The 57,671-nt window shown below is 41.0% G+C and carries 53 protein-coding genes (2 of these 53 cut by a window edge); 31 read left to right on the top strand and 22 right to left on the bottom strand.

Annotated features, from left to right (window positions below; all coding sequences use genetic code 11):
• From DWA30_RS08365 to DWA30_RS08355, 3 genes are all read left to right on the top strand, one after another.
• Positions 1–378: the 3' end of a S9 family peptidase gene (locus DWA30_RS08365; protein ID WP_438829898.1), read on the top strand. Its footprint begins 1,830 nt before the window's first position; the window shows 378 of its 2,208 coding nt (coding positions 1,831–2,208); its start codon lies beyond the left edge, outside the window; the stop codon is at positions 376–378.
• Positions 379–408: 30 nt separating this feature from the next.
• Complete coding sequence (locus DWA30_RS08360) at positions 409–1,998, top strand: peptide MFS transporter (protein WP_114492085.1); 1,590 nt, start codon at positions 409–411, stop codon at positions 1,996–1,998.
• Between the two features lie 83 nt (positions 1,999–2,081).
• Positions 2,082–2,615: a thioredoxin family protein gene (locus DWA30_RS08355; protein ID WP_114492084.1), complete on the top strand. Its 534-nt coding sequence runs from the start codon at positions 2,082–2,084 to the stop codon at positions 2,613–2,615.
• A 27-nt stretch (positions 2,616–2,642) separates the two neighbouring features.
• On the opposite strand, the gene DWA30_RS08350 is transcribed toward DWA30_RS08355, so the two are convergent.
• The 5 genes from DWA30_RS08350 to surE form a co-directional block, all read right to left on the bottom strand.
• On the bottom strand, positions 2,643–4,676 hold the full coding sequence (locus DWA30_RS08350; protein ID WP_114492083.1) for a ComEC/Rec2 family competence protein: 2,034 nt from the start codon (positions 4,674–4,676) through the stop codon (positions 2,643–2,645).
• A 61-nt stretch (positions 4,677–4,737) separates the two neighbouring features.
• Complete coding sequence (locus tag DWA30_RS08345) at positions 4,738–5,325, bottom strand: C40 family peptidase (protein WP_114492082.1); 588 nt, start codon at positions 5,323–5,325, stop codon at positions 4,738–4,740.
• Between the two features lie 78 nt (positions 5,326–5,403).
• The gene (gene lpxB, locus DWA30_RS08340) at positions 5,404–6,519 is read right to left on the bottom strand and encodes a lipid-A-disaccharide synthase (RefSeq protein WP_114492081.1); all 1,116 of its coding nucleotides are present in this window, start codon (positions 6,517–6,519) and stop codon (positions 5,404–5,406) included.
• A gap of 1 nt (position 6,520) precedes the next feature.
• The gene (locus DWA30_RS08335; RefSeq protein ID WP_114492080.1) at positions 6,521–6,811 is read right to left on the bottom strand and encodes a hypothetical protein; all 291 of its coding nucleotides are present in this window, start codon (positions 6,809–6,811) and stop codon (positions 6,521–6,523) included.
• The gene (gene surE, locus DWA30_RS08330; RefSeq protein ID WP_114492079.1) at positions 6,808–7,587 is read right to left on the bottom strand and encodes a 5'/3'-nucleotidase SurE; all 780 of its coding nucleotides are present in this window, start codon (positions 7,585–7,587) and stop codon (positions 6,808–6,810) included. Before surE ends, DWA30_RS08335 begins: the two co-directional genes overlap by 4 nt.
• A gap of 254 nt (positions 7,588–7,841) precedes the next feature.
• Here surE and DWA30_RS08325 point away from each other — a divergent pair, with 254 nt between their 5' ends.
• The 3 genes from DWA30_RS08325 to DWA30_RS08315 are packed head-to-tail and all read left to right on the top strand — an operon-like array spanning position 7,842 to position 11,973.
• Positions 7,842–9,968, top strand: a complete 2,127-nt coding sequence (locus DWA30_RS08325) for a carboxy terminal-processing peptidase (RefSeq protein ID WP_114492106.1) — start codon at positions 7,842–7,844, stop codon at positions 9,966–9,968.
• 49 nt (positions 9,969–10,017) lie between these two features.
• Positions 10,018–11,121, top strand: a complete 1,104-nt coding sequence (locus DWA30_RS08320; RefSeq protein ID WP_114492078.1) for an ABC transporter permease — start codon at positions 10,018–10,020, stop codon at positions 11,119–11,121.
• A gap of 42 nt (positions 11,122–11,163) precedes the next feature.
• The gene (locus tag DWA30_RS08315; protein WP_114492077.1) at positions 11,164–11,973 is read left to right on the top strand and encodes a DNA/RNA non-specific endonuclease; all 810 of its coding nucleotides are present in this window, start codon (positions 11,164–11,166) and stop codon (positions 11,971–11,973) included.
• Positions 11,974–11,977: 4 nt separating this feature from the next.
• On the opposite strand, the gene rodA is transcribed toward DWA30_RS08315, so the two are convergent.
• The 6 genes from rodA to purH all read right to left on the bottom strand — a co-directional run bounded on the left by rodA (position 11,978) and on the right by purH (position 19,216).
• The gene (gene rodA, locus DWA30_RS08310; RefSeq protein ID WP_114492076.1) at positions 11,978–13,234 is read right to left on the bottom strand and encodes a rod shape-determining protein RodA; all 1,257 of its coding nucleotides are present in this window, start codon (positions 13,232–13,234) and stop codon (positions 11,978–11,980) included.
• Entirely contained in the window at positions 13,234–15,102 is a 1,869-nt protein-coding gene (gene mrdA, locus DWA30_RS08305; RefSeq protein ID WP_114492075.1) for a penicillin-binding protein 2, read from the bottom strand. The genes rodA and mrdA overlap by 1 nt, the downstream gene beginning before the upstream one ends.
• A 41-nt stretch (positions 15,103–15,143) precedes the next feature.
• Positions 15,144–15,650: a rod shape-determining protein MreD gene (locus DWA30_RS08300; RefSeq protein WP_114492074.1), complete on the bottom strand. Its 507-nt coding sequence runs from the start codon at positions 15,648–15,650 to the stop codon at positions 15,144–15,146.
• Positions 15,640–16,464 carry a rod shape-determining protein MreC gene (gene mreC, locus DWA30_RS08295; protein ID WP_114492073.1) on the bottom strand — a complete coding sequence of 275 codons (825 nt, stop codon included), beginning with the start codon at positions 16,462–16,464 and terminating at the stop codon, positions 15,640–15,642. The genes DWA30_RS08300 and mreC overlap by 11 nt, the downstream gene beginning before the upstream one ends.
• Before the next feature lie 125 nt (positions 16,465–16,589).
• Positions 16,590–17,618 (bottom strand): rod shape-determining protein, encoded by a 1,029-nt coding sequence (locus DWA30_RS08290; protein ID WP_114492072.1) that lies wholly within the window; start codon positions 17,616–17,618, stop codon positions 16,590–16,592.
• A 65-nt stretch (positions 17,619–17,683) separates the two neighbouring features.
• A complete protein-coding gene (gene purH, locus DWA30_RS08285) occupies positions 17,684–19,216 on the bottom strand; it encodes a bifunctional phosphoribosylaminoimidazolecarboxamide formyltransferase/IMP cyclohydrolase (protein ID WP_114492071.1) in 1,533 nt (510 codons plus the stop codon).
• A gap of 197 nt (positions 19,217–19,413) precedes the next feature.
• On the opposite strand from purH, the gene DWA30_RS08280 reads away from it, so the two are divergent.
• The gene (locus tag DWA30_RS08280; protein WP_114492070.1) at positions 19,414–20,670 is read left to right on the top strand and encodes an ABC transporter permease; all 1,257 of its coding nucleotides are present in this window, start codon (positions 19,414–19,416) and stop codon (positions 20,668–20,670) included.
• Positions 20,671–20,685: 15 nt separating this feature from the next.
• Here the strand turns inward: DWA30_RS08280 and DWA30_RS08275 are convergent, their stop codons facing one another.
• Positions 20,686–21,141: an XrtF-associated fRMsr-like GAF protein gene (locus DWA30_RS08275; protein ID WP_114492069.1), complete on the bottom strand. Its 456-nt coding sequence runs from the start codon at positions 21,139–21,141 to the stop codon at positions 20,686–20,688.
• Between the two features lie 88 nt (positions 21,142–21,229).
• On the opposite strand from DWA30_RS08275, the gene xrtF reads away from it, so the two are divergent.
• The 9 genes from xrtF to DWA30_RS08230 all read left to right on the top strand — a co-directional run bounded on the left by xrtF (position 21,230) and on the right by DWA30_RS08230 (position 28,826).
• A complete protein-coding gene (gene xrtF, locus DWA30_RS08270; RefSeq protein WP_114492068.1) occupies positions 21,230–21,775 on the top strand; it encodes an exosortase family protein XrtF in 546 nt (181 codons plus the stop codon).
• Positions 21,768–22,214 carry an exosortase F system-associated membrane protein gene (locus tag DWA30_RS08265; RefSeq protein WP_114492067.1) on the top strand — a complete coding sequence of 149 codons (447 nt, stop codon included), beginning with the start codon at positions 21,768–21,770 and terminating at the stop codon, positions 22,212–22,214. The genes xrtF and DWA30_RS08265 overlap by 8 nt, the downstream gene beginning before the upstream one ends.
• 44 nt (positions 22,215–22,258) lie before the next feature.
• On the top strand, positions 22,259–22,807 hold the full coding sequence (locus DWA30_RS08260; protein ID WP_136073177.1) for a DUF3347 domain-containing protein: 549 nt from the start codon (positions 22,259–22,261) through the stop codon (positions 22,805–22,807).
• Between the two features lie 53 nt (positions 22,808–22,860).
• The gene (locus DWA30_RS08255) at positions 22,861–23,265 is read left to right on the top strand and encodes an HYC_CC_PP family protein (RefSeq protein WP_136073176.1); all 405 of its coding nucleotides are present in this window, start codon (positions 22,861–22,863) and stop codon (positions 23,263–23,265) included.
• A 112-nt stretch (positions 23,266–23,377) separates the two neighbouring features.
• Positions 23,378–25,612 (top strand): TonB-dependent receptor, encoded by a 2,235-nt coding sequence (locus DWA30_RS08250; RefSeq protein ID WP_114492064.1) that lies wholly within the window; start codon positions 23,378–23,380, stop codon positions 25,610–25,612.
• 61 nt (positions 25,613–25,673) lie between these two features.
• Complete coding sequence (locus DWA30_RS08245) at positions 25,674–26,033, top strand: heavy-metal-associated domain-containing protein (RefSeq protein WP_114492063.1); 360 nt, start codon at positions 25,674–25,676, stop codon at positions 26,031–26,033.
• A 60-nt stretch (positions 26,034–26,093) separates the two neighbouring features.
• Positions 26,094–27,320 (top strand): permease, encoded by a 1,227-nt coding sequence (locus DWA30_RS08240; protein ID WP_114492062.1) that lies wholly within the window; start codon positions 26,094–26,096, stop codon positions 27,318–27,320.
• A gap of 2 nt (positions 27,321–27,322) precedes the next feature.
• A complete protein-coding gene (locus DWA30_RS08235; protein WP_114492061.1) occupies positions 27,323–28,066 on the top strand; it encodes an acetolactate decarboxylase in 744 nt (247 codons plus the stop codon).
• A 1-nt stretch (position 28,067) separates the two neighbouring features.
• A complete protein-coding gene (locus DWA30_RS08230; protein ID WP_114492060.1) occupies positions 28,068–28,826 on the top strand; it encodes a heavy-metal-associated domain-containing protein in 759 nt (252 codons plus the stop codon).
• A 286-nt stretch (positions 28,827–29,112) separates the two neighbouring features.
• On the opposite strand, the gene groL is transcribed toward DWA30_RS08230, so the two are convergent.
• The 7 genes from groL to miaB form a co-directional block, all read right to left on the bottom strand.
• A complete protein-coding gene (gene groL / locus DWA30_RS08225; RefSeq protein ID WP_114492059.1) occupies positions 29,113–30,750 on the bottom strand; it encodes a chaperonin GroEL in 1,638 nt (545 codons plus the stop codon).
• A 72-nt stretch (positions 30,751–30,822) separates the two neighbouring features.
• Positions 30,823–31,098: a co-chaperone GroES gene (locus DWA30_RS08220; protein WP_114492058.1), complete on the bottom strand. Its 276-nt coding sequence runs from the start codon at positions 31,096–31,098 to the stop codon at positions 30,823–30,825.
• Between the two features lie 172 nt (positions 31,099–31,270).
• Positions 31,271–31,624, bottom strand: coding sequence for a preprotein translocase subunit SecG (gene secG, locus DWA30_RS08215; protein WP_114492057.1), 354 nt, complete (start codon positions 31,622–31,624; stop codon positions 31,271–31,273).
• Positions 31,621–32,511, bottom strand: coding sequence for a DUF8458 domain-containing protein (locus DWA30_RS08210; RefSeq protein WP_114492105.1), 891 nt, complete (start codon positions 32,509–32,511; stop codon positions 31,621–31,623). The genes secG and DWA30_RS08210 overlap by 4 nt, the downstream gene beginning before the upstream one ends.
• 4 nt (positions 32,512–32,515) lie before the next feature.
• The gene (lptE, locus tag DWA30_RS08205) at positions 32,516–33,028 is read right to left on the bottom strand and encodes an LPS assembly lipoprotein LptE (protein ID WP_114492056.1); all 513 of its coding nucleotides are present in this window, start codon (positions 33,026–33,028) and stop codon (positions 32,516–32,518) included.
• Positions 33,029–33,059: 31 nt separating this feature from the next.
• Positions 33,060–34,361 (bottom strand): sigma 54-interacting transcriptional regulator, encoded by a 1,302-nt coding sequence (locus tag DWA30_RS08200; RefSeq protein WP_114492055.1) that lies wholly within the window; start codon positions 34,359–34,361, stop codon positions 33,060–33,062.
• Between the two features lie 2 nt (positions 34,362–34,363).
• Complete coding sequence (gene miaB, locus DWA30_RS08195; RefSeq protein WP_114492054.1) at positions 34,364–35,845, bottom strand: tRNA (N6-isopentenyl adenosine(37)-C2)-methylthiotransferase MiaB; 1,482 nt, start codon at positions 35,843–35,845, stop codon at positions 34,364–34,366.
• A gap of 112 nt (positions 35,846–35,957) precedes the next feature.
• On the opposite strand from miaB, the gene DWA30_RS08190 reads away from it, so the two are divergent.
• A complete protein-coding gene (locus tag DWA30_RS08190; protein WP_114492053.1) occupies positions 35,958–36,728 on the top strand; it encodes a hypothetical protein in 771 nt (256 codons plus the stop codon).
• Between the two features lie 3 nt (positions 36,729–36,731).
• Here the strand turns inward: DWA30_RS08190 and DWA30_RS08185 are convergent, their stop codons facing one another.
• The gene (locus DWA30_RS08185) at positions 36,732–37,358 is read right to left on the bottom strand and encodes an inorganic diphosphatase (RefSeq protein WP_114492052.1); all 627 of its coding nucleotides are present in this window, start codon (positions 37,356–37,358) and stop codon (positions 36,732–36,734) included.
• Positions 37,359–37,498: 140 nt separating this feature from the next.
• Here DWA30_RS08185 and topA point away from each other — a divergent pair, with 140 nt between their 5' ends.
• From topA to DWA30_RS08150, 7 genes are all read left to right on the top strand, one after another.
• Positions 37,499–39,997, top strand: coding sequence for a type I DNA topoisomerase (topA, locus tag DWA30_RS08180; protein WP_114492051.1), 2,499 nt, complete (start codon positions 37,499–37,501; stop codon positions 39,995–39,997).
• Positions 39,994–41,160 (top strand): formimidoylglutamase, encoded by a 1,167-nt coding sequence (locus tag DWA30_RS08175; RefSeq protein ID WP_168421757.1) that lies wholly within the window; start codon positions 39,994–39,996, stop codon positions 41,158–41,160. Before topA ends, DWA30_RS08175 begins: the two co-directional genes overlap by 4 nt.
• Before the next feature lie 115 nt (positions 41,161–41,275).
• A complete protein-coding gene (gene porK, locus DWA30_RS08170; protein ID WP_114492049.1) occupies positions 41,276–42,649 on the top strand; it encodes a T9SS ring complex lipoprotein PorK/GldK in 1,374 nt (457 codons plus the stop codon).
• A gap of 67 nt (positions 42,650–42,716) precedes the next feature.
• Positions 42,717–43,361 (top strand): type IX secretion system motor protein PorL/GldL, encoded by a 645-nt coding sequence (gene porL, locus DWA30_RS08165; protein ID WP_114492048.1) that lies wholly within the window; start codon positions 42,717–42,719, stop codon positions 43,359–43,361.
• 46 nt (positions 43,362–43,407) lie between these two features.
• On the top strand, positions 43,408–44,970 hold the full coding sequence (gene porM, locus DWA30_RS08160; RefSeq protein WP_114492047.1) for a type IX secretion system motor protein PorM/GldM: 1,563 nt from the start codon (positions 43,408–43,410) through the stop codon (positions 44,968–44,970).
• 16 nt (positions 44,971–44,986) lie between these two features.
• Positions 44,987–45,889, top strand: a complete 903-nt coding sequence (gene porN, locus DWA30_RS08155) for a type IX secretion system ring subunit PorN/GldN (protein WP_114492046.1) — start codon at positions 44,987–44,989, stop codon at positions 45,887–45,889.
• A 98-nt stretch (positions 45,890–45,987) separates the two neighbouring features.
• Complete coding sequence (locus DWA30_RS08150) at positions 45,988–47,028, top strand: NAD(P)/FAD-dependent oxidoreductase (RefSeq protein ID WP_114492045.1); 1,041 nt, start codon at positions 45,988–45,990, stop codon at positions 47,026–47,028.
• Positions 47,029–47,043: 15 nt separating this feature from the next.
• On the opposite strand, the gene DWA30_RS08145 is transcribed toward DWA30_RS08150, so the two are convergent.
• Positions 47,044–47,418: a DUF983 domain-containing protein gene (locus DWA30_RS08145; RefSeq protein WP_114492104.1), complete on the bottom strand. Its 375-nt coding sequence runs from the start codon at positions 47,416–47,418 to the stop codon at positions 47,044–47,046.
• Positions 47,419–47,475: 57 nt separating this feature from the next.
• Here DWA30_RS08145 and DWA30_RS08140 point away from each other — a divergent pair, with 57 nt between their 5' ends.
• The 7 genes from DWA30_RS08140 (at position 47,476) to DWA30_RS08110 (ending at position 56,333) form a co-directional block, all read left to right on the top strand.
• A complete protein-coding gene (locus DWA30_RS08140; protein ID WP_114492044.1) occupies positions 47,476–49,398 on the top strand; it encodes an ABC-F family ATP-binding cassette domain-containing protein in 1,923 nt (640 codons plus the stop codon).
• A gap of 165 nt (positions 49,399–49,563) precedes the next feature.
• Complete coding sequence (locus tag DWA30_RS08135; RefSeq protein ID WP_114492043.1) at positions 49,564–50,751, top strand: efflux RND transporter periplasmic adaptor subunit; 1,188 nt, start codon at positions 49,564–49,566, stop codon at positions 50,749–50,751.
• 3 nt (positions 50,752–50,754) lie between these two features.
• Positions 50,755–53,946 (top strand): efflux RND transporter permease subunit, encoded by a 3,192-nt coding sequence (locus tag DWA30_RS08130; protein ID WP_114492042.1) that lies wholly within the window; start codon positions 50,755–50,757, stop codon positions 53,944–53,946.
• On the top strand, positions 53,930–55,249 hold the full coding sequence (locus DWA30_RS08125; RefSeq protein WP_114492041.1) for a TolC family protein: 1,320 nt from the start codon (positions 53,930–53,932) through the stop codon (positions 55,247–55,249). The genes DWA30_RS08130 and DWA30_RS08125 overlap by 17 nt, the downstream gene beginning before the upstream one ends.
• A complete protein-coding gene (locus DWA30_RS08120; RefSeq protein ID WP_114492040.1) occupies positions 55,249–55,431 on the top strand; it encodes a CPXCG motif-containing cysteine-rich protein in 183 nt (60 codons plus the stop codon). The genes DWA30_RS08125 and DWA30_RS08120 overlap by 1 nt, the downstream gene beginning before the upstream one ends.
• Before the next feature lie 52 nt (positions 55,432–55,483).
• Complete coding sequence (locus DWA30_RS08115; protein ID WP_114492039.1) at positions 55,484–55,846, top strand: SpoIIAA family protein; 363 nt, start codon at positions 55,484–55,486, stop codon at positions 55,844–55,846.
• A 124-nt stretch (positions 55,847–55,970) separates the two neighbouring features.
• Positions 55,971–56,333, top strand: a complete 363-nt coding sequence (locus tag DWA30_RS08110; protein ID WP_114492038.1) for a SpoIIAA family protein — start codon at positions 55,971–55,973, stop codon at positions 56,331–56,333.
• Positions 56,334–56,336: 3 nt separating this feature from the next.
• Here the strand turns inward: DWA30_RS08110 and DWA30_RS08105 are convergent, their stop codons facing one another.
• Positions 56,337–57,671, bottom strand: partial view of an AsmA family protein gene (locus DWA30_RS08105; RefSeq protein ID WP_114492037.1) — the 3' portion only. The gene runs 216 nt beyond the window's last position; the window shows 1,335 of its 1,551 coding nt (coding positions 217–1,551); the start codon falls outside the window, past its right edge; the stop codon is at positions 56,337–56,339.

Genomic DNA, 57,671 nt, shown 5'->3' with positions numbered 1-57,671 from the left:
GCTATGGCCATCGCAGTTGCTCCAGTAACTAGCTGGCGATTCTATGATACCATCTATACCGAACGTTATATGACGACCCCTCAGGAGAATCCAACAGGATATGATGAGAACTCACCTATTACGCATGTCGATAAATTAGAGGGTGATTTTCTATTGGTACACGGAAGTGCCGATGACAACGTACACGTTCAAAATACCATGCGTTTAATAGAAGCACTGGTTCAAGCCGATAAAGATTTCGATTGGCTTATCTATCCGGACAAGAATCATGGGATCTATGGCGGAAATACGCGTTTACATCTCTATAAGAAAATGACCGATTTTATTGCAGAATCTTTGGGTGAGCCCAAAGAGACATTACTAAAAATCAAGAATTAATAACAACTTTATTAACTAACATCACTTTATATGGAATTTAAATTTGGAGGTTCTGAAACCAATCAAAAGACTGTACTAGGCCATCCATCGGGTCTATTCGTACTGTTCTTCACCGAAATGTGGGAACGCTTCTCTTACTACGGAATGCGTGCATTGCTAGTATTATTTTTAGTGTCGGCTATCTTCGATGAAGGCGGCTGGGGCTGGGAACGAGCCGATGCGCTGGTTTTATATGCATGGTACACAGGATTGGTGTATGTAACTCCAATTTTTGGAGGATTGATAGCCGATAAAATTATGGGTTATCGTCGAGCCGTGGTGCTTGGTGCTTTGTTGATGACCCTAGGACATGCCTCTATGGCCTTGGAGGTGATATCAGATCCCTTCTTTTATTTGGGCTTGGGTCTTTTAATTGTGGGGAACGGACTGTTTAAGCCGAATATTTCTTCTATGGTAGGGCAGTTGTACAAAACCCAAGGAAAAGAAAAAGATGCAGGTTATACCATTTTTTATATGGGTATTAATGCCGGTGCGTTCTTAGGAATTCTATTGTGTGGATATATTGGAGAAAAAGTAGGATGGCATTATGGCTTCGGTCTTGCCGGAATTTTTATGTTCTTCGGAATGCTTCAATTTTATTTTGCACAAAAGATCTTCGGAAGAATAGGACTTTCACCTAAAGGAACTAAAGATTTTGACGCGATTGAAGATTCAGTCGAAGAAGCGCAAGAAGCGATCGAAGATACCATGGATGAGGCAAAACGATCTAAAGTAACTCGTGACCGATTGATCGTAATTGGAGTACTTGCCTTCTTTACCATTTTCTTCTGGTGGGCATTCGAGCAAGCCGGTGGTTCGATGACCATCTTTGCTAAAGATTATACCGACCGTGTATTAGTAGACAATGGTGCATTGATCTTTAAGATATTTAATACTTTACTCACCGTAGTGCCTATGTTGATCATAACATGGGTATTGGGCTTATTATTTAAGCAAACCTTTGCGAAATATTCGCTTTCCAATATTCTCTTAGGTACAAGTTTTGTGATCATTTGGGGAATTGTAATTTGGATGTTAGCACGTCAGTTTGCTGATCCAACACCCGAAGTACCTGCTTCGTGGTTCGGAATCTTAAACTCATTCTTTATTATCGCATTTGCTCCACTTTTCTCAAAATTGTGGGAGAGCAAGTATAATCCTACCGGTCCGGTCAAATTTGCGATCGGTTTAATTTTGTTAGGGCTCGGATTTGGAATCTTAGCGTACGGTTCATTAGGTATTCCACTTGGAGCAAAAACAGCTTCTGTGAGTATGATCTTCTTGATCTTAGCGTATCTGTTCCATACCCTAGGAGAACTGTGTGTATCTCCTGTAGGACTTTCTTATGTAAGTAAGTTGGCACCTATCAAATTAGTGGGACTTATGTTCGGTGTATGGTTTGTGTCGAATTTCATCGCAAATCTAGCTGCCGGATTTACTGGAAGCTATATCGACCCTATTGTTGAGGAATACGGTATGACAACTTTCTTTTTGATCTTTACATTGGTTCCGGTTACTGCCGGTATCGTAATGTTAATTCTAAACCGAACATTGTTAAGAATGATGCACGGAATACGATAGAACACAATAGAAAAAGCAAAAAAACGTTCCATGTAGTGTGGAACGTTTTTTGTTGCATATAATTGAAAATTAAAACAGTATCAATGAGAATAGTAGTACTTTTTGTCGCGCTGCTTAGTATGAGCATGGTGTCCGCGCAAAAGATCAATTGGATGACGATGGACGAGGCATTAGCGGCACAACAAACCAAACCAAAGAAGATCTTCATGGATGTCTATACGACTTGGTGCACCCCATGTAAGCTATTAGATAAAAACACTTTTAGCGATAAGAACGTGATCAATTTTATCAATGATAATTTCTATGCGGTAAAATTCAATGCGGAAGGTAACGAAGAGATCACCTATCAAGATTTTACGTATACCAATCCGAATTATCAGCCGGAGCGTAAAGGCCGTAATGCCACCCATTTCTTTGCAGATGCATTGCGCTTAAGTGGATATCCCAGTTTGGTGTTTTTTGCCGATGACGGCGCTTTGATTCAAGCGATTCCCGGGTATAAGTCACCACAGGATTTAGAGATCTATTTAAAGATGATCGCAAGCGATGATTATAAGGAACTAACGACCATGAAAGCATGGGAAGAATATCAAGAAAATTTTAAAGGTACATTCTAAGAGTAGGGTTTTTAGTTAAGTGTTTCACTACTCTAAGACGAAGGCTCCCTTTTCAGCAGTATGATGAAATGGGAGCTTTTCTTTTTTACATGTTTCTTTCCAACGGTTTACAAAACTGTGATAATTACTCCCATCTGCAACGACCTTTGCCGGTCGTATTAATTGAATGGCAGTTTCCAAATTGATTTTCGGACTATCGGTTAGCAGTAACACATCTATAGGTGCAATCAAATTTTTTGGAACTACAGATAAACTATCAATAAGTAGTATCGTACTATTATTATAGCGAAGAATAGTAGGGATTACTTCGGAAGTGATCTCAGAACAATTTTTTTCCACTCGATAACTTTTAACAGGGTAGGTGTTCCTATTGCTTTTTATAGTGTCTTTCTGAAAGAGTCGAAGTCTCTTATTGTGTTTAACGCCAATTAGCGTTGTTCTGTTCTTCTGAAAGATCACTAGTTCATTTTCCGAAGAACGAAACGACTCGTATACCTGTATCGAAATCCAAAACAACGTACTAAATAATACAAAGGAGAGCGTCCTGCTACTTAACTGTTTCCAACATAAGATAAGCGAGGCAAGCAGCAGATAACTGCCCAATGCTTCTCCTATCGAAAAGTGAATGTCGGTATAAAGGAAGTCATCTTGAGCGGCGACCCATCGAATAAAATCGTTTAGTTTTTCGATGATCTGTCCGTACAGCGTAGCAACCGAATCCGGTAAAAAGTTCATTAAAGCAAGTAGTACCAATAAAATTCCAAGACCAAGGAGCAATCCTAAAAATGGAATTACCACAAGATTGGTTATAAAGAACAAACCGGGAAATTGATGGAAGTAATATAAGCTAAGGGGTACGATCCCTAGTTGGGCTGCGATCGTAACGGTAATGATCCCCCAGATCATTTTATCGAGATACCATTTTGGACGATAATAAGAATAAAGTTTAGGTTGTATCCATAAAATAAAGAAGACGGCTAAATAGCTTAATTGAAAGCCAACATGAAATAACCAGTTCGGTTTGAGGATCAACAATACAAAAAACGACAAGAACAAGGTATTGATCGAATTCGTGTTGCGCTCAATGAGCGTAGCAAACGCAAAAAAGGTAAACATACTAACAGCACGTGTCACCGAAGGGGAATTTCCTGTTATAAAGGCAAAACCCCATAAATAAACAATAATGAAGACCACCCGAATTGTTCGACCGTATTTAGCATACGTAAGTGGGCGAAAAAGTGTCAATAATAGTACATATAAAATACCTACGTGTAGTCCCGACACCGCTAAGATATGAATAGCTCCTGCTGCGGCGTAATCGCTGTAAAGTTCTTTGCTTATATCTTGGCGTTGGCCTAATACTAATGCTTGAATAATAGCCAGTTCATCTGCGGGAATAGAGGATCCTCTCAATTTGGTAATTATATTGGAGCGCAATAATTCGGCGCGCCCACGAAGGGTGGGCGCGCCACGCTTTTTGCTCAATACCTCTGGCATCCTAATCCTAATCTGACCGTGAACGCCAAGTGTTCGCATATAGGCTGCATAATCGAATTGCGACGGATTTAATGGCGTTGGGATATCTGAGACCATTGCTGATACCAACAAAACATCATCGATGTTGAATGTTGCCATGCTACCTTCTTTCTGAAGATTTAAAAGTAGCAATCCCGAGGTGCGTTTGTTAGCCACGGCCGAGACTTCGGCTATGTATTTGAAATTGAATCGGTCGGGCTTTACTATTTCGGTGATCTTTACTTGTAGGCTCTGGTGAGTGTGGTCAATCACATGTCGGGTATAGTGATCACTTTGTTGTATGGGGGTGCGTAACACATAGTTGCTATATCCCAGTACTACAAAGGAGATCCAAGTTACTATTCCGAAGAAAAGGCTAGGGAATAGCTGTGTTCTAGCATGCCACCAAGCAATAATAAGTATGGCTAAACAGAACAGGACAAGATAGAAAGGAGAAAAAGTGATGGGCGGTAGCGTGTGTGCTAGACCAATTCCAAAGGCAAAACACAGAGAGAATTGTACTACCGCATAATTAATGAATCGCATTCCAATTGAATTAAGATAAACTCAAATCAACCGGGGAATCGGATAGTTAAAGATACATTTTTTAAATAATTCGGCGCACCTCTACGAACGCATTTTTCCAATATCGTTCTTCGATAGAGGACACAATGACTCCTCTTGAGGTTGTAGAATGAATGAATTTAATTTCACCATCTTCAGATTCGATTACCAAACCAACATGATTAATGGCATTACGTCGCGGATTGGTCTTAAAAAAAAGGAGATCGCCTTTGGTTACTTCGGAAAGTGAAATGCGCTGTCCTTTGGTGGCCATATCTCTAGACACACGTGGAATGATCACATTTTCATGATGAAATGCGGTATAAACCAGTCCGGAGCAATCCATACCCGATCTGGTGGTGCCGCCAAATTTATAACGAGTGCCTTCGAAGGTCTTGGCATAATCGATTATGTTTTCTAACTTGCTTTTGTTGGTTTCGGCTGTAATAACTTCGTCTGCTTCGGTCGTAGTAATGACGAGACTCTTGTCTTTCTTTCGCTTTTCGATCGTACGGGTTCTATTGGGCTTTCCGTCAGAATTGACGATAATAGTTTTCGTTCTTGTCTTTTTTGCTCCCCCACATGAAGCTAAGAACACAATGAGAAATGAAAGTAGTAGGAATTTTTTCATGCACTGACTTGGTTTGGCTAAATGTAATAAATTTTTTGCTTCTTTAATTTGAACATTCCGAAGCAAATACAGAAAAACCTATGTATTAAGTTTCTCAACGATCAAGGATGCGGTCTTTTCACTTGCGCCTCGACCACCAAGTTTTTTTTCAAGATCGTAATAATCGAGAAATAGCGTGGCGCGTTTATAATCGTCTAAGATAGCGTTCAATTCCGCTTTAAGTCGTTTCGCATTGAATTCGGTTTGGATCAATTCGGTGACCACTTCTTTGTCCAATATGAGATTGACCAGCGATATGTACTTCAAGTTAATTACGCGTTTGGCGATCTCATATGAGATTCGGCTGCCTTTGTAACACACCACTTGTGGTACTTTGAAAAGGGCGGTTTCTAAGGTAGCTGTACCGGATGTGACCAAGGCCGCATACGATACGCTTAGCAGATCGTAGGTACGGTTCAACAACAAATGAACATTTTGTTCTTTGATATACGGTTGGTAGAATGAAGCCTCCTGACTGGGAGCTCCAGCAATTACAAATTGGTATTGTGAAAAATCGGTTACCACCGAAAGCATGACCGAAAGCATTTTCGAGATCTCTTGTTTTCTGCTCCCTGGTAGCAGTGCTATAATTGGTCGGTCATCGAGACCAAGTTCGCGACGAAATTCGGAAGGGTTTACTTGTTTTCGGTCGTAGATGGCATCAATAAGAGGATGTCCTACAAAATGTACTGGGAAGTCATGCTTCTTTTCATAGAAATCCTTTTCGAAAGGTAAAATCACGTACATAGCATCCACATCACGCTTAATGCTCTTAATACGCCCTTCTTTCCATGCCCAAATTTGCGGCGATATATAATAATGCGTTTTATATCGGGTCGCTTTTGCCCACTTTGCAATTCTAAGATTAAATCCGGGATAATCGATAAAAATGATCACATCGGGATCGAACGCACTAATGTCTTTTTTACAAAATGAAATGTTGCGAAGTATGGTACGTAAGTTCATGACCACCTCAATAAATCCCATAAAGGCTAATTCGCGATAATGTTTTACCAAGGTGCCGCCTGCTTCCTCCATGAGATCACCTCCCCAAAACCGAAACGTAGCCGCAGGATCTTGCTTTTTCAGTGCCTTTATTAAATTCGCACCATGCAGATCTCCCGAGGCTTCTCCCGCAATGAGATAGTATTTCATATTAGTAGAATTTGGTGATAAGGATAAATATCGCGGCTGCTAACGTGGCCAACAATACACCGCGTGCTCGGTAATAGCGTTTTTTCTTCAGAAATATAAAGAACACGGCTAGATTGAGTAATGCCCCTAAGGCAATAATATTTCCTAACACGCCTTCTTGTTGGGCGAGTTCTAATGTTTCCTCGAATGGATATTCAGAAAAAAAATAGATATACAAATAACAGCCAGCAACATTGGCGACCAATCCAATTAAAAACCCAATAACAATTTGTTTTGCGATCTGCTTTTTCATGATAGCTCCCAGGTGTTAATTTCTTTTATAGCATGATGAGCCGTAAGATCGAATTGAACTGGAACCACAGATACAAAGCCGTTTTTTAACGCCCATTCGTCGGTGTCTTCTCCCTTGTCCTCATTCACAAATTCACCGGTTAACCAGTAATAATCACGGCCTAACGGATTGGTGCGTTTGTCGAATTGCTCTTCCCAGTGGGCATTGGCTTGTCTACATACTTTTATCCCTTTTATCTCTTTTTCTGATAACTTCGGAAAGTTTACGTTAAGCACTACGCCCTTAGGTAGCCCGTTTTTAAGACATTGCAATGCTAGCGACTTCACAAATTTCTTGGTGGGTTCAAAATCGGCATTCATAGAGTAATCTAAAAGGGAGAAACCGATGGAAGGAATCCCGAGGGTTCCTGCCTCCACGGCGGCGCTCATTGTGCCGCTGTAAATGACGTTTATTGACGAATTGCTCCCGTGATTTATCCCACTAACACAAAGATCCGGTTTGCGTTTTAAAATTTCATTTACGGCAAATTTCACACAATCTACCGGCGTACCACTACAGCTGTATTCTTTTTGTGGCGATCCTTCAATTGTTTTTACGGTGTCGAAATAGAGGGTGTCATTTATGGTGATGGCATGTCCCGTTGCGCTTTGCGGTGAATCTGGAGCTACGACCAACACCTCTCCAATGGTATTCATGACTTCAATGAGTGCCCGAATTCCCGGTGCGGTGATCCCGTCGTCGTTAGTTACTAATATGAGTGGTTTTTTCTTGGCCATACGTGCGTAATTCTATAGACAAAAATACACTTATTAATTTTTAATCTGGAATAGATTGAAACGATACTTTTTCCGAAGAAATTAGCAGCGTGCCACTAATTAATTAAGATATAAACTAATATGGCAGAAAATGCGTTATACCACAGTAACTCCTTGACTATTGGTTTAACAAAATATTAGTACCAATACCATTGGTTGGCACGGTTTTTTATATAATTTAGGAGACTCTAATTAAGAAGATTATTATGCGTATTATGTTGAAGAATTTTAAAGTACTGTTTTTAGCAGTATTTGTAGCAGCTGCCTCTTGCAGTTTTACCACCAAAGAATTTAACGATCCCGATAAAGATAAGCTCCTAGTTGATTTGATCACCTATGTACTTCAGAAAGGACATTACAATCCGGCCGATATGGACGATGCTTTTTCAGAAGGTGTCTATACCGACTTCATCGAAGGGTTGGATCCGCTTAAACGCTATTTTTATGCATCCGACATTGAGGACTTCAGTGTCTATAGGACCGAAATCGATGATCAGTTAAAAGAAAAGGACCTTACTTTCTTTAATGTAGTGTTCGAGCGTTTTATGGAACGCATGGAGAATTCTAAAGAAATTTATCAAGAGGTACTCGATACCCCGTTCGATTATACAGCAAACGAATCGATTAATGTAGACTACGATACGATCGATTATGTTTCTTCTAAGGAAGAATTAAAAGAACGCTGGAGACAACAATTGAAATTTTCGACCATTTCCAGTTACTACGACCTTGTAGAAAGCAATGGAAATGAGGCAGAAACAGATGAGGAACCTAAATCAAAAGCTGAACTTGAAGAAAAAGCAAGAGACCAAACACGTACTTCACTTAAAGAATATTTTGAATTTACAGACGACTTAGAACGCAAAGATTATTTTGCAGTATACCTTACGACCATCGTTGAAGAATTCGACCCTCATACTAATTATTTTGCGCCGCCGGATCGCGATCGATTCGATCTGCGCATGTCGGGTAAATTAGAAGGTATAGGTGCTCGTTTACAGAAAAAGAACGACTATATCAGTATTGTGGAAGTAATTAGTGGAGGTCCGGCATGGAGAGGTGAGCATGTTGAAGTTGGGGATGTTATTCTGAAAGTAAAGCAGGAAGATGAAGACAAGGCGGTAAGTATTGTTGGTATGCGTATAGATGATGCAGTACAACTTATTAAAGGACCTAAAGGTTCTAAAGTTACCTTAACGATAAAACGAGTAGACGGAACTATAGAAGAAGAAGTGATTACCCGAGATGTGGTCGAATTAGAAGAGACCTATGCCAAAACAACGGTTATCGATAAGGAAGAGAAGAAATATGGCCTCATTAACTTGCCACAATTTTACTTCGATATGCAGGATTATAAAAAACGTAATGCTGCCAGCGATGTTAAAAAAGAAATCCTTCGCCTAAAAGACGAAGGGGTGGAAGGTTTGATCTTAGACCTACGTGATAATGGCGGTGGATCCTTGACAACTGCAGTAGATATCGCAGGGTTATTTATTAAAGAAGGACCTGTAGTTCAAGTAGCATCTAGTGGGACACGAAAAGAAGTATTAGAAGATACCAATGATGAAGTCGTTTGGGACGGCCCGTTGGTGATCCTGGTGAATGAACTTTCTGCATCTGCTTCAGAGATCTTAGCAGCTGCCATGCAGGACTACAAGCGTGCCATCGTAATAGGAAGCAAGCAAACATACGGAAAAGGAACCGTTCAAAATTTGATCGACCTTAACCAATGGCTTCGTAAGAACGATATGGGAGATATGGGTGCACTAAAATTGACCACCCAAAAATTCTATCGTATAAATGGTGGTTCTACACAACTTGAAGGTGTTAAGAGCGATGTTGTCATGCCGGATAGATACAGCTATATCGATGTTGGTGAACGCGATTATGACAATCCGTTACCCTACGATAAGATCGAAGCGGCCGATTACGACATTTGGGATGGGTATATTGATTTTGATGAAACCATCGCCAAGAGCAAAGCGCGAATGGCCAAGAGCGAACAATTGGCCTTGATCGAAGAAAATGCTCGCTGGATCAAAAAACAGCGTGATGAAATGATAGTAAGCTTGAATTACGACACCTACACTGCAGAGATCGAACGCAGAAAAGATGAAACCGACAAGTTCAAGGCGATCGAGGATTATGATAATCAGTTGAGCTATCGCTCTCTCCCTAATGAAGTTGCTTTAATGAAGCAAGACACTACCTTACGCGAAAAGAGAAAGCGTTGGCATAAAAGTCTTGCAAAAGACATCTATGTCGAAGAGGCAGTGAATGTTTTAGAAGACTTAAAAGTGAATAATATTAGAAATGGCAAAGTAGCCGATCTAAAGAATTAGTAGACGCTTTTCACAAGGCGGTAAATAGGAAATTGCTTATTTTCGTAGTGTGAAAAAAGCAACATCTTTAACAAAAATTGCGCTTCGAAAGTTTTTAAAGAACTTTTGGGGCGTTTTTAGTTTGGTGTTCTTAGGTATTTGCGTGTTGCTGGCAATTTTTGCGTATGTATTGGCTCCGGACAGCTCTCGAAATGCCAATCAGATGCATTTGTCGATTCATTCTAAACCGCCGGGATTTACAACAACCATGTTAACCGTGCCAACAGCGGTAGCACAAGAATCGGCTGTCTCTGTCTTTTTCTTCGGAAGTAAGAATGCCGACACCGAAGTACCCATTACTTCATACCGTCTTACCGAGGATGGAATAGCGATCACCGAGTACACTTCAGATGGAACGGACGGACTTCAAAAGACCTACCCGCTGTCCGCTTTTCCAAAAGCTGCTTCTGTAGAGGACATTCCGAAGCAATACATAGCAGAAGAAAAATTTATACTTGGCACCGATAAATACGGTCGTGACCTGTTAAGTAGGATGCTTATTGGTATCCGAATTTCACTCGCCATCGGTTTTGTTGCGGTATTTATCTCACTAGTAATAGGGATTACAATGGGAGCCTTGGCAGGATATTTTGGTGGGAAGGTAGATGCTGCCATCATGTGGATTATAAATGTGACTTGGTCCATACCCACATTGCTGTTAGTTATCGCTATTACCTTGGCACTTGGAAAAGGATTTTGGCAAGTATTTATCGCAGTAGGGCTTACAATGTGGGTGGAAGTAGCAAGGGTGGTGCGAGGGCAAGTTTTAGGTGTAAAACAGATGCAATATGTTACAGCCGCACGTGCTTTGGGATATAAGGATCTACGGATTATAAGCAAACATATTTTGCCCAATGCCATGGCACCGGTGATTATTATTTCGGCGGCTAATTTTGCCGCAGCCATCTTGATCGAGAGCGGGCTTAGTTTTTTGGGAATAGGGGCACAGCCGCCTATGCCAAGTTGGGGTGGGATCATTAAAGATCATTACGCTTATATCATTTTGGGCAAGCCCTATCTTGCTATTATTCCCGGATTAGCTATTATGAGTCTTGTAACGGCTTTTATGCTAATTGGAAATGCGATGCGAGATGCGCTGGATGTAAGAGCTTAGGTCCTGTGAAATTTGAATAGCTTTGTGTACTTTATAACAATCATGCGAAAATATATTTACCCCTTCCTTACGGTTATTCTAATTGTCGGACTTTTTTATGCCGAAAAGTATGTCGATACACAAGAAGAAGCCTATCCGGATACTACGAATGAGGTAGTTAAACCAAGTTCAGACGAATTTGATACATCGTTATTGCCTAGCAGTACTACCAATGCGGTGGTTCATCACACTTATTTTAGTTTGTCCTATTCTGAAGCGCACGAGCAAGCCGAATGGGTTGCCTATCCATTACTCAAATCTCATTTATCTTATAACGAATTTGATCGTCCAAAGTTCGTAGAAGATCGAAGTGTTTCTACGAAATCGGCGCACTGGAGAAGTTATAAGAATTCGGGTTATGACCGAGGTCACCTTTGTCCTGCCGGAGATCGTAGATTTTCTTATGAAGCCTATCATGAGACTTTCTTAACCAGTAATATTAGTCCGCAAAATCACGAGTTCAACAGCGGGGTTTGGAATTATCTCGAAAAACGAACGCGTTATTGGGCTAAAAAGAAAGAGGGTGTGTATGTTATTACCGGAGGCGTCTTAACCTCAGATCTGCCTACCATTGGGATAGAAAAGGTAGCGGTACCCAAATATTTCTATAAAATTGTGATGGATGCTTCGGAAGGAGATACTGCTGCAATTGCATTCCTTATTCCTAATGAACCAACGAACAAGTCGTATCGAGATTTCGTAGTACCCATCGATACGATCGAAACTGCTACAGGTATCGATTTCTTTCCGAAGTTTTCAGAAGAACAACAACATGCCTTAGAGAGTACAGTACGTACCACTGGATGGTGGTAAGTAGTTAGGTGTAATAGTAATTTGAAGCGTCCAATCGCACAAAAATAAATAGCAACACTGTAAAGCCCCATAGGCCCGAGCCACCGTAACTAAAAAAGGGCAGAGGAATCCCGACCGTTGGAAATAACCCGGTAACCATACCTACGTTTACAAAAAAGTGTAAAAATATAATTGCAGCTACACTATAGCCATAGACCCTACTAAACTGATTTTTTTGTCGCTCGGCTAATATTAGGATTCGTAGAATTAATCCGACGAAGAGTAGGATCACGACCACACTACCTATAAAACCCCATTCTTCGCCTACGGTGCTAAAAATATAATCGGTGTGTTGTTCGGGAACAAAATTTCCTTTGGTTTGGGTTCCTTGCGTCCACCCTTTCCCGGTCCATCCGCCACTTCCTATGGCGATCTCACTTTGATTGGTATTATAGCCAATTCCCTTGGCATCTGTTTCTTTTCCCAAAACAATATTGAAACGATCCCTATGTCGTTGCTCAAAGATGTTCTCGAATATATAGTTTACGGAAAAGGCAAATGCAATACAGGCGATCACAATAACAAAATATCTAAATAGCTTGGGTTTCTTTTTTCGATTCTTTAAATAAATAAGTCCGGCGATCAAGATCACTGCGAGGGTAACCCAAACTACGCCTATCGCCAGGGTGGAAATAAAAAGTGCGGCGGCAAAGAACCCTAACAGTAAATACAGAAAATGAAGTCCTTCGCGATACAATGGGAATATAAATGCTGCATAAATTAATGCGCTACCGGGGTCGGGCTGTGGCACGATAAAAATAGCAGGCAACAGTATAATAAGAAAAGCCCTAAGCTGATCCTTAAAAGTGCTCATGTTGGTCTGGATGTCGCTAACATACTTAGACAGTGCTAATGCAGTAGCGGCTTTGGCGAATTCACTAGGTTGTAAACTCACCCCACCAAATACATACCAAGAAGTTGCTCCAGAGATAGTTTTTCCGAAGACAAACAAACCGAGTAAAGAGACAAGAGCAGCAATATAAATAATACTTGAGAAGCGTTCGTAAAATTTCGCTTCAATGGCGAGTACAAAAACGATAAGTACTACACTTAAACAGATCCAAAGAAGTTGTTTGGCGTATATCTGATTAAAATCGAAGAAACCTTGGGCGCTTTCACTTAGAGAGGCCGAATAGATGTTCATCCATCCGATTGCTACCAAAACAGCGTATAAAATTATAGTAAGCCAATCGAATTTAAGTAGTCCTCTGCTTTGCGACATTATTTATTAATTGTAAACGGCTCACCGCTATATGGTTTTGCGTACTCGTCCAGTAAACTTCCATTTAGGACATATTCTTCCAGATCGGTGCGTGTAATTTCTCCTTTCAGATATTTTTCTATCATTAAGCTGGCAATACGTCCGGCCCAGCGTCCTCCCCAATACCCGTTTTCGACAAAGACAGCAATGGCGATCTTGGGATTGTCTTTTGGTGCAAAGGCTACAAACATCGAGTGGTCGGTGAGCTGCATGCGTTTTCCGTCTATTCGTACAAAATTCTCTGCAGTTCCCGTCTTTCCACAAATTTCGATACCCGGTACTTGTAAATGGGCAGCCGTACCTCTGTTGTACACATCGAACATGCCTTCTACGACGGGCTCAAAATGTTCCGGATCGATGGTGGTAATGTATTTTTCGGTGTATTCGCTTGGAATCGTATCTACAGTATTAATATTCTTTATAACATGTGGCTTGTAATACCAGCCGCGATTAGCGATTGCGGCAGTAAAATTAGCCATTTGCATAGGTGTGAGTATCACTTCACCTTGTCCAATGGCGTTCGAGATGGTAGCTGTAGCGTACCAGTTGTATTTTGGGTACTCATACATTCTATTGTAGTAGTTGGAACTTGGAATAAGTCCCGGACGACCGCTTGGTAGGTCGTAACCCATAAAATCACCTAAGCCAAAGCTGGACAAGTGTTTTTTCCAATTGTCGATCCCTTCCTGCGGTGAATCGAACTTTTCTATGGCCCTGCGGTACACGGTACAGAAATACGCATTACAGGAATTAGCGATGCCGCTTACCATGGCCAAAGGACTATAGTGGCTGTGACAACCCAGTTTACGCCCTCTTCCATACACATAGCCTCCATAACACGAAACAGTCTCTTTAGTGTCTATAACGCCTTCCTGCAAGCCTATAAGACCTGTGAGTGTCTTGAAAGGTGAACCCGGGGGATATTCACCTTGAAGTCCGCGATCAAAAAGTGGCTTCGCAATACTGTCGTAATAAAGGCGGGTATAATTTTGGGAGCGTTCGCGACCTACCAGCAACGATGGGTCGTAATTTGGTGCAGTTACCAATGCTAGAATTTCTCCTGTTTCCGGTTCAATGGCAACAATGCCACCACGCTTATTGATAAATAATTCTTCGCCGTATTTCTGAAGGGTAGCGTCAATCGTTAGCGTAATATCTTTGCCTCGCTCGGGCAGTGTGTCGAAAATACCATCTTTAAACGGACCTATGTCACGATTAAATCGATCTTTTTGAATATACTTTACACCTTTTACGCCGCGCAAAACCTCTTCATATTGTTTTTCGACACCTTGTGCACCTATAAGCTCACCCATTTGGTAATAGGGGTTGTTCTCTATAATTCGATTATCAACTTCGCGAATAAACCCTAGTACATTGGCCGAATGATCTACCTCATAATCTCGTAGTGATCGTTTCTGAATGTAGAAACCATCATATTTATACATCTTTTCTGAAAGATAGGCGTACTCTTCTTTGGTTAGCTGAGGTAATACCGGCGATGGCAGTCGCGGTGAATAGGTGGTGGCGTCCTTTAGTATTTTTTCAAATCGTTCCTTGGTGATATTTAGCAACTTGCAAAATTCGAGTGTATCCAACTCTTTTACCTCTCTAGGGATCACCATAACGTCATATGATGGTTGATTGCTAACTAGTAATTTTCCGTTTCGATCGAAGATATAACCGCGCTGCGGATAGTCATAGATCACTTTTACCGCATTGTTTTCCGAAAGCGCTTTAAACGACGTATCGTATACTTGCAAATAGAATAGCCTGCCGGCAAAGACTACACCGGTAATAAGGACAATCGCAAGTAATAATAATTTTCTCATAGCATATAAGCTTTTCAGCTAAAACGGTCGGTGCGTAAACACTAGTTCTTCCTACTAAACAATAGCAAGGTACACAGTATCAAAATGATGCTAAATATCCCTGAAAATAACGTAGATTTTACTATCAATAATATATGTGAAAAGCTAAAAATTTCCAAAGAAAAAAGCATAATATGGTGTAAAACTACCATTCCCGAAATGTAAGTGAGTCGTTCGGTTAATGGGACTTTATTCAATTTTACCATATTGTACTCGTAACTCACACCAAAAGAGAACTTTAACAAGAGTGGGCGAATATAAGCAATGAATACACTGGCAGCCGCATGCACCCCTCCCGAATCGGCAAACATATCGATGCAGAGCCCGAGTATAAAACTTAGAATTATTAGTAGGGATTTATTTCCGGTAAACGGGAAAACGATAATAAACAGTATATAGAGATACGGATTTACGTATCCAAGGAAATTAATATGGTTCAGCAGTATTACCTGAACCAGTAGTAATACGATAAACCGAACGATATTGATAAAGATCTCCTTATTCTGCATCTTCGGTTTCTGTTTCTAATTGGAGGATCTCTTCCGAATGTTTGTTTTCAATAATATAAACGTATTTTAAATTCGTCATATCGTTAAACAGTGCGACATCAATAATATAGCTGTCATCATCACCTAATTCAAAGTCTTCGATGGTGCCTATGAGTATTCCCTTCGGAAAAATAGTAGATTTTCCACCGGTCACAATGGTGTCGCCTACTACTAACGGGGCAAGCCTGGGAATTTGGATTAGTTGCGCTGTATTAGGATCCTTTCCATCCCATTTTAAGAAACCAAAATGTTCGGTCTTCTTTAATTTTGCATTAATCTGACTGTTAAAATTTAAAATTGATTGAACGCTGCTAAAATTCTCTGAGGTATTGCTTACAATGCCTACAATACCCTTGGTTGTGATAACGCCAAGATCAACGGCTACCCCATCTGCAGTGCCCTTGTTTAGGGTGATATAATTTCTAGTTTTTGAATAGGTATTATTGATCACTCGTGCCGAACGATACGTATAGGGTGAAGGGAGGATCGTACTGTCTAATACAGGACCCGATTCTTTCCGACGCAATCCTTCAATAGTTTCACGTAATCGGATGTTCTCGTCCATCAATTTTTGATTCTCGGTCCTTAGACCAAAATAGCCGGTGACCTCACTTTTTATATTGTAGATTCCACCACTAAAAAAATTAGCTGAACTAATAAACGTATTTTTATGATAGGAGTGAGTTCGTATAGTTAAGGTGATGGCAATAATAAATAGCAAGCCGAACAACAAGAAGTTTTTATTCCGAATAAAGAAAAAGATGATCTGTTGCACTTCGTTAGGGCTTTACTATGTTCTAAATTTAAGATGCAACATAGCGCATCAGGTTTGTTGTTTCCGGTGATCTTCGATAATGGTTCTAATTATAAAAATACAGCAGCCAGGTTATACTACAGCCATTATTTTATCAAGACACTTTTGTACTTATTGATATTTTTAAGACAAATTCCCGTTCCACGTACCACGGCACGCAACGGATCTTCGGCTATATACACGGGCAGATCGGTTTTTTGAGACAATCGCTTATCGAGTCCACGTAGCATCGAACCTCCGCCGGCAAGATAAATCCCGGTATTGTAAATATCGGCTGCTAATTCGGGAGGGGTTTGCGACAAGGTCTCCATTACCGCATCTTCTATACGTAAGATCGACTTATCTAGTGCTTTCGCAATTTCTCGATAGGATGTTTGCACCTGTTTTGGTTTTCCGGTCAAGAGATCTCGTCCTTGTACCGACATTTCTTCGGGGGGAAGTTCGAGGTCTTCGGTAGCCGCACCGATTTGAATTTTTATTTTTTCCGCCGTACGCTCACCTACATATAGATTGTGCTGTGTACGCATATAGTACACAATATCATTGGTAAATACGTCACCGGCAATTTTAACCGATTTATCACAAACGATTCCTCCTAAAGCGATCACTGCGATCTCTGTGGTTCCTCCACCTATATCAACAACCATATTACCTTTAGGTTGCATGATGTCTACGCCAATACCAATGGCAGCAGCCATAGGTTCATGAATCAAATAGACTTCTTTACCATTTACGCGCTCGGCACTTTCTTTTACCGCTCGCATCTCCACTTCTGTGATCCCACTAGGAATACAAATTACCATTCGCAACGAAGGCGTCAACCATTTTTTCTTTAACGCAGGAATGTCTTTAATGAACATATTGATCATTTTCTCACTTGCGTCAAAATCGGCAATTACCCCATCCTTTAAAGGTCGAATGGTTTTAATGTTCTCATGGGTTTTACCCTGCATCATAGCAGCCTCACGCCCTACGGCGATAATTTTTCCCGAAGTTCGGTCTCTGGCTACGATTGAGGGGGCGTCCACAACTACTTTATCGTTATGAATGATAAGCGTATTGGCGGTCCCTAAGTCGATAGCTATTTCTTCGGTTAAGAAGTCAAAAAATCCCATAAGCTTTGTTGGCGGTATTGAAATTAAAACTGTTGTGCCTTAGCACTTTCACAAAAATAGTATTTTTAATGTTTAAAATGACGTATTCCGGTAAATACCATAGACATGTCATTATTATTGCAATAATCCACACTCAGTTCATCCTTAATGGAGCCTCCGGGCTGGATCACTGCTGTTATTCCTGCGTTGTCGGCAATTTCTACACAATCCGGAAACGGAAAAAATGCATCGCTAGCCATGACCGCTCCTTGAAGGTCGAACTTAAACGACTTTGCTTTTTCGATGGCTTGGCGAAGCGCATCTACACGTGAAGTTTGTCCGGTCCCGCTAGCACAAAGTTGTTTTCCTTTTGCTAATACGATGGTATTCGATTTAGTATGCTTGCAGATCTTTGAGGCAAATAACAAATCTTCTAACTCTTTTGAAGTTGGTTTAGTATGCGTGGCTTGTGTTAAATTTTCTGCTGTATCGGTATTAGAATCCTTGTCTTGTACCAATGCACCGTTTAAACAAGTTCGTACAGTAGTCTCGGGTAGATCCACCTCTTTTTGCACTAACAAAATTCGGTTCTTCTTGCCTTTTAATATAGGGAGGGCTTCTTCGGAAAAAGAAGGTGCAATCACGACCTCGCAAAACAATTTGTGAATTTCAGCAGCCGTTTCAGCATCGATCTCCACATTGCTTATTAAAATACCGCCAAAGGCCGAAACAGGATCACCTGCCAAAGCATCTTTATAGGCTTCTAACACGGAGTTTCTTTGTGCCAAGCCACAGGCATTGTTGTGCTTCAGAATAGCGAACGTAGGGTCTTCTCCTGTAAATTCGCTCATTAAGTTCACCGCTGCATCTACATCCAGTAAGTTATTATAACTTAGTTCTTTTCCGTGGAGTTTATCGAACAAGGCGTCAAAATCTCCAAAGAAATATCCTTTCTGATGTGGGTTCTCACCATACCGAAGTACCTTACCATTGGTTTCACTAATTTTTAGTGCAGGGATGCTACGATCTGCGTTAAAGTAATTGAAGATCGCCGTGTCGTAGTGTGAGGACACGTTAAAAGCCTTGGCAGCGAACTTTTTTCTATCGGTTAGGCTGGTCTCACCATTTTCTTCGGAAAGTAACGCTAAGAAAGCTTCATAGTCCTCCATGGATGAAACGCAAAGTGTGTCTTTATAATTCTTGGCAGCTGCACGAATTAATGAGATACCTCCTATGTCTATTTTTTCAATAATGTCTTCTTCCGAAGCACCCGAAGCTACTGTTTTTTCAAATGGATATAGATCTACGATCACAACATCAAGCTGTGGAATGTTGTACTGTCCCATCTCGCGAACATCACTATCATTATCTTGCCGATTTAAAATACCACCAAACACTTTAGGGTGTAGCGTTTTAACTCGTCCCCCTAAAATTGATGGGTAATCGGTTACATCTTCTACCGGAATGACTTTTATTCCTAGGTCATTGATAAATTTTTGAGTGCCACCGGTAGAATACAAGGTGACTCCTAATTCGTCTAATTTTTTAATAATAGGTTCCAATCCGTCCTTGTGAAATACCGATACCAAGGCGGATGTGATCTTTTTTTTGTCGCTCATAATTGAATGAATAGAATGAATTACAGTTTGCTAAATGGCAAATCTTTGATTGTCCTGCTTATAGACTTCTGCAAAAGTAAGTAATTACACAAGATTTTTGTAACATATGTTAACAGAAAGCGTCATACTTTTCATAACTTTATAATAGCTATTTTTTCCGAAGTAAAAATTGGGAAAATCAAAATAAAACCAACAGTATGCTCATCTATCTTCGCGTATTAAAGGAAAGTTTCAACTTTGCGATCAACGCGCTTAAGAACAATAAGTTAAGAACCTTTTTGTCACTAGTGGGTGTAACCATCGGGATCTTCTCAATTATCGCGGTGTTGGCAGCGGTAGACTCGTTAAAGAAAGAAATTGAAGGTAGTATAAGCTCGCTTGATAATAGTACAATCATTATCATGCGATTTTCATTTGGTCCCACAGAGGTGCCACGATGGAAATGGCAACAATTCCCAGATGTAACCTACGATGAATACCAATATTTAAAACGTACAGTACCGAATATGGAAGCCGCCTCTTTTGCACTTAATGTGCCTCAAGAGACGATGAAATATAACGATAATACAGTGTCTAATGTCAATATTGGTGCGGTAACACACGAATACTACGATATTGAAGCGCTTCAATTGGCACAAGGTAGATTCTTTAATGAAGCCGAATCGGTTAGTGGTAGCGATGTGCTGGTGCTGGGCGATGAGATTGCAAATTCATTGTTTGGTAGCTCCGATCAAGCCGTTGGTAAAAAAGTTCGTCTCTATGGTCGAAAATTCACTGTGATCGGTGTATTGAAGAAAGAAGGGAAAGGGTTGTTTGGTGACTCTAAAGATACGGTAGCCATTTTGCCGGTAAATGTGGTTCGAAAGATCTTTGGCGATAATAATAAATCTACCTTTCCACAAATTATTATCAAGCCTGAAAAAGACGTGGACAATGCCGAATTTATTGCCGTGCTAAAACAAAAATTGCGCCTCTCACGCGGACTTAAACCCGATGAGGTGGATACTTTTTTTGTAAACCAGTTGCAAGGCCTTGCCGATTTTATAGACAATATCACTGGCCAAATGAATATTATTGGTCTTGTAATTAGCGGGTTTTCCTTATTAGTAGGTGGCTTCGGAATCGCCAACATCATGTTTGTGAGCGTAAAAGAGCGAACCAACCTTATAGGAATTCAAAAATCATTAGGAGCTAAGAATAAGTTCATACTACTTCAATTCTTGTTCGAAGCGGTTATCTTAGCGATTATTGGAGGATTAATTGGACTATTCTTGGTATTCATTATTTCGATATTGGCATCCCAGTTTACCGGCGACTTCCAATTTGTGCTTTCCCCTTGGAACATGTTTATTGGTACCGCGATATCGGCTGTAATTGGTCTTATTTCCGGTATACTTCCGGCGATATCGGCATCGCGATTAGATCCTGTAGAGGCCATTCGTACAGGGATGTAAGCGATACGATAATTGTTAAAGAATGTCGGCAACTTCTTGATTAACCCATTCTAGAAAACGCTCGTCTTCCGAAGAGAAAGGATCGGCCATATGAGAATCGATATCGATCTGCCCAATATTTTTTCCATCCTTGAATAGTGGAATTACAATCTCCGCCTTTACATACATATTACAGGCTATGTAATTGTTCTGCGCCTTTACATCGGCTACGACAAAATTCTCATTACTTTCTGCTACTTGTCCGCAAATCCCCTTTCCAAACGGGATGACCGTATGTTCGGTAGGCTCGCCTGCAAAAGCTCTTAGATGCAACGTACGTGTCTCTTCATTGGCAAAATAAAACCCTACCCAATCATAATATCCTATAGAGGCTTGTAGAAGTTCGCAAATCTCAGTAAGTCGTTGGTCTACAGACTCATTCTCGTTTGCTAGAATTGTAGATACTTTGGGGCGAAGGCTGTCAAAAGGCATAATATGTTATTTTCAGTAAAAGTATTTTAAAAGCGCTAGAATTGCCAAATTGAAATGCTGTATTTTTGTTAAAACTGAATTTTCTCCTTTGAAGGAACTGTTTCTAAAATATAAATCGGTCGTTCGCTTTATTCTTCTCTTTTTGGGGACCTACCTACTGCTAACGGCTTGTTACGCCCTCTATTTGTCCATGTCGAAAGGAGGGCAGTATGCACCCGACCTCATTACACATTTAGTAGCAAGACAGTGTAGCGACATTTTAGAAGGACTTGGATATGCGGCAACCGTGAGCCCAAGTGAATCACAGCCGTTAATGGAGCTCTATGTAAGAGGAAAGTATATTGCAAGAATAATTGAAGGGTGTAATGCCATAAGTATCATAATACTATTTACCGCCTTTGTGGTTGCTTTTGCCCAACAACTTAAGAAGACGGCATTGTTTATCTTAGCTGGTGCAGTGCTGATCTATTCTACTAATATAATTCGCATTGTGATCTTGGCGGTTTCATTATATCATTATCCACAATATAAAGAGGTGCTTCATGGGGTGGTATTTCCAGGCTTGATCTACGGGATGGTTTTCTTGCTATGGATGCTTTGGGTGCGATTGGTTAAGCCAAAAAAATATGAATAAGCTTCTAAAAATAGTGGTCATAGTACTGTTACTCGCGCTCCTTGTAGTAGTGCGAATATTTGAAGATGTATTATTCTACGATCCCTTGCTCGACTTTTTTAAGCACGACCATAGTACAAAGGCGTTGCCCGAATTTGAGACCGTTAGACTTTTAGTGCATCTTGTGTTCCGATTTATACTTAACACTCTTATTTCATTGATCATTCTTTGGGTAGTGTTCAAAGACGGCGGTATCTTAAAGATTTCCGGTGTTATCTACGGCCTCGCATTTGTGCTGTTATTTGCGCTATTTTGTGTGCTCTTATTTACTTCGGAAGAAGGGCCGCATATGTTTTTATTCTACGTTCGAAGATTCTTGATCCAACCGTTATTTCTACTTTTATTACTCCCAGCTTTTTACCTTCAGAAACAAGGCTTCGGAAAGATCGCTAAGAAATAATTTTGAAATTAAGTATCTTTGCTTTTCAATTAAAAAAAATAAAGATGAAAAAGACCTATATACTTTCCGTAGCTATGCTACTTTTAATCATTTCTGCTTGTAAATCGGATAAGAAACAAGAGAATGAGCCGGAAGTTAAAACGGTAGAAACGACACAAGAAAAAAGTAAAGAAACCGCTGCTAGTATCGATGCTTCATTCAGTGACGCCGAGATTGGGGATGTGTTCAAACAATACGTTCAACTTAAAACTGCTTTAGTGAATACCGATGCCAAACAAGCCTCGGTAGAAGCTTCTAACCTTTTAACCGCTATGAGCAACAATGATGCAGATCAAGAGGCGATGAAAGCTGCGCAGAATATTGTTGAAAGTGATGATGTTGAAGAACAACGCGCTGCATTTGTAGTAGTAACTACCGCCGTAGAGGCCATGCTAGAGGGTGCTATCGAATCGGGAGTTGTCTACAAGCAATACTGCCCAATGGCTTTTAATAATACAGGTGCGTATTGGTTAAGTGAAAGCAAAGAAATTCGGAATCCATATTTTGGCGATAAAATGTTGAAATGCGGTCGTATCGATGCTAGAATCGAGTAGTTTTAACAAATAACAGCATTACATGCTGCGTTTTTTGCTTTAATTTTATACAGGTGAAACGAGTAATTTCCATAGTATTATCTCTAATGCTGCTTGCGAGCAGTACAGGTATTTCGTACGCCCAACATTTTTGTGGTGAGTACGAAATGCTTTCGGAAATTACCTTGGGGAAAAAGGAGTTGTCATGCGGGATGGTGATGGAGGTCCCCATCTGCGACGATGAGGATATTGCTCATAATTGTTGCGACAATCAATATACGCAGGTTGAAACGGACGATACTTTTACGAAAGTTTCTTTCGATGTAACAATAGATGCTCCTTTCATTTTTTATATAGTTTCGAACTACGAACTCACCGAAGCTAATAACTTCCTTACACAAAATATAGAGGTGACCGAGGACGGTCCGCCTCTGGTCGTAAAAGATCTTCAGATTCTTTACGAGACTTTCCTTATTTGATTCTTTTTGATGTTACGCTTTAGGCGTTCTTAGCTTGTGCTTCACTTGTTGACGCCAACGCACTTTGTAGACATTGAATTTTAAAATTGAATCAAGTAAAGAAGACTTGTAAATGAGGAAACTTATCTATATACTATTTTTTATCTCACTCGCTAGTACTGCTCAAGAGAAAGTTGAGGGCATAGTGTTAGAGATACGTGACAATAAAGAATACCCGTTAGACGGAGCCAACGTATTTTGGTTGGGCTCTAATGTGGGAGATGTGACAGATTTTGACGGCATGTTCGAACTTCCGTTCCAACAAGGAAGAAATCAGTTGGTAATTAGTTATGTCGGCTACAAAACAGATACACTAACAGTTGCTAATCCGAAAAAGATCAGGCACGTGTTACGGTCGAAGGCAGATCTTGATGAAATCACGATCACCTCAAGACAAAAGGCGACAGCACGTTCCTTTATTGCTGCCGAGAACAAGATTAATATTAGCAGTGCCGAGCTGCTAAAGGCAGCATGTTGTAACCTTTCAGAAAGCTTTGAAACGAATCCTTCTATCGATGTGAATTTTGCCGATGCCGTTACCGGTGTTCGGCAAATTCGAATGTTGGGATTAACCAACCCATATATATTAATTACTACGGAAAACATACCGGCAATTCGAGGCGCGCGACAAGCGCACGGACTTAGTTTTATACCGGGTACTTGGGTAGAAAGTATTCAGATCACCAAAGGTGCTGGAAGTGTTATCAACGGATTTGAGAGTATCGCAGGTCAGATAAATGCAGAATTTGTAAAACCCCAAACTGATGATCCCCTTTTTGTGAATGCCTATGGCGCGTTGAACGGGCGAACCGAACTCAATACCCACCTCAATACAAAAATTAGCGAGAAGTGGGATACCGGTTTATACGTGCATGGGAATTATAGAGGTGTAAAGAATGATCAAAATGAGGATGGTCTTTTAGACACGCCCTTAGCGCAACAACTAAATGTAATGAATCGTTGGCAATACACCGATAGTGAAAAAGGGTTTGTTGGGTTTTTAGGTTTGCGATTTATGACCGATGACAAGCAAATAGGGCAAACCGATTTTGATCCGGAAGAAGACCGTGGCACAATGAACGCTTGGGGAGGTGAGATCGATACCAAACATTACGGTCTTGAAGCAAAACTCGGCTATGTCTTTCCTAATATCCCATATCAGAGCTTAGGATTACAACTGGCGTATAGCAACCATGACCAGAAGAGTTATTTTGGGTTACGACCTTATGATGTTAAACATGAAAGTTTTTATGCCAATGCCCAAATCAAGTCGATCATTAGCGACTCAAGACACGTGTTCAGAACCGGGCTCACGGCAACTTATGAGGATTATGACGAGATCGTAGAATCTACCGATTATAGTAGGGTTGAAAACTCGATAGGTGCCTTTTTTGAGTATGCCTACGACGATCTTGAAGATTTTACAATGACCGCCGGTATTCGTGCAGATGTACATAACTTGTTAGGCACCTTCGTTACGCCAAGGCTTCATGCACGATATACACCATGGGAGAAAGCAGCATTCCGAGTTTCTGCAGGAAGAGGGAAACGAAGTGCCAACATTTTTGTGGAAAACCAATCACTGTTTTCAACCAATCGAGAGATCATTATCTTAGATACCGAAGGTGAAATTTATGGACTCGATCCTGAAATTGCATGGAATTATGGCGTTTCATTCTTACAAGGATTCGATCTTTTTGAGCGACGCGCAAACGTTTCATTCGATTTTTACCGTACCGATTTTCAGAATCAAGTGATCGTAGACTGGGAAGATACTAACAGTATTAGGTTTTATAATCTGGACGGAAGCAGCTATGCGAATAGCTTTCAAGTAGAACTTGATTACAGTCTTACACGAGATCTAGATATTCGCACGGCATACAAGTTCTATGATGTGAAAACGGATTATTTAGCAGGCCGATTGGAAAAACCCTTGACACCAAGTCATAGGGTCTTTGCTAATATCGCTTACGAAACGCCGTTAAATGAAGATAAAGGCAGTCAGTGGAAATTTGACCTAACGTATAACTGGCTTGGCGAACAGCGATATCCTTCTACAGATTCAAATCCGATAGGGTTTAGACGGGCTGAATTTTCACCCGCTTTGGGCACTTTTAATGCGCAAGTAACGAAAGTGTTTAGTCCTAGTTTTGAAATTTATTTAGGAGGGGAGAACTTTACCAATGAAACACAAAACAACCCCATAATTGACCCTGAGAATCCTTTCGGGTCGAATTTTGACACTACCTTCGTATATGGTCCTATATTTGGTAGTAATTATTATATTGGACTGAGATATCGATTATAAGAAGTAATTTAATAACCTTTCTTCGGAAAGCTTTTCCGAAGAGAACATAAAATTAATAACAATGAAAAAGTACATAGTCATTTTGGTATTCGCACTCATTGGAGTTACTGCGATGGGACAGGATAAAAACGCGAGAGCTACGATCGAAGTCGATGGCGTTTGTGGAATGTGTAAAGAACGAATCGAAAAGGCCGCAATTCGTACAAAGGGCGTAAAGTCGGCAGTTTGGAATGTAGAAACCAAACAATGCAACCTGATCTATGACGAGCGGAAGACCGACCTCAAGATAATAAGTCAAAGTATCGCCGACGTTGGTCATGATACAAAACTCATAAAGGCAACCGATGAAGCCTATAACAGTGTGCATCCATGCTGTTTGTATCGTGATGAAAAAGTTAAAAAAGACCACGATAATAACTAAGAACAACGTGATAAGCCAACCAATGCGAGACTCTGCTAACATTAGACATATAGAGCAGCGATGAACTCATTTTTAGAACAATGGGGTGAAGCTGCCTATACCAGTGCCGGATTCTTTTGGATGGCACTTTGGGCATTTATCCTAGGGTATGTAATTAGTGGAATGATCCAAATTTTCGTTACCGAAAAACGCATGCAAAAAACCATGGGTGGCAATGAAGGTAAGGGCGTACTGCTAGGTACGTTCTTTGGATTTATTAGCAGTTCTTGCAGTTTTGCAGCATTGGCTTCGGCCAAATCTATTTTTAAGAAAGGAGCAAGTTTTGTTTCGTCCATGGCGTTTCTCTTAGCGTCAACCAATTTGGTGATCGAATTAGGAATCATTATCTCCATATTTCTAGGTTGGCAGTTCGTGGTTGGTGAATATGCCGGAGGAGTGTTACTCATAGCGCTCGTTTGGTTGTTGATCCGATTAATAAATCCGAAGAAGTTGATCGAAAAAGCACGTGAAAACCTAAAAGATCAACAAAGTGGATCAGAAGACGAAACAACTACCCATTGGAAGAAAAAAATTAGTTCTACCGAAGGTTGGGTTAAGGTTTCTAGACAATATGCGATGGAGTGGAAGATGGTCTGGAAAGATGTAACAGTTGGTTTTACCATAGCAGGAATTGTTGCTGCATTTGTTCCCGATGCCTTCTTTAAGACGTTGTTTATAAACAGTGGACAAGGAACTACCGATTTTACCTTTTGGGAAATACTCGAGCATGTGATCGTAGGACCGGTAGCTGCTTTCTTAACCTTTATTGGCTCGATGGGGAACATTCCATTGGCTGCTTTGTTGTTTGGCAAAGGAGTAAGTTTTGCCGGAGTAATGGCCTTTATTTTTAGTGACCTGGTAGTGTTTCCCGTGCTACGTATTAATGCAAAATATTACGGCTGGAAAATGTCACTGTTTATCTTGTTCTTACTTTTTACTGCATTGATTGGAACGTCGATAACGTTGCATTATGCCTTCGATCTGTTTGGTGCGCTTCCCGATCCGTCGCAAGTGACCATTACCGATAGTGAATATTTTAAGATCGATTATACTTTCTATTTAAACTGTATCTTTTTGGCAATTACCGGGATTTTAATCTACCTCGGGTTTTTCAAGAAAACAGATGTTTCCTATAAAATGGGAGAAATGGCTCCAAAAAGTAAACTGTTAGAAGCTATTTTAAAATATGCAGCACTGGTTTGTTATCTTTGGCTTGCGATAGGATTACTCATAAAATTTTTTAACTAACTATGAACTATAGAATCACTCAATTTGCAAGCCTAGTAATCATGATCTTGACCTTGGTTGGTTGTAAATCTGAAACGAAGAAACAAGACAAGCCGGTACATGTAGAAGGCGTGCAATACGCCGGTTCTTTGCAAACCATTATGAAAGGAGAGCTTGACGCGACCATTTCATTAACCGACCTGAAAGAAGTTCCAAACTTATACGCTTTAGGAGCAGCAGAGGGGTTACAAGGCGAAATACAGATCTTTAATGGGGTGGCGTATAACAGTGAGAAAACAGACGAGATGGTAAACATAGATCGTAGCTTTGATGACAACGCTGCCATGTTGGTCTATGCACAAGTGCCTAAATGGAAAGAGGTGAAGGTGCCGGCTATGGTAAAAAGTGACGGGCAGTTTGCGATTTTCGTTAAACAGGCAGCCCAAGAAGCCGGAGTGGATGTAAGCAAACCATTTCCGTTTATGCTTTCAGGACCTATTGCTAAACTGAATTGGCATATTGTAGACTGGGATGAAAACAATCCGAATCACAATCGGCAGAGTCATTTAGATTCTGGCCTTAATGGTGTGCTTGCAAATCAGTTTATCGATATTTTAGGATTTTATTCTGAAGCGCATAAAGGAGTATTTACCCATCACGATTCGAACTTGCACATGCATTTTAAAACAGAGACCGTAAATCTGGCCGGTCATGTTGATTATATTTTCCTGGGAAGCAATATGACCCTAAAATTACCGGAACAATAAAATGACACATCAATACAACATAAAAGGCATGACATGCAATGGGTGCCGTGCAACTGTAACGCAAGAACTAAGCGAAGTTTCCGGTGTGCAGCATGTGACAGTCGATCTCGATAGCGAAATGGCTACCATTAGCATGGAGCATCATATTGCGGTCGAAACCTTTCAAAAGGCACTATCGCCAAAATATTCGATGGAAGAAGTTTCCGAAGAGAAGACCAAACCCGAGCAGAACATTTTCGATACTACAGATTCTACAACGAATTCAACTTCCGAAGAAAAGACCAAACTTCAACAGTTAAAGCCATTATTGCTTATACTGACATATATAACTATAGCAGCACTGCTGCTCAATTGGGAAGCTTGGGATACGAGCCAGGCCATGCTAGACTTTATGGGATTGTTCTATATTGTTTTTAGCTTTTTCAAGATGCTAGACCTTAAAGGGTTTCCTGAATCGTTTCGAATGTACGATCCGCTGGCTAAGGTGTTTCCTTTTTACGGAAAGATCTACCCTTTCCTTGAAACTGTATTGGGACTTATGTTCTTAATGCGTTGGGAAGTAACGATTGCCTTGATTGTTACGCTTATTGTACTTGGAATTACCACGGTAGGCGTAACCCGGACCTTGCTGAGCAAAAAGAAAATTCGCTGTGCGTGTTTAGGAACTGCGCTCAACCTGCCAATGACCGAAGCGACCTTTATCGAGAACACCATAATGTTAGCTATGGCGATCGTTATGCTTATTGGGATGTATAGCTAATATATTTTAGTTAAATATTTCAGAATAAAAGTATCACGAATCAGTTTCTCGCATACATTTACTACATCTTTTAAAAAGATCATTATGGCAATAGCTAAGTCAAACGGAAAGCCTCAACCAAAGAAAGCAGCTGCGAAAGCTCCTGCTAAAAAGGCTCCACAGACTGCTTCTAAGAAGAAGTAATTTGTGTTCGGTTTATTTCGATAAACCCTCAATTGGAACAATAAAAAAAAGCCACCTTTACAAAAGGTGGCTTTCATATTTATAGCAGTTTGAACGATGTTCATTACATCATTCCCGGCATTCCGCCGCCCATTGGAGGCATTCCGCCACCGCCTGCGTTCTCTTCCTTAATATCTACCAAGGCACACTCTGTTGTTAGGATCATACCTGCAACAGAAGCTGCGTTCTCTAATGCGATACGTGTTACTTTCTTAGGATCGATGATCCCTTCTTTCAGCATATCTACATAGGTCTCTGTTTTGGCGTCATACCCAAAGTGTTTCTTGCCTTCGTGTACTTTGTTAATTACAACAGAACCTTCACCACCGGCATTTTCTACGATGGTTCTCAATGGAGATTCGATTGCTTTTGCAACGATCTGGATTCCGGTCGACTCATCCAACGTATCGGTAGTAAGCTTTTCAAGTACTTTTTGAGCACGTACCAAAGCTACTCCACCACCGGCTACGATTCCTTCCTCTACCGCGGCACGCGTTGCGTGAAGGGCATCGTCAACACGATCTTTCTTTTCTTTCATCTCTACTTCGGAAGCAGCACCTACATACAACACAGCTACACCACCTGCTAATTTTGCGAGACGCTCTTGTAGCTTTTCTTTGTCGTAGTCGCTAGTCGTAGTTTCGATCTGTGATTTGATCTGATTTACGCGGCCTTTGATATCGCTCTTGTTCCCCGATCCATTCACGATGGTCGTATTGTCTTTGTCGATGGTCACTGTTTCGGCAGAACCTAACATGTCTACGGTAGTATTCTCTAGCGTAAAGCCTCTTTCTTCACTAATCACAGTTCCACCTGTAAGAATTGCGATGTCTTCTAACATTGCTTTTCTTCGGTCACCAAAACCGGGTGCTTTAACAGCAGCGATCTTTAACGAACCGCGTAGTTTGTTCACCACTAAGGTTGCTAATGCTTCACCGTCTACATCTTCAGCAATGATCAATAACGATTTACCTTGCTGAGCTACCGGCTCAAGTACAGGCAATAGATCTTTCATAGAAGAGATCTTTTTATCGTACAATAAGATCATCGGGTTTTCAAGCTCGGTCTGCATTTTCTCGCTGTCGGTAACAAAGTATGGAGATAAGTATCCTCTGTCAAATTGCATTCCCTCGACTACATCTACGTAGGTTTCGGTTCCTTTTGCTTCTTCTACAGTGATCACTCCTTCTTTTCCAACTTTATCGAACGCCTTAGCAATTAGGTCACCAATTTGGTCATCGTTGTTGGCCGAAATAGACGCAACTTGTTTGATCTTGTCGGAAGAATTTCCAACCTTGGTCGTTTGTTTTTCCAGGTCTTTAACGATGGCTTCGACTGCTTTGTCGATCCCGCGTTTAAGGTCCATCGGATTTGCTCCGGCGGCTACATTCTTTAATCCTTCTTTTACGATTGCTTGGGCTAAAACAGTAGCAGTGGTTGTACCATCACCTGCAAGGTCATTGGTCTTAGAAGCAACTTCTTTCACCATTTGTGCTCCCATGTTCTCTAACGCGTCTTCTAATTCAATTTCTTTTGCAACGGTTACACCATCTTTGGTTACTTGAGGAGCTCCAAACGATTTGCTAATAATAACATTTCGCCCTTTTGGACCCAATGTAACTTTTACTGCATTTGCCAATGCATCTACACCACGCTTTATCGCGTCACGTGCTTCCACATCAAATTTTATATCTTTTGCCATTTTAAAAATTCTTTATTAGTTATATAGTTGCGGTTGCAACTATACGTATTTGTTAAACTTTTTTTGAAAGGTTTAGATGATCGCAAGTATGTCATCCTCACGCATAATGAGGTAATCGTTGCCATCAAACTTTAATTCACTACCGGAATACTTACCGTATAGTACAACATCACCAACTTTCACGGTCATGTCATGGTCTTTTTTTCCGGAACCAACAGCTACAACTTTACCTTGCTGTGGTTTTTCTTTAGCAGAGTCTGGAATGTATAATCCAGATGCGGTTTTGGTTTCCGCTTCCTGAGGTTCAATAACAACCCGGTCTGAAAGAGGTCGAATTTTTAACGCCATTTTCAATATAATTTTAGTTGCCCGCCTATAACGGGTTTGGTTAAACTTTAGTTTTTTACTTTCTATCCCTAATAGTCAGAAATTATGCCAATGGATTAAAACTGACATTTTGAAACAAAAAATGCCAGCTTCTGACAAGCTGGCATTGATAATTATGTACTATATCTCGCGACTACTGTTCTGCGTCTTGAGTATCGGTTGTAGTTCCCGCATCGACCGGTGTTGTGTTCTCTGCCGGAATTGTATTTTCCACGGCATTATCATCAAACAATTGGGTCTCGGCTGCAGAGCCTCCCATGATTGGAATGTTCGATACTAAGATCAATGCCAACATGATCGCACCAAGCGTCCACGTACTCTTGTCCAAGAAGTCGGTAGTTTTTTGAACGCCTCCTAATTGCTGGGTTCCACCGCCTCCAAACGAAGAAGATAGGCCGCCACCTTTTGGGTTTTGCACCATGATCACAACGACCAATAGAAAGGCAACGATAATAATTAAGATCATAAATATTGTAAACGCACTCATTGTTCTGTATTTATCAATTTAGTAATGGCCCGAATTCGGTCTGCAAAGAAACCACTTTTTTCGGGATTTTTCAAAATTAAAATTTTATAGGCTTGAATTGCCTTTTTATAGTTCTTTTGTTGCACATACACCTTGGCCAACGTCTCTGTCATTAACGAATCGGAAGCCTCGGTATAAGGGGCGGCCAGGTCGGTGTTCTTTTCTGAAGATTCCTTCGGAAGGATCCTAGGTCGCTCTTGAATAAATTTATCGATCAGTTCAAATTTACGCTCTTTAGTGGCTTGATCTGTTGTTTCTGAAGTATCGTCTTCCGTTTCAGAACGATCTATGGGTGTGGCCTTCGAAAGTTTTAACCACTCACTAAAGGAGTGTGTATCTTTCTTTGTAAATGGCAACGGCGCATCAATTTCTAAAGTATCTGCTGCCGAAGGCTGTTCCTTGGTCTCGGTCTCCTCAATACTGCTTTGTATGGCTGCTACTTTACGTTCGAAGAGCTTCGGATTTAAGATCGCCTCGGCCTTTTTTAATTCGGCCTTGATCTGTTTGTCCAATTCTAAGCTCACTTGTTCGGTTAGATCTTCAGACTTCACTTCTAAAGTTTCAGCTTCACTCTCATGGCCTAAAATGGCTTGTGAGATCTCATGCTGTACAAATTTTTCCGAAGTAATGTATTCAAACAAGACATTGCGATCGGTCGTATACGCAGCTGTTACCTTTAGCGCATCGTTGTATAAAAAGCTGTTCTCCTGTTTTAACCCTTTGAGTTGTAATGCTCGAGCTGTTTGAAAATACGGATAGCTCTCTATCACTTGATGGAGTTCCTTGGTGTGCGCTCCACTTATTTTTTGTGGATTGGCAAGTAGATATGTAAACGATTGTGTATTCAAAGGCTTACCAGTTTGCAAGTGATTTGTTAAAAATATCTTGTGTAATTCGTTCAAAGATTACTTCTACCGCTTCATCGAGTCGGCTGCCTGTTAACTGCGCGCTGCCCGGATAATCGAAATAGAAAGAAAAACGTTGTTCAAAATCCTTATCAGGTGTATTTGTATTAAAAAAACGAACATTAATAGCAATGGTCAATCTGTTTTGCGCTGCCGTGCTCTGCGCGGTGGCGGTAATAGGTGCGATGTAATATTCAACTATTTCGCCTTCGTAGATAAGATCGCCGTTGTTATTAACCAGATCTAGGCTCGTTTGATTCAACAATAGATTTTGCAGATTTTGGGTAAAATCTCTCGCAATACCCGGCTCCACCAAAGGCGCACTGTTCTGAAAATAATTAACTTGAAACGTCTTGGTCTGCGAATAATCGATATCGGCTCCCGTAAACGAATAGAACTTACATCCTTGGATCATAACCGATAAAAGGATAAATATTCCAATACGTGCTATTTGTGCCATAGGCCAAGGTTGTTAGCGAACAACCACCGTTTTACAAATTATACTGTTTTATTTTTCTGTACAAAGTACGTTCGGAAATGCCTAATTCTTCGGCGGCATCCTTGCGTTTTCCATTGTATTTTTCGAGCGATTTCTTAATAAGTTCCAGCTCTTTTTCTTGAAGCGACAGATTTTCTTCTTCTTCGATCTCTTCGGCAAAATCGTAATTGTCTTTCTTGGTTCTTCCTTGTGCCGAATCATAGCTTTCCGAAGCATTCGACGGGATGCCAAGCACCTCTACTTTTTGTTCTTCGGAAGTGGTCTCGTCATCGACAAATGCCGCTAATTCTTCTTCGTGGTCGTTCTCTTCAGAATAGATCTTATTAATAAGTGTCGAGTTCTCTTCTTTTACTTTTGAAGCATTGCCGCTCTTCATCAACTCCAAGGTTAACTTTTTAAGATCGTTCACATCGCGTTGCATATCGAACAATACCTTGTACAAAATTTCTCGCTCACTACTAAAGTCACTCTCTCGTTTTTTGTTGTTGATCACAGCAGGCAATTGACTACCTACATCGGGCAAGTAGTTGCGCAAAGTGGTATAAGAAATAGCGCGTTCTTGTTCCAATACAGAGATCTGCTCGGCTACGTTGCGCAATTGACGAATATTTCCACCCCAACGGTATTGTAGCAATAAATCGGCCGCGTCATCATCCAACCTAATGGTGGGCATTTTATATTTCTGTGCAAAATCGGATGCAAATTTTCGAAACAATAAATGGATGTCTTCACTGCGCTCTCGTAGTGGGGGTAAATTGATCTCTACCGTACTAAGACGATAGTAGAGGTCCTCTCTAAACTTTCCCTTATCGATGGCTTCCACCATTTTTACATTTGTGGCCGCTACGATGCGCACATCAGTTTTTTGGATCTTGGACGAGCCAACTTTTAAGAATTCGCCATTTTCCAATACACGTAATAATCGTACTTGGGTAGGGAGGGGTAATTCACCAACTTCATCTAAAAAGATGGTACCGCCATCGGCTACTTCAAAATAGCCGCTACGTGTTGCAGTAGCACCGGTAAACGCTCCTTTTTCATGTCCAAAAAGTTCGCTGTCTATGGTTCCCTCCGGAATGGCACCACAGTTAACGGCAATGTATTTTCCGTGTTTGCGATGTGATAAGGAATGAATGATCTTTGGAATGCTTTCTTTTCCTACACCACTCTCACCTGTAACCAATACCGATATATCGGTAGGTGCGACCTGAATCGCCTTTTCTACGGCACGATTCAGTTTTGGGTCATTTCCAATGATCCCAAATCGTTGTTTGGTTGCTTGAACTGATTCCATAGTTACATATTCTCTGAATAACCTACTGCTTCTCCAATTAGTGTAGCAGTAGTACACTCATTAATCTTTACCATGACGAAGTCGCCCGGTTTATAATGTTCTTTTGGGAAAACGGCCACCGTATTTTGTTGGGTGCGTCCGCTCCATTCGTCCTCGTTCTTTTTCGATTCTTTTTCGATCAACACTTCCACAGTTTTTCCTAAGAATTGTTTGGTGCGAAACGCACTGTGTTTTTGTTGAAGATCTACGATCTCTACCAATCTGCGTTTTTTAACTGCTTCAGGAACATCGTCTTCAAGTTTTCTGGCTGCCATGGTTCCGGGTCGTTCCGAATACATGAACATAAAGCCAAAGTCGTATTTTACATATTCCATTAAGGACAAGGTATCTTGATGGTCCACTTCTGTTTCCGAAGGGAAACCGGTAATCATATCCTGAGAGATCGCACAATCGGGGATGATCTCATGCACCTTATCGATCAGCGCCATATATTCTTCACGTGTATGCTGCCGGTTCATTGCTTTTAGGATTCGTGTACTTCCACTTTGTACCGGTAAATGAATGTAATTGCAAATATTTTTGTGCTTTGCGATGGCGTGCAACACATCTTCTTTCATATCCTGCGGATTAGAAGTGGAGAAGCGAATTCGCATCTTAGGTTGTGCCGTTGCAACAAGTTCCAGCAATTGTGCGAAATCGGTCGCAGTAGCCTGTTGCATCTCAGATGCATTTTTAAAGTCTTTTTTAAGTCCGCCGCCATACCATAAGTAGCTATCTACATTTTGGCCTAGCAATGTGATCTCCTTATAACCTTTAGTTGCAAGATCGTTCACTTCTTCCAAGATACTTTGGGGATCTCGACTTCGCTCACGTCCCCTAGTAAAAGGAACAACACAAAAGGTACACATATTGTCACAACCGCGTGTAATGCTTACAAAGGCGGTAATGCCGTTTCCGCCGAGTCGCACAGGAGCAACGTCACCATAGGTTTCATCTTTAGAAAGAATGACATTCACTGCGTCGCGCCCTTCTTCTACTTCTTTTAGTAGATTAGGAAGGTCCTTGTATGCATCGGGTCCCACGACCATATCGACGATCTTCTCCTCTTCCAAGAATTTGCTTTTTAAGCGTTCGGCCATACAACCAAGTACGCCGACTTTCATTTTTGGATTGGTTCGCTTAACGGCATTGTATTTTTCGAGTCGTTTTCTTACGGTCTGTTCGGCTTTATCACGAATAGAACAAGTGTTTACCAAGACCAAATCGGCGTCCTCTAATCGTTGGGTAGTATTAAATCCTTCGTTGGCCAAAATGGAGGCCACGATCTCACTATCGCTAAAATTCATTTGGCATCCGTAACTCTCTATAAATAATTTACGGGTATTCCCTTCTTTAGCTTCCAGAACCAAGGACTCACCCTGTTTCTTCTCATCGATCACTTTTTCTTCTATAGCTTCTTTCAAAACGTCCGTTCTTTTTTTCATTTTCACCTGTGGTGGTGAGCAACGGCAAAGATACAATTTAATTATAGTTTGTGACAAAGTGGCAGACTTCTTTTTCATACATTTGAAGTAATAACCGCAAAAAACCACCTTGATGGAACCAACCCTTTTTAGAAAGATCGCAAATGCGCCAAAACCCGATTTTGGCGACATCCTTACCCGTAGCTTCGAATTGTTTAAGAAAGTTTGGCAAGAATGTCTTAAACATGGGTTGATCACCATAGCAGTTGCAATTCCTATTATCATTTTGGTTTATGCGCCCTTTGCACCAATGTATATCGAAATGATAGACGCCTCGATCAATGGGCATTATTACGAGCCGGAACTGGATTTTTCGCCTGTGTTGATCGTAGTGTATATAATTGTGATCTTTTTGGTCACATTTTTAATGCAAGTCGTGAGTTTGGCTATCACTGCTCATTTTTATAAGGTATGTCAACGTGAAGATACCGGGCAACCTATAGAAGTTGGGGGTTATTTTACTTATATGAGATCCTATTTTGGAAAAATGTTGTTATTGTCTTTGGCTACTATGGGGATCGCATTAGCGGCCGCCCTGCTATGTTACCTCCCCATTTTTTATGTAATGGTTCCCTTACAATTGATCGCACCTATTTTTGCGTTCAATAAAAAGTTGTCGGCAGGAGCAATTATTCGTGCCAGTTTCAAATTAGGGAATCGGTTTTGGCTTATCATTTTCGGACTGATCATTTTGTCGTCCATTATTGCTCAATTAGGAATATTGGTTTGTTTTATTGGCGTTTTTGTTACCGCATTTTTCGTGCATATACCTATGTATTACCTATATAAAGACACCATAGGATTCGAGAACGATACAGTGCCAACAGACTTGAATCAGGGTTAAGATCTATTTTTCGCTTAGCGCCTTGTTTATTTCTGAAAGGGCTTCGGTTTCGTCGCCCCATCCAATAATTTCGACAGGGTCTAACGGATTGTAATTTGTAAACCAAAGTTCGATTATTTGAAGCATTCCGGGATATTTTTCTGAAAGCTCGAGAAAAGAATTCGCTGTAATGGTTTGTAATTTTTCTTCGGAAGGAATACAGATCACCTTATAATCACGTTCTCCATTATCTGTAAGTTTCAAAATACCTATAGGTTTTGCCGTCACTACCGAACCACTATACAGCCGTTCACATAATACAAGTGCATCTAAGGCGTCGCCGTCACCTCCCGTTCGAGGATTTGAAAAGGTACCGGGAATAAATCCGTAGTTTCCAATATATGGCAGATAAGCGATACTTCGCTGCTTTCCATCTAGTAGTGGTGCTTTAAAACTATTTGAAGCAGCGTTGTATTCTATCTTTTTGTTAGTGCCTGCGGGAATTTCAACCACCACGTGCACGATGGTATTCTTTTTAGCGTAGGTGGGATAATCGGCTATAGAACTACAACTTTGAAATAGAACTGCGCATAGCAGGAACAACGTTATTGCCCAACCCTTATGTTTCAGAAAAGCAAAAAAATGTTTCATGGATGAGATGCGCTAAAAATATAGGTACTGTAATTTCCTGATATTTCATAAATTATATAGTTAACAGAAGCTTAAATTTTAGGGTTTGAAATTCAGTATAAAAAAAATCACATACTTTTGTAGCCCAAACAAAATCGAATATGGCAAAGAATTTAGTGATAGTGGAGTCACCTGCGAAGGCAAAAACCATTGAAAAATTTCTAGGAAAAGATTTCAAGGTTGCATCTAGCTTTGGGCATATAGCCGATCTGCCTTCTAAGGAGTTGGGTGTTGATGTTGAGGGTGATTTTACCCCTAAATATACTGTGTCCTCCGATAAGAAAAGCTTGGTAAAAGAGCTCAAACAACTTTCTAAAAAAGCAGATACTGTATGGCTGGCGAGTGATGAAGATAGAGAAGGAGAGGCCATTGCTTGGCACTTGGCCGAGGAATTGGATCTGGATGAAGAAAAGACCAAACGTATCGTTTTCCACGAGATCACCAAGTCGGCAATATTAAAAGCAATTGAGAATCCGCGTAAGATCGATTATAATTTGGTAAATGCGCAGCAGGCCAGACGTGTTTTAGACCGTTTGGTGGGCTACGAACTATCTCCGGTCTTGTGGCGAAAAGTAAAAGGAGGGCTTTCTGCCGGACGTGTGCAAAGTGTGGCGGTTCGACTTATTGTAGAACGCGAAAGAGACATAGAGGCCTTTACACCGGTTGGCTCATATCGTATCGATGCCGAGTTTACCACTGCCGACGGCAGTAAATTTAAAGCCAAACTACCTAAGAATTTTGATACCGAGGAAGCAGCACGTGAATTCCTTCAAAAGAATATAGGAGCTTCTTATACGATTGCCGACCTAACTAAAAAACCGGCTAAAAAATCACCCGCTCCGCCATTTACAACCTCTACCTTACAGCAGGAAGCTTCACGTAAGTTGTATTTTTCCGTAGGAAAAACCATGACCATTGCACAACGCTTGTATGAGGCGGGACGTATTACCTATATGAGAACCGACAGTGTAAACCTGTCGAACGACGCCAAAGCGGCTGCTCAAAAAGAGATCGAATCTTCGTACGGCGCTTCGTATAGCAAACCAAGAAACTATAAAGGCAAGTCGAAAGGAGCCCAAGAAGCCCATGAGGCAATACGACCTACCGATATGTCTGTTCATACCATAGAAGGCGATAGGGACCAAGCGCGATTGTATGACCTTATTTGGAAACGGACCCTCGCATCACAAATGAGTGATGCACAATTAGAACGCACCAATGTAAAGATTGGAATACATGCTTCGGAAACTCTTGCCGAACAATTTACAGCCAACGGAGAAATGATAAAGTTCGATGGTTTCTTAAAAGTGTATTTGGAAGGAACCGATTTTGAAGATGAAGAACAAGACGGAATGCTGCCAAATTTGAAGAAGAACGATACTTTATCGAACGAATACATAACCGCAACCCAACGTTTTACGCGTCCGCCGTATCGATATACAGAAGCTTCGCTGGTAAAACAATTGGAAGAATTAGGCATTGGGCGACCATCTACCTATGCACCAACTATTTCTACCATTATAAATAGGAACTATGTTGAAAAAGGTACTGTTGAAGGTACCGAGCGATCGTATTTGCAAATGACCTTAGATGGAGGCTCACTAAAAGAAAAAGAACTCACCGAAACCGTTGGAAGTGATAAAGGGAAGTTGGTGCCTACCGACATCGGACTTATTGTGAACGATTTTTTAGTGGATCATTTCGAGAATATTCTAGATTACAACTTTACCGCTAAAGTTGAGGCCGATTTTGATGATATAGCAGAAGGGAAAGAGGAGTGGACACAGATGATGAAAGACTTCTACGCAAAGTTTCATCCGCGTGTGGAAGATGTGCAAGAAAATGCCGATCGCGAAAGTGGCGAACGTATTTTAGGTGAAGATCCTGAAACAGGAAAACCGGTCTTAGTGCGATTAGGAAAGTATGGACCTATGGCACAAATAGGAGCGCCCGAAGATGAAGAGAAGAAGTTTGCGAGCTTACGTCCCGACCAGCAATTGCATTTAGTAACCTATGAGGAAGTAATGGACCTGTTCAAGCTTCCGAAGACATTAGGCGTATACGACAACGAAGAAGTTGAGGTGAACAATGGACGTTATGGGCCTTATGTTCGCTTCGGAAAGAAATTTATCTCCCTTCCAAAAGGGATGGACCCATTAGACGTTGATATGGCATATGCCAAAGAGTTGATAGAAGCAAAGAAAAAAGCCGATGCACCTATATATATGTATGAAGGATTGCCGGTTCAAAAAGGGAAAGGTAGATTTGGTCCATTTATTAAGTGGAACAATATGTTTATTAATGTGAACAAGAAATATGATTTCGATAATCTTTCCGAAGAAGACATTGAAGAATTGATCGAACTTAAAAAGCAAAAGGAGATCGATAAATTGATCAACGAATGGCCCGAAGAAGGAATACGATTAGAGAAAGCACGTTGGGGAAGATTTAATCTTATTAAAGGTAAAACAAAAGTAGAATTGCCTAAGAGCACAAAAGCCGATAAGATTACCTTAGAAGATGCCAAAGACCTGCTTGCCAAAAAAGGGCCAAAGAAAAAAACGACCCGTAAAAAAAAATCGACTGCTAAGAAAAAATAATGATTGAATTTCTGTCCCCGGTTGCCAAATCGGTACTTGCCCATAAGGAGGTGCTGCCGGCTGGCGTATTAGGAAAACAAATTGAGATCCACAACACGGCTGGTGATCTGCCAGATCTAAAAGGCGTAAAATTTGCCCTCTTAGGCGTACGTGAAAATAGGAACGATGTTAATTATATAGGTGACACGCTCTCTTTCGATGCATTTCGAAAAGCGTTGTATGCATTATATCCCGGAAACTGGTCGCATCGTATTGTAGATCTTGGTGATATTGAACCGGGAGAAACTGTAGAAGACACCTATTTTGCATTCAAAACCGTTACCGATGCGTTGCTGCGTAAAAACATAATTCCACTTATATTAGGCGGTAGTCAAGATCTGTTATATGCACAATACCGTGCCTACGACTCGATGGAGAAGATGGTGAATTTGGTAAATGTTGACACCCGTTTCGATCTGGGGGATGCCGAGAAACCCATTACGAATAAGTCGTACGTTGGAAAGATAATCGTAGACAAGCCTTATAACCTGTTTAATTATAGTACACTTGGGTACCAGTCATTCTTTAATGCGCCACAGGAAATTTCATTAATGGACAAACTGTACTTCGATGCCTATCGCTTGGGAGAGGTCACGGCCGATATTTCGGTGACGGAGCCTATTTTGCGTAATGCAGATATAGTGGCGTTGGACATTTCAGCAATAAAAAGCTCAGAAATCAGTTATAGAAATAATGAAAGTCCAAATGGCTTCGATGGAAGAGAGATATGTGCTATAGCACGTTATGCGGGTATAAGTAACAGAGTGAGCTCGTTTGGGATCTACGAATTAAGAGATTTTAGCGAGGTGAAGAGTGCAGCAATGTTGGTTGCTCAGGTGCTGTGGTATTTTGTAGAAGGCGTGAATTTTAGGGTTGCCGATGAAGATTTTGATAATGAAGAACTCTATACTACCTACCAAGTGCCGGTAGAAGATGAAATATTAGTGTTTAAAAAGAGCAATAAAACCGGAAGATGGTGGATAGAATTGCCTTTTATTTCAAATGTTAATAATAAATTAAAAAGACGAACGTTATTACCTTGCACTTATGGCGAATATTTGGGTGCGACAAATCAGGAAATTCCTGAACGGTGGTACAAAGCCCGCCGGAAAAACGAAGTATAATCAAACGAACTAAGTAAAACCAAGGTTTAAGGGTTTTTTAAGAAAATTGTTGTTTTTTTAAAATTTTATAAATAGGTTTACGCCCTTGAATCTCGAAAATTTAACCTAAATACCTATGAAGAAGTTTATTGCATTAACTGCGATTGTTGCCTTTTTGTTCAGTTGTAACTCTGGAGACAGAGGTGAATTGGTAGGAGCAAAAGGTAAGAAATGGTATCCTGAAAAGCCTTATGGTATGACACTTGTACCGGGTGGGGCTTTCATCATGGGTAAATCTGACGACGATTTTGTTGCCGTCAACGATGCGCCAACAAAAACTGTTACGGTTCGTTCCTTCTATATGGACGAGACCGAAATTACCAATGCTGAATACCGTCAGTTTGTAAATTGGGTGCGGGACTCTACCGTACGATTAAAACTTGCGATCCTTGCCGACGAAGTAGGAGCTACACCGGGAGACGGTGGTATTGGCGAATTTGCCTTTGTGGATCAGGAGAACGAAGAAATGACCCCATACGAACAGTATATGTACGATAACTACTTCGGAATGGGAGAAGATTTCTACGCCGGTAGAAAGATCAATAACGATGTGGACCTAATTTGGGACACTTCTGAATATCCCGATGAATACTATTCTGAAGTAATGGATACCATGTACATCCCTGCCGAAGAGGCGTATAACGGGCAACGTACCATCGACGTAGAAAAATTGAAGTTCCAGTACACTTATATGGACATTCAAGCTGCTGCGCGTGACAAATCTAAGCGAAGAAAAGACTTTATAAAGAAAGAAGAAGTTAATATCTATCCCGACACTACCGTTTGGATCAAGGATTTTAATTATTCGTATAATGAACCAATGCACAATGATTACTTCTGGCATGAAGCCTATGGTGATTACCCGGTAGTTGGGGTTAGTTGGAAGCAAGCGAAAGCTTTTTGTGCATGGAGAACCCTTTACAAGAATGCGTACCAGAAGTCGAGAAGACGTCAGCATGTAAATTCATTCAGACTTCCTGGAGAGGCCGAATGGGAATATGCAGCGCGTGGTGGTCTCGAATCTGCTACCTATCCTTGGGGTGGTCCTTACGCTAAGAATGACCGTGGTTGTTTCTTAGCGAACTTTAAGCCATTACGTGGTGACTATGCTGCAGATCAAGCCCTATACACTGTAGAGGCCGATGCATACGAGCCCAATGACTATAACTTGTATAATATGGCCGGAAACGTAAGTGAGTGGGTAGACTCATCCTACGATCCAGCATCTTATGAATATACTTCTACGATGAACCCGAACGTAAACGACGATACCAATATGCGTAAAGTAGTTCGTGGAGGTTCTTGGAAAGACGTTGCTTATTTTCTTCAGGTGAGTACTCGTGACTACGAGTATGCAGATTCTGCCAGAAGCTATATTGGCTTTAGAACCGTACAGGATTATATGGGAACCGACGTAGTATTGAACGAAAAGTTCGGTGACGCCCGATAAACCCTTCAGAAAAAATAGCGCATAAACGCAACCTAAATTAAACTTAACTAAACTAAATTATTGTATTATGGCACAATCAAGATCATCAAAGAAATTATTTAATATGGCCTACGGGCTTGGAGCTTCTATCGTAATTTTAGGAGCCTTATTTAAAATCCTTCACTGGGAATTAGGTCCCCTAAACGGAGGATTGTTATTGGCCATCGGTCTTATTACCGAAGCTATCATTTTCGCGATATCTGCATTCGAGCCGGTAGATGACGACTTGGATTGGTCATTGGTATACCCAGAGTTGGCAGGTGGAGCTTCTAAAGGTAAAAAAGCCGAGCAACCTAAAGATGCAGAAGGATTACTTTCTAAGAAATTAGACGAGATGCTAAAAGATGCTCGTATCGATTCAGAATTAATGAACAGCCTTAGCACAAGCATCCGTTCTTTCGAAGGAGCTGCAAAAGGAATGGCACCTACTGCCGAAGCTATGAACTCTACCAAGAAATATAGCGAAGAAATGGCACTAGCGGCTGCACAAATGGAATCATTGAACAGCTTATATAAAGTACAAGTAGAATCTACTAGCCGTCAAACGGAAGTGAACGAGCGCGTTGCTGAAAATGCAGAACAACTTAAACAGCAAATGGAGCACTTGGCAACCAACCTTTCTTCATTGAATGGAGTTTACGGAGGTATGCTATCTGCAATGAACAGAAACTAATTTCCTATTAGACACACTTTTATAAACACAAAAAAACTAAAAGAACATGGCTAAAGGAAGTTTATCCCCCAGACAAAAGATGATTAACCTAATGTATTTGGTTTTCATCGCGATGCTGGCACTAAATATGTCTAAGGAAGTCTTATCGGCTTTCGGACTTTTAAATGAGAGATTATCAGAATCTAACACGGCAACCGAAGCGCGAAACGAAGCGTTCATGGAAAGTCTTGCTACAAAAGCAGCCGAACAACCTGAACAGTACGGAGATGTCAAGCAAAAAGCTGATCAAATTAGTCAGCTATCTACCGAATTCAGTAGTTATATCGCCAATATAAAAAGCGATATGATGGCGACTGTAAAGGAAGATGAAAAAACAGATTACGAAGTTCAGGATAAGCCCGATTATCTAGATCGAACTTTCTTCCAAGGTGATAATTTATCGCCGGAAGGAAAAGAGTTTGTAGCTAAGATTGATACGTATCGTGAAGGTGTATTAGAAATTATTGGGGATGATCCAAGATTTCAAAATATTGCCGCAGACGTTCAATCCAAGTTTGAAACTCAGCCTGAAACGCGTCGTGATGGTGTTGAAGTGCCTTGGTTGAATTATCACTTTGAAGGTTTTCCATTGGTGGCATCTAGAACAAAGATGACACAGATGCAAAACGATGTTAAAACAACCGAAAGTGAAATTCTGTCTACAATGTTAGCAGGTCAACAAGCTGCTGCACTGTCTTTTACACAATACAATACTTTATTAGAAGCGTCTAAATCGGCGTACTATTCAGGAGAGCCTTTTGAAGGTGGAATTGTACTAGGGCGTAAAGATCCTAATACACGACCTAATCGTGTTGAGTTAACGTTAGACGGAAGACCGTTAACCGAAGATCAGTACACCATAGAAAGTGGTAAAGTAAAATTGAACATAAATGCTGGAAGTCCTGGTGACCATAAAATTGAAGGAAATTTAATTTTCTTACAGGATGGAGAGGAAGTTGAAATACCTGTAAGTACAGGGTTCTCAACAATTTCTAAACCAAATTCTGCTGTGATCTCTGCAGACAAGATGAACGTGGTATACCGTGGAGTTGATAACCCAATGACAGTGTCTATCCCTGGAATTCCTGATAACAAGGTGAGTGCACGAGCAACAGGGCTAAGTCAAGTCTCTGGTAGTAAGTATGTAATGCGCCCCGGAACGGGTCGTGAGGTAACTATTACCGCAAGCGGTACATTGCCTGATGGACAAAATATTAGCACACCGGCTGTTTTCCGTATCAAGGATATTCCTGCACCGGTAGGAGCCATTCGTGGGGAAACCGGAATTGTAAGAATGCAGCGCCAAGGTCTTGAAATTTCAACCGTAAGCGCCGTGTTACCTGATTTCGACTTTGATGTGAATCTAAATGTTACCGGATTTAGCTTTAAAGTGTCAGGACAACCAACTGTGCGTGTAAATGGTACACGATTAGACAATGCAGCTAAAGGTGCATTGCGTAGAGCAGGTCGAGGAGATGCTGTGCAGATCTTCGATATTAATGCCAAAGTACAGGGAAGTAATGTAATACTTAAGAAAACTTCTCCTGTAATTATTGAGTTAACAAATTAAGATTAAAACCTAATTTATGAATTTGAGAAATGTTGTTTTATGTGGTGTTGGTCTGTTGTTAGGATCATTCGGTGCGCAAGCACAATTGAATGTCCTAAACGCCAAGACCCCTGAGGAGATAGGCAAAAAGACTGAAGCCCAAATTGCCTACGACAATGATGAGCCGCTACCTTACGGGTATACGGATGAGCGTGATGTGTTGTGGTCTAAAACTACATGGGAGATCATCGATCTGGATGAGCGTGTAAACTTCCCATTGTATTACCCTATCGACACCAACAACATTGGTTCAACTCGTCGTTCGCTTTACGATGTTTTGGTTACTAATATCCAAAACGGAACTATTGAACATGTGTATGCCGATTCTTACTTTACAGAGAAGCGTACATTAGACGACCTGTCTGCATCATTGGTATATAGTGATACAACCGACCTTGGTATCGAGCAATTAAATGCCGAAGGTACCGTAGATCCACAGTACATTAGAAAGTTTAACTTAGATGCCGGTGATATCGAAGAATGGCGCGTAAGAGGTATTTGGTACCTGGACAAACGTCAAGGTGAATTGAAGTATCGTCTTCTCGGACTCTGCCCTGTGGCGAACGAAGCTCGCTCTAAGGCATTCCCAGACGATAATATCGATTCTAAAGTTGAATTGTTCTGGGTATGGTTCCCGGGTGCACGGGAGGTATTGCACAATGCAAAAGCGTTTAACCGCAAGAACACCTCCCAACCTATCTCATTCGATCACTTGTTGAACTCAAGACGTTTCCACGGGGTGGTATACAAGGAAGACAACGTACAAGGCGACCGTGCTGTAAACGAATACATAAACGACAACGCTTTAATGCAATTGTTAGAGTCAGACAGAATCAAAGAACAGATCCGTAATATTGAAATGGATCTCTGGAACTACTAATTGTTTTAAAATAATCCAATAAAAATCCTCCTATATCAGGAGGATTTTTTAGTTCATACCGTTTCCAGGTCGAAACCTTCCCACTATCTTTGTGCCGTATGACAACCGATTATCTTATTGTTGGCCTCGGAATTGCCGGGCTTCACTTCTGCGAACAGCTGGAAGCGCATAAAAAGCGTTTTATAGCGATCGATAACGACGGTGTGGCTGCAACAAAGGTTTCTGGGGGTGTCTACAACCCTGTGGTCTTAAAACGCTTTACAGCAGCTTGGAATGCCTCTAAACACATAGATGCTGCCGTTGGTCGCTATTCCGAACTTGAAAAAAAGCTTGAAACATCATTGCTTCGCTCCGTGCCGGTCTATCGCATCTTTAAAAGTATAGAAGAACAGAACGATTGGATGGTGGCCAGCGATAAACAAGAGTTATCTCGTTTTTTGGCTTCGGAAGTTGTACCTAACACTTTCAGAAATGTAAAAGCTCCTTTTGGCTTCGGAAAGGTCCTGGGAAGTGGCAAAATTGACCCTTCAAAACTGCTTGCTGCTTACAAGCGGTACCTAACCCAAAAAAAAGCATTGCGAACTGAAACATTTCAATACGAATTGCTTCAAACACAAGACGGAAGCTTTCAGTATAAAGATATCAAGGCCCACCGAATTATTTTTTCTGAAGGCGCTGCCGCACATTTAAATCCGTACTTTCCGAAGCAATACTTAATACCTAACAAAGGAGAATATTTGATTGTTCACGCGCCCCAATTAGATCTAGACGTTATCTTAAAAGGTCCTATGTTCGTGATACCATTAGGAAATAACAACTACAAAGTGGGAGCGACCTATAGCCGGGATGATCTGTCAACCCATCCAACACAGGAAGCCAAAGAAGAGATCGTAGCTAAATTACAAGCTATGATCGACTGTGATTTTACAGTAGTTGAGCAAATCGCCGGCGTACGACCAACCACACCCGATAGAAAACCGTTGTTGGGATCCTTGGCAGCTACACCGGGAATGTACTTTTTCAATGGGTTGGGAACAAGAGGCATCATGAACGCCCCAACCTTGGCAGAACAATTGTACCGCCATATTGAGCATAACGAAACCCTTTCCGAAGAAATCGATATCCGTAGATTTTACTAAGTTTAAAGTAGCTTCTTAACTAACCTTACTCTTATCGAACTTAAAAAAGAAATTGATCCAAATATTTCTGGCAAGTCGTGTGATTATAGGCAAGCATAGGATCATCACGGCGATGATAATTAGAAAAGTGCTAAGCAAAGAAAAGTTCAGCATCCAATAAGAGATCACAAAAGCGGCAAAGGCAAACGCGATTCCCACCGGATAACTTACGTACATGGCCCCGTAAAAGAAGGACGGTTCAATCTTGAATTTGGTGTCGCAGTTAGGGCAGCGCTCATGCATTTTCAAGGTCTCAGAAAGTTGGTACGGATTCGAATTCTTATACATTCCGGCACTATGGCAAACAGGGCAGGTACTGGTAAAAATACTATAGAGCTTACTTCCTTTCATCGCATTTTTTTTGCTCCACAAATTTAGGCATCTTTGCAAAAATTTTCTGCCTAGACCATGCTAAATATTCATAATCTTTCTGTCTCCTTTCAAGGGGAATATCTCTTCGAAAAAATTACGTTCCAATTGGGCGGAGGAACGCGCGTCGGACTTGTTGGAAAGAACGGAGCGGGCAAATCTACTTTGCTTAAGATCATTGCCGGCGAACAAGAATACGACGAAGGGCAGATCGCGACCGATAAGGAAGTTTCTATAGGTTTCTTAAAGCAAGATATCGATTTTGTAAAAGGCAGAACGGTCTTAGAAGAAGCCTATGAGGCGTTTACAGAGATCAAAAAACTGGAGCACCGACTTGAAGAGATCAACACTCAATTGGCAGAGCGTACCGATTACGAGAGCGAAGGTTATAATCAGTTAATGATCGATCTTAACGATATACAACATCAATACGAGATCTTAGGAGGGTATAATTATCAAGGTGAGACCGAACGCATATTGCAGGGGTTAGGGTTCAAGCGAGAAGATTTTAATATGTCGACCGATACTTTTTCGGGAGGTTGGCGCATGCGAATTGAATTGGCAAAACTACTCTTGCAAAACAATGATATTCTCTTGCTGGATGAGCCTACCAATCACTTAGACATCGAGTCGATCTTATGGTTGGAAGAGTTTCTTCAAAATTATGCCGGCGCGGTTGTGGTGGTGTCTCACGATAAGATGTTCTTAGATCATGTGACCAATCGTACTATTGAGATTTCCCTCGGAAAAATATACGATTACAACAAACCGTATTCTAAATATTTGGTCCAACGACGTGAATTGCGTGAGCAGCAATTGGCTTCTCAAAAAAACCAACAAAAGCAGATCGAACAAACCGAAAAGCTAATTGAAAAATTTAGAGCCAAGGCAAGTAAAGCGAGTATGGCCCAGTCGCTCATTAAAAAGCTGGACAAGATAGATCGCATTGAAGTGGATGAGGATGACAACAGTGTAATGTCGTTGCACTTTCCCGTTTCGGTAGTGCCCGGAAAAGTGGTGATCGAAGCCGAAAAGGTCTCGAAGAGCTATGGCGATAATCACGTGTTGCAAGATGTTAATTTACGAGTAGACCGAGAAAGTAAGATCGCCTTTGTGGGACAGAATGGTCAAGGGAAGTCGACCTTGGCAAAGATCATTGTTGGTGAGATCGAGCATCAAGGCAAATTAACGCTAGGGCATAATGTAGAGATTGGTTATTTTGCGCAAAACCAGGCCGATTATCTAGACGGTTCTAAAACGGTTGAGGATACCATGCTGGATGCAGCCGATGCGAAAACACGGCCGAGAGTTCGAGATATTCTAGGGGCTTTTTTGTTTCGAGGCGAAGAGGTCGATAAATATGTTCGCGTACTTTCAGGAGGCGAGCGAAACCGTTTGGCCTTGGCAAAATTACTGTTGCAGCCCTTTAATGTGCTGGTCATGGATGAGCCCACCAACCACTTGGATATTAAATCGAAGAATGTCCTAAAAGATGCATTAAAGCGCTTTGAAGGTACCTTGATTCTGGTCTCTCACGACCGTGACTTTTTACAAGGATTAAGCAATAAGGTGTACGAGTTTAAAGACCGAAAGATCAAGGAATATTTAGGAGATATCGATTATTTCTTGGAACAGCGAAACCTTCAAAGTTTACGAGAGGCAGAAAAGCGAACTGTAGCCGCAAAAACTTCCGAAGCAAAGAAAAATGAAACCTCCGGGAAACAATCGTATGAGGATCAGAAAAAAATAAAATCGCTCACCAATAAGCTTAGTAAAATAGAAACTTCAATAGGTAAGCTAGAACGTGAGATCAAGGCGATCGATGTCGAACTTTCTATCAACTACGATGAGACCATCGCACAACCTAATTTTTTCGACTCCTACAATGCCAAAAAACAAGAATTGGAAGATCTTATGAAAGACTGGGAGCATACTTCAGAAAAAATTGAACGTATAAGCTAGTTTGAACTTTTTAAGAGCGTTCTAGATTTTTATTTTTACGTTAGGATTACCTTCGATGGTTACTTTGAGCAATACACTGTTACAGCTTTATTTTTAAGATAAAATTAACGGTTCTCGATTAAACGCACCTTAATTTTGGCAGTCTAAGTTTTTACAACCAATACGATGCGAAAAGTAATACTTTATGTGCTTGCAGCGCTATTGTTGGTGGGTGCTTTTTTTGGAGCACGCGCTATAATAGACAGCAAAGAGCAACCCGAAACAAAAATACAAAAGACGGTAAAAACTGTATTTGTAGATACCGTTCAAAACACAACAGTCCCGATTACTATTCCGGCCAGTGGTAATTTAGTTGCCAAACAACGTGTTGAACTCTTTGCGGAAGTTCAAGGAGTGTTTCGCTATAGTTCGGAGCCTTTTAAAACGGGACAGCGCTATCGTAAAGGACAAACCCTTATAAAAATAGATGCCCAGGAATATGCCGCCACGGTGCAATCGGCTAAAAGTGATTTGTACAATCAGATCATTGCGATCATGCCCGATCTACGGTTGGATTACCCTGAAGTGTTTCCAAAATGGCAAGAATACCTCAATTCGTTCGATATTAACAGCACGGTACCACCACTTCCGGAAGCGACTTCCGAAAAGGAGCGATTTTTTATAAATGGAAGGGGCATTAACACCGCATATTTTAATATTAAGAATTTAGAACAACGATTAGTCAAGTATCGCATTGTGGCACCTTTCGACGGAGTGTTGACCGAAGCATTGGTCACCGAGGGAACCTTAATTCGGAATGGGCAAAAACTAGGTGAGTTTATCGACCCGGAAGTGTATGAGCTGCAAGTGGCATTAGCAAAGGAGTACGCCGATCTATTGGAGGTGGGCGAGAAGGTACAGTTGACCAATAACAAGGGTACTGAAACCTATCAAGGTAGTGTGAGCCGTGTAAATGCCAGGATCGATCAAGCGACACAAACCGTAAGTGTTTTTATAGAAGTTACCGATGCCTCATTAAAAGAGGGAATGTATTTGCAAGCCGATCTTGCGGCTAAAGAAGAGACGAACGCCATATTGATCGATCGAAGTCTTGTGAACGACCGCAACGAGATATTTGTTGTAAAAGATAGTACCCTAAGAACCTTGGCAGTAGACCCTGTCTATTTTTCTGATAAAAAAGCAGTGATAAAAGGTGTGCCCAACGGTGAAGTTATCTTATCAAGGACTGTTTCTGGTGCTTACGACGGTATGTTGGTAAAGATCGCAAATGCGTCCGGAACTACAACCGATCCTACTAAGCAGGAATCATCGAACACCACGTCACCTTCTTCTACAACTACGGAAAACCAATAGTCCATGCGAAGTGTTATAAGTTACTTTATTAAATACCACGTTGCAGTCAATGTAATGATAATTGCCTTTATCATTTTTGGGATTGTTGGCTTGCTGCGAATGCAGTCTTCTTTTTTTCCGTTGATCGAATCTGAAATAATTACCATCAACATTTCCTATCCCGGAGCCGCTCCCGAAGAAATAGAAGAAGGGATCGTGCTTAAAATTGAAGATAATTTAAAAGGCTTGGTAGGCGTAGACCGGGTCACTTCGGTATCTAGAGAAAATGGAGGAAGTATTACGGTGGAAATCGAATCTGATGAAGATATAGACGTGATGCTTTCCGAAGTAAAGAACGCGGTAGATCGTGTGCCCAACTTCCCCACCGGGATGGAGCCTTTGGTGGTTGCCAAGCAAGAAAATATTCGAGAAACCTTCGATTTTTTTATTAGTGGTGAAGGTGTGGATCTCGCAACACTCAAGCAGATCTCCAGGCAAGTAGAATACGATCTTAGAGCCATGGACGGGCTGTCGCAGATCGAACTTTCCGGATTTCCGGATGAGGAAATTGAAATAGCCGTTAACGAAAATGATCTGCTTGCTTACAACCTTACGTTTACAGAAGTAGCACAGGCCGTCTCCCAAGCCAATATCCTTACTACCGGAGGAAGTATTAAGACCCAAGAAGAAGACTTTCTTATTAGAGCCGATAATCGTTCTTACTACGGAAGTGAGCTGAACAATTTGGTCGTAAAGTCGCAACCCGACGGAAGTCAGGTCACTTTAAGCGATGTCGCCATTATTCGTGATCGTTTTTCCGAAACGCCCAATGCATCTTATATAAACGGTCGGGTGGCTGTAAGTGTCAATATATCGACCACCAACAACGAAGATTTAATTTCTGCAGCCGAGAAAGTGCGCAATTATGTAGAGGAGTTCAACGAAAAGAACGATACGCTAGAAATCATCGTCGAGGACGACCGTAGTATAACCCTTAACCAGCGTACAAATTTGCTCATAGAAAATGGGGCAGTTGGTATTTTATTGGTGCTACTGTTCTTGTCCTTCTTTTTGAACACACGTCTAGCTTTTTGGGTGGCCTTTGGATTACCCATTGCATTTTTAGGGATGTTCATTTTCGCAGGATCGTTCGACGTGACCATTAATGTATTGTCTCTCTTCGGAATGATTATCGTTATTGGTATCTTGGTGGATGACGGTATCGTAATTTCAGAAAATATCTATCAGCATTACGAGCAAGGAAAAAAACCGGTCCAAGCTGCGATCGACGGGACCATCGAGGTGATGCCGCCCATATTATCTGCGATTATTACAACCGTTCTCGCGTTTTCAACTTTTTTGTTTTTAGACAGCCGAATTGGACAGTTCTTTGGAGAGGTAAGTACGGTAGTAATTTTGACTTTGATCGTCTCCTTAGTGGAGGCCTTGATCATTTTACCGGCTCACATCGCGAATTCGAAGGCCTTGGTTCGAGAAACAGAAGCCGAAAAAAGAGAAAAGAAAGGGATCGCAAAGCTGTTTGTTAAGCTTCGTAAATTTAATGAGTATGGCGATCGTTTTATGCGATTTTTACGTGACAATTTCTACGAACCTACAGTACGGTTCACCGTAAAGAATCGGTTTCTCAGTTTTTCGATATTGGCAGCCTTGCTTATTTTAACTATTGGGTCGATCATGGGTGGCGTTGTAAAGGTCACCTTGTTTCCCAGTATTGCCAGTGACCGAGTGAGCATAGACCTTTTAATGCCTGAAGGAACCAATCCTCAAAAGACAGATAGTATAATTGCTATGGTCGAAGCTGCCGCTTGGCGGGTTAATGAGGATTTTACGGCAAGACAGACAGGGAACAAGCAGGTGGTCCAGAATATTGTGAGAAGAGTTGGCCCCGGTAACAACAAAGCGTCCTTACGAGTAAATCTTTTGCCGGGAGAAGAACGTGATTTTGGATCGCCCGAAATTACCAATGCTATACGAGAAGAAACAGGGCAGGTATATGGGGTAGAGCGATTAACTTTTGGTTCTGGAGGAAATTTTGGAGGAAAACCGGTTTCGGTGTCACTCCTCGGAAATAATTTGAACGAACTTGAACAAGCCAAGGACGAATTGAAGGCCGAGATGGAAGAGAATTCGGAATTGAAAGATGTCACCGACACCAATCCTGAAGGAATTAAAGAAATTACCATAGATCTGAACGAGAATGCTTATGCGCTCGGACTCAATCTTAGAGAAGTCATGAGTCAAGTGCGTGCAGGATTTTTTGGATTGCAGGCGCAACGTTTTCAACGCGGACAAGATGAAATTCGAGTTTGGGTGCGTTATGATCTAGTAAATCGCCAATCGATCAACGATCTGGACGATATGCGCATTGTTACACCCGATGGAAATCGTGTGCCTTTTGGAGAGATTGCGAGTTATAGTATTAGAAGAGGGACCGAATCCATTAGTCACCTCGAGGGTCTGCGAGAAATTCGAGTAGAAGCCGATCTGGAAGACCCGAATGCCAGCTCTACCGATGCTATTGCCAATATTGACACCAATATCCTCCCGGAAATTCTATCGAAATACCCTAGTGTTTCTGTTTCGTACGAAGGTCAGAATCGTGAGGCAGAAAAGCTAACAAGTTCAGCACAGAAGGTGTTTCCGGTGATCTTATTTTTAATTTATGCCGTGATCGCATTCACATTTAGAAGTTACAGTCAGCCGCTATTATTAATGTTGATGATACCCTTTAGTATAATTGGAGTTGCCTGGGGGCATTTTTTACATGGTTTCCCAGTGAATATATTATCGTTGCTCGGGATCATAGCCTTGATAGGAATTATGGTGAACGATGGGCTTGTTCTAATTGGAAAATTCAATCGTTATTTAAGAGATGGTATGCCGTTCGATACGGCCTTGATAGAAGCAGGCAAGTCTCGTTTTAGAGCGATATTTTTAACCTCACTTACCACGATTGCCGGAATTGCTCCGCTATTACTTGAGAAAAGCAGACAGGCACAGTTTTTAAAGCCTATGGCCATTTCTATTGCCTATGGTATTTTTATAGCTACCTTTTTAACACTGTTGGTATTGCCGCTCTTGCTTTCATTGACCAATTCGGCAAAGACCAAAGCACACTGGTTGGCAACGGGTAAGACGATTGGTAAAGAAGAAGTTGAACGTGCTATAAAAGAGCGAAATGAAGAAGATAAGTAACATACTATTACTTTGTTTAAGTATAAGCGCTATATACGGACAGGAATTAGATGTCTTGACCAAACGCGAGGCAATTGCAGAGACCTTGGCGGGAAATTTTGGGATCATTATAGCGCGCAACAATGTAGAAATTTCAGAAAATAATAAGAGTCTGTTGAATTCCGGGTATTTGCCTTCTGTTACCGGAAATGCCGGGGCAAATTATAATCTGGAGGACCAAGAAGTTACCTTTCGCGATGGTACTGTCAATGTGGTTGAAGATGCCGAAACGACTCGGTACAATGCAGCAGTTAATCTAAACTATACGCTGTTCGACGGCTTAGGTAGGTTGTACAATTACAAGCGACTTCAGGAAGAATATCAACTTACTGAGCTTCAGGCGAGGGAAACCATTGAGGTAACCCTGCTGCAGTTATTTTCTGTATATTTTGAAGTTGCCCGACTTACCGAAAATGTTTCGGTATTAGAGGAGACCTTTCAGAATACAAAAAATAGACTTACACGAGCAGAGTACAATTTTGAGTATGGCCAGGTAAGTAAGTTGGAGGTTCTTAATGCTGAAGTGGATATAGTGACCGACAGTATAAATTTATTGAATGCAAAACAGCAATTGATCAATGCGAAACGCGATCTGAATGTAGTTACTAACGAAGATCTAGAACGTACTTTTACTGTAGACACGGTAGTTCGCTTTACCAGCACCTTGCAAATTGAAAATTTCTTAGCACAGGTGGATACCACCAACGTTCGATTATTGCAGGCGTCTCAGAACATCAAGATTAGCGAATACAACTATAAGGCCAGTAAAGCCGTATTTCTTCCCAGTGTTGGATTAACAGGAGGTTACGGATGGAACGAAGGTAACTTCCCTACGACCAGTTTTGCTACTTCTAGTACAACCACCGGTTTTAACGCCGGCGTGAGTCTTACATGGGACTTATTTGACGGGGGAGGTGGTATCACTTCGGTAAAGAACGCAAAAATTCAAAACACCAATCAGGAGTTAGTTAAGCAGCAAATCGTTTCCGAAGTAAGGCGAGATATTGCAAATGCGAGGGGGACATACGAGAATAGACTTCAAATATTCAGGTTACAGGAACAGAACGTAGAAACGGCCAGAAATAATTATGAGCGATCGAACGAACGTTATAAATTAGGGCAGATCACCTCTTTGGAACTGCGACAGGCCCAAATAAACCTGTTAAACGCTCAAACTAATAAGAATCTAGCGAAATACGAGGCTAAATTGGCCGAGCTAGAGTTGTTACAATTAACAGGTCAGCTTTTAAATGTTGACATCTAATGGAACCACATTATTTTCAATGCCCGTATTGTTGGGAAACGATATCAATGATGCTCGATCCTTCTGTTTCCGGGCAGCAATATATTGAAGACTGCGAAGTTTGTTGCAACCCCATTAAGATCACTACGCGTTTTGAAGGAGGTGATTTGGTCGATTTTTCCGCAGAAAATATTGAACAATAGCGTATTACAATTTTCACTATCTTTAGTAATCACTAATTAATCAAACTGCGAGATGCTTTCCAGTTTTAGTTTTTCTGAAGATACCGTGGGGTTCCTAATCGAGGGGGTGATGGATGAGGATGCTATGGACAAGCTTCATGAGAGAATCTTAGAAAAGCAATCCCAATTCGATAAGATAAACTTATACTTGGAAGATGCGGACATTGAACGTTTTACGATGCCAGCAATTGTTTCTCAACTGATGTTCAAGTTAGAACATTCTAAAAAATTTCGAAAGGTGGCGTTAGTGACCGACCGTAAATGGATCCATTTGTGTGGTTCTTTAGAAAATATGTTCTTAGGGGCCACTGTAAAGAGTTTTGATACTGAGGATAGAATGGATGCGATGTCTTGGATTGCCCAGCGTGATCGATAGCCACTTATTTTTTATTGTATTTAAAAGAGAGGCTTTAAACTCATATTATGAGTTTGGGTTGTTACAATGATTATTTGTAGAAGTAGTGGAGAATTGCTATTTTTAAGTTTATAATTTGGGTCCGATGTTTACGAGTTTTTCATTTTCTGAAGATACAGTGGGCTTTATGCTTACAGGAACTTTTGATGATAAAATCGTGGAACGCTTGCATCAAGAGATCTTAGAAAAACTACAAACACACGATAAGATTAACTTGTATATAGAGTACAATGGTATCGATGAGTTTACCCTGCCTTCATTACTAAAGGAACTGATCTTTAAATTAAAACATACTGACGATTTCGATAAAGTGGCTTTGGTCGCAGATGAAAAGTGGATTAAATTATGTGCGTCGATGGAGAATTTGTTTTTATCGTCAAATATTAAGAACTTCGATGTCGAGGACCGATTAAAAGCCATTAACTGGATTGCACAGCGGGATCGCTAACTCTTATAGCAAATTTTTTCGCAATCCGGCTTCAACATTAAGCCATAGGTAGTTAAAGAACGAACGGTTCTTTACTCGTGATACTTGGGCAGAGCCCTCTCTAAAATCGTTTTCGGAATCGTCACTATTTTTAGAAATAAAGAGGTTTGCGACAGCCGATAGGAACCAATTTTTATCATTCTTTTCGTCTTTTTCCATGACCGTAACTTTAAACTCGTCGTAGTTGATACGCAGGTCTATCGTAGCTGCTTCATTTCCGCCGCTAATCGTAAAATATGTCTTATTGGTGGCACCTTCCATTTTCACACCTAAGTTGGGTTCGGTAAATTTATTAAGGCGAGATGCTGTTAATGGGCCTACATCCGATTTGAATAAAAAGCGATCTTCTTGATCGTTTACATCAAAGTTCCAATCTACTGTAAAGGGTGTTTGTTCCATAAATTGTGCATCGATATGGATTTCAGTTTTGGTGTTAGCCCCATAGGTATTACTCATATTGGCGATCTGCGCGTCGAGTGCTGAAAAGGTAATAGTTCCACCGGGATTATCTTGTTTCACCTTTTCGGTATAGGCGATAGCTCCATTTTTTATGGCTACGGAATCGATCGTTAAAGCGAAAGGAAGCTCGCGAAGCATTTTACTGTAAAGTGGTTTGATGCTTGGATCGTCTGCCACAAGTTTATTTCTGAAGATATCTAGCTTCGGATTTGAAAGTACTAGTTTATGGCTCTCTGCAAAAAATGTATCATCGGTAAAACCAAAATCGATCTTAGCCAATTGTAAAGAATCGATGCGAAGATCGAAGTGATCGCGCTCTTTTTCTAACAATTGTGCATGCTTATCACGGGAGTATTTTGTAAAGAGTTTGATCTGCTTTAGGTCTAGAGCGCCCTGCTGCAGTTCAAGCTGCTGTATGGTCATATTCTCATACGCGCTCACTTTTAGAAATACCGTATCGGTTTTGACGGTGTAAGCGCCATAAGCGAATGGGATCTTTTCGGTAATGGACTGCGAGTCCATTCTTATACTATCCACATCGATCATTAATCTGTCTGTATACAATGCGGTAGAATCGGAAGTGCCATCATACATAGAAATTGTTGTGTTGTCAACACTAAGGTTTCCTATTAAAAATGCTCTTTTCAACTTAGAGGAGCTGGCGTTTGTACTATCCTTAGTACTGTTGTATTTGTTTTTGTGATGTTCGATAGTTGCGTTACTAAGTTGTATGGCTTCGAAATGAATTAGGTCATTAAAAAGGTAGTCCCAATAATCCAGATCTTCGATGGTAATTTTTTCTGCTGAAAAGTTTGTGTGTATAGTGTCGTTCGTTTGATT

Source organism: Candidatus Ulvibacter alkanivorans, assembly GCF_003333325.1.
In the GTDB taxonomy this organism is placed as follows: Bacteria; Bacteroidota; Bacteroidia; order Flavobacteriales; family Flavobacteriaceae; genus Ulvibacter_A; species Ulvibacter_A alkanivorans.
Note: the sequence above shows the minus strand (reverse complement) of the source record. Positions and strands in the feature narration are given on the sequence as shown.

What these genes read in the sequence shown, in the direction of transcription:
- surE (WP_114492079.1), bottom strand. Translation starts at nt 7,587, where the DNA reads ATGGCCAAGAAAAAACCACTCATATTAGTAACTAACGACGACGGGATC.
- groL (WP_114492059.1), bottom strand. Translation starts at nt 30,750, where the DNA reads ATGGCAAAAGATATAAAATTTGATGTGGAAGCACGTGACGCGATAAAG.
- mrdA (WP_114492075.1), bottom strand. Translation starts at nt 15,102, where the DNA reads ATGAGAAAATTATTATTACTTGCGATTGTCCTTATTACCGGTGTAGTC.
- DWA30_RS08260 (WP_136073177.1), top strand. Translation starts at nt 22,259, where the DNA reads ATGAAAAAGACCTATATACTTTCCGTAGCTATGCTACTTTTAATCATT.
- secG (WP_114492057.1), bottom strand. Translation starts at nt 31,624, where the DNA reads ATGAGTGCGTTTACAATATTTATGATCTTAATTATTATCGTTGCCTTT.
- DWA30_RS08290 (WP_114492072.1), bottom strand. Translation starts at nt 17,618, where the DNA reads ATGGGATTTTTTGACTTCTTAACCGAAGAAATAGCTATCGACTTAGGG.
- DWA30_RS08130 (WP_114492042.1), top strand. Translation starts at nt 50,755, where the DNA reads ATGCGAAGTGTTATAAGTTACTTTATTAAATACCACGTTGCAGTCAAT.
- lpxB (WP_114492081.1), bottom strand. Translation starts at nt 6,519, where the DNA reads ATGAAATACTATCTCATTGCGGGAGAAGCCTCGGGAGATCTGCATGGT.
- DWA30_RS08200 (WP_114492055.1), bottom strand. Translation starts at nt 34,361, where the DNA reads ATGGAATCAGTTCAAGCAACCAAACAACGATTTGGGATCATTGGAAAT.
- porM (WP_114492047.1), top strand. Translation starts at nt 43,408, where the DNA reads ATGGCTAAAGGAAGTTTATCCCCCAGACAAAAGATGATTAACCTAATG.
- DWA30_RS08350 (WP_114492083.1), bottom strand. Translation starts at nt 4,676, where the DNA reads ATGCGATTCATTAATTATGCGGTAGTACAATTCTCTCTGTGTTTTGCC.
- DWA30_RS08245 (WP_114492063.1), top strand. Translation starts at nt 25,674, where the DNA reads ATGAAAAAGTACATAGTCATTTTGGTATTCGCACTCATTGGAGTTACT.
- DWA30_RS08190 (WP_114492053.1), top strand. Translation starts at nt 35,958, where the DNA reads ATGGAACCAACCCTTTTTAGAAAGATCGCAAATGCGCCAAAACCCGAT.
- porN (WP_114492046.1), top strand. Translation starts at nt 44,987, where the DNA reads ATGAATTTGAGAAATGTTGTTTTATGTGGTGTTGGTCTGTTGTTAGGA.
- DWA30_RS08220 (WP_114492058.1), bottom strand. Translation starts at nt 31,098, where the DNA reads ATGGCGTTAAAAATTCGACCTCTTTCAGACCGGGTTGTTATTGAACCT.
- lptE (WP_114492056.1), bottom strand. Translation starts at nt 33,028, where the DNA reads ATGGCACAAATAGCACGTATTGGAATATTTATCCTTTTATCGGTTATG.
- porK (WP_114492049.1), top strand. Translation starts at nt 41,276, where the DNA reads ATGAAGAAGTTTATTGCATTAACTGCGATTGTTGCCTTTTTGTTCAGT.
- DWA30_RS08110 (WP_114492038.1), top strand. Translation starts at nt 55,971, where the DNA reads ATGTTTACGAGTTTTTCATTTTCTGAAGATACAGTGGGCTTTATGCTT.
- DWA30_RS08140 (WP_114492044.1), top strand. Translation starts at nt 47,476, where the DNA reads ATGCTAAATATTCATAATCTTTCTGTCTCCTTTCAAGGGGAATATCTC.
- DWA30_RS08120 (WP_114492040.1), top strand. Translation starts at nt 55,249, where the DNA reads ATGGAACCACATTATTTTCAATGCCCGTATTGTTGGGAAACGATATCA.
- rodA (WP_114492076.1), bottom strand. Translation starts at nt 13,234, where the DNA reads ATGTCGCAAAGCAGAGGACTACTTAAATTCGATTGGCTTACTATAATT.
- DWA30_RS08135 (WP_114492043.1), top strand. Translation starts at nt 49,564, where the DNA reads ATGCGAAAAGTAATACTTTATGTGCTTGCAGCGCTATTGTTGGTGGGT.
- DWA30_RS08145 (WP_114492104.1), bottom strand. Translation starts at nt 47,418, where the DNA reads ATGAAAGGAAGTAAGCTCTATAGTATTTTTACCAGTACCTGCCCTGTT.
- DWA30_RS08315 (WP_114492077.1), top strand. Translation starts at nt 11,164, where the DNA reads ATGCGAAAATATATTTACCCCTTCCTTACGGTTATTCTAATTGTCGGA.
- DWA30_RS08185 (WP_114492052.1), bottom strand. Translation starts at nt 37,358, where the DNA reads ATGAAACATTTTTTTGCTTTTCTGAAACATAAGGGTTGGGCAATAACG.
- DWA30_RS08240 (WP_114492062.1), top strand. Translation starts at nt 26,094, where the DNA reads ATGAACTCATTTTTAGAACAATGGGGTGAAGCTGCCTATACCAGTGCC.
- purH (WP_114492071.1), bottom strand. Translation starts at nt 19,216, where the DNA reads ATGAGCGACAAAAAAAAGATCACATCCGCCTTGGTATCGGTATTTCAC.
- DWA30_RS08280 (WP_114492070.1), top strand. Translation starts at nt 19,414, where the DNA reads ATGCTCATCTATCTTCGCGTATTAAAGGAAAGTTTCAACTTTGCGATC.
- DWA30_RS08115 (WP_114492039.1), top strand. Translation starts at nt 55,484, where the DNA reads ATGCTTTCCAGTTTTAGTTTTTCTGAAGATACCGTGGGGTTCCTAATC.
- DWA30_RS08235 (WP_114492061.1), top strand. Translation starts at nt 27,323, where the DNA reads ATGAACTATAGAATCACTCAATTTGCAAGCCTAGTAATCATGATCTTG.
- DWA30_RS08335 (WP_114492080.1), bottom strand. Translation starts at nt 6,811, where the DNA reads ATGAAAAAGCAGATCGCAAAACAAATTGTTATTGGGTTTTTAATTGGA.
- DWA30_RS08360 (WP_114492085.1), top strand. Translation starts at nt 409, where the DNA reads ATGGAATTTAAATTTGGAGGTTCTGAAACCAATCAAAAGACTGTACTA.
- DWA30_RS08355 (WP_114492084.1), top strand. Translation starts at nt 2,082, where the DNA reads ATGAGAATAGTAGTACTTTTTGTCGCGCTGCTTAGTATGAGCATGGTG.
- miaB (WP_114492054.1), bottom strand. Translation starts at nt 35,845, where the DNA reads ATGAAAAAAAGAACGGACGTTTTGAAAGAAGCTATAGAAGAAAAAGTG.
- DWA30_RS08300 (WP_114492074.1), bottom strand. Translation starts at nt 15,650, where the DNA reads ATGCAGAATAAGGAGATCTTTATCAATATCGTTCGGTTTATCGTATTA.
- DWA30_RS08275 (WP_114492069.1), bottom strand. Translation starts at nt 21,141, where the DNA reads ATGCCTTTTGACAGCCTTCGCCCCAAAGTATCTACAATTCTAGCAAAC.
- DWA30_RS08345 (WP_114492082.1), bottom strand. Translation starts at nt 5,325, where the DNA reads ATGAAAAAATTCCTACTACTTTCATTTCTCATTGTGTTCTTAGCTTCA.
- topA (WP_114492051.1), top strand. Translation starts at nt 37,499, where the DNA reads ATGGCAAAGAATTTAGTGATAGTGGAGTCACCTGCGAAGGCAAAAACC.
- porL (WP_114492048.1), top strand. Translation starts at nt 42,717, where the DNA reads ATGGCACAATCAAGATCATCAAAGAAATTATTTAATATGGCCTACGGG.
- DWA30_RS08125 (WP_114492041.1), top strand. Translation starts at nt 53,930, where the DNA reads ATGAAGAAGATAAGTAACATACTATTACTTTGTTTAAGTATAAGCGCT.
- DWA30_RS08150 (WP_114492045.1), top strand. Translation starts at nt 45,988, where the DNA reads ATGACAACCGATTATCTTATTGTTGGCCTCGGAATTGCCGGGCTTCAC.
- DWA30_RS08265 (WP_114492067.1), top strand. Translation starts at nt 21,768, where the DNA reads ATGAATAAGCTTCTAAAAATAGTGGTCATAGTACTGTTACTCGCGCTC.
- DWA30_RS08250 (WP_114492064.1), top strand. Translation starts at nt 23,378, where the DNA reads ATGAGGAAACTTATCTATATACTATTTTTTATCTCACTCGCTAGTACT.
- DWA30_RS08325 (WP_114492106.1), top strand. Translation starts at nt 7,842, where the DNA reads ATGTTGAAGAATTTTAAAGTACTGTTTTTAGCAGTATTTGTAGCAGCT.
- DWA30_RS08230 (WP_114492060.1), top strand. Translation starts at nt 28,068, where the DNA reads ATGACACATCAATACAACATAAAAGGCATGACATGCAATGGGTGCCGT.